Origin of the sequence: Burkholderia sp. LMG 13014, from assembly GCF_905232215.1 — a bacterium.
GTDB lineage: Bacteria > Pseudomonadota > Gammaproteobacteria > Burkholderiales > Burkholderiaceae > Burkholderia.
The window spans coordinates 1-45,796 of sequence record NZ_CAJNKE010000012.1; the positions used below are offsets into that span (position 1 = coordinate 1).

At 66.0% G+C, this 45,796-nt stretch carries 43 protein-coding genes; 12 read left to right on the top strand and 31 right to left on the bottom strand.

Annotated elements, in window-relative coordinates; genetic code table 11:
• From JYJ84_RS03220 to JYJ84_RS03230, 3 genes are all read right to left on the bottom strand, one after another.
• On the bottom strand, positions 1-1,078 hold a 1,078-nt coding region (locus JYJ84_RS03220; RefSeq protein WP_205189117.1), incomplete at its 3' end, for an MFS transporter.
• The gene (locus JYJ84_RS03225) at positions 1,075-2,493 is read right to left on the bottom strand and encodes a D-arabinono-1,4-lactone oxidase (protein WP_175222155.1); all 1,419 of its coding nucleotides are present in this window, start codon (positions 2,491-2,493) and stop codon (positions 1,075-1,077) included. The genes JYJ84_RS03220 and JYJ84_RS03225, both read right to left, overlap by 4 nt.
• 83 nt (positions 2,494-2,576) lie before the next feature.
• Positions 2,577-3,803 carry an amino acid deaminase/aldolase gene (locus JYJ84_RS03230; protein ID WP_175222156.1) on the bottom strand — a complete coding sequence of 409 codons (1,227 nt, stop codon included), beginning with the start codon at positions 3,801-3,803 and terminating at the stop codon, positions 2,577-2,579.
• Positions 3,804-4,233: 430 nt separating this feature from the next.
• Here JYJ84_RS03230 and plcR point away from each other — a divergent pair, with 430 nt between their 5' ends.
• Positions 4,234-4,947 carry a phospholipase C accessory protein PlcR gene (gene plcR / locus JYJ84_RS03235; RefSeq protein WP_175222157.1) on the top strand — a complete coding sequence of 238 codons (714 nt, stop codon included), beginning with the start codon at positions 4,234-4,236 and terminating at the stop codon, positions 4,945-4,947.
• A 66-nt stretch (positions 4,948-5,013) separates the two neighbouring features.
• Positions 5,014-6,390 (top strand): pectin acetylesterase-family hydrolase, encoded by a 1,377-nt coding sequence (locus JYJ84_RS03240; RefSeq protein ID WP_175222158.1) that lies wholly within the window; start codon positions 5,014-5,016, stop codon positions 6,388-6,390.
• Positions 6,391-6,479: 89 nt separating this feature from the next.
• Here the strand turns inward: JYJ84_RS03240 and JYJ84_RS03245 are convergent, their stop codons facing one another.
• From JYJ84_RS03245 to JYJ84_RS03345, 21 genes are all read right to left on the bottom strand, one after another.
• Positions 6,480-7,187 carry a GntR family transcriptional regulator gene (locus JYJ84_RS03245; RefSeq protein ID WP_175222159.1) on the bottom strand — a complete coding sequence of 236 codons (708 nt, stop codon included), beginning with the start codon at positions 7,185-7,187 and terminating at the stop codon, positions 6,480-6,482.
• 64 nt (positions 7,188-7,251) lie between these two features.
• The gene (locus JYJ84_RS03250; protein ID WP_175222160.1) at positions 7,252-8,298 is read right to left on the bottom strand and encodes a proline racemase family protein; all 1,047 of its coding nucleotides are present in this window, start codon (positions 8,296-8,298) and stop codon (positions 7,252-7,254) included.
• Between the two features lie 13 nt (positions 8,299-8,311).
• The gene (locus JYJ84_RS03255; protein WP_175222161.1) at positions 8,312-9,793 is read right to left on the bottom strand and encodes an aldehyde dehydrogenase family protein; all 1,482 of its coding nucleotides are present in this window, start codon (positions 9,791-9,793) and stop codon (positions 8,312-8,314) included.
• Between the two features lie 15 nt (positions 9,794-9,808).
• Positions 9,809-11,101, bottom strand: coding sequence for an FAD-binding oxidoreductase (locus JYJ84_RS03260; protein ID WP_175222162.1), 1,293 nt, complete (start codon positions 11,099-11,101; stop codon positions 9,809-9,811).
• Complete coding sequence (locus tag JYJ84_RS03265; RefSeq protein WP_175222163.1) at positions 11,098-12,114, bottom strand: 4-hydroxyproline epimerase; 1,017 nt, start codon at positions 12,112-12,114, stop codon at positions 11,098-11,100. The genes JYJ84_RS03260 and JYJ84_RS03265 overlap by 4 nt, the downstream gene beginning before the upstream one ends.
• A gap of 56 nt (positions 12,115-12,170) precedes the next feature.
• Positions 12,171-13,049, bottom strand: coding sequence for a dihydrodipicolinate synthase family protein (locus tag JYJ84_RS03270; protein WP_175222164.1), 879 nt, complete (start codon positions 13,047-13,049; stop codon positions 12,171-12,173).
• 33 nt (positions 13,050-13,082) lie between these two features.
• Entirely contained in the window at positions 13,083-13,748 is a 666-nt protein-coding gene (locus JYJ84_RS03275; protein ID WP_124833989.1) for an amino acid ABC transporter permease, read from the bottom strand.
• A 10-nt stretch (positions 13,749-13,758) separates the two neighbouring features.
• Positions 13,759-14,430: an amino acid ABC transporter permease gene (locus tag JYJ84_RS03280; RefSeq protein WP_175222165.1), complete on the bottom strand. Its 672-nt coding sequence runs from the start codon at positions 14,428-14,430 to the stop codon at positions 13,759-13,761.
• 10 nt (positions 14,431-14,440) lie between these two features.
• On the bottom strand, positions 14,441-15,280 hold the full coding sequence (locus JYJ84_RS03285) for an amino acid ABC transporter ATP-binding protein (protein WP_275890701.1): 840 nt from the start codon (positions 15,278-15,280) through the stop codon (positions 14,441-14,443).
• Positions 15,281-15,379: 99 nt separating this feature from the next.
• A complete protein-coding gene (locus JYJ84_RS03290; protein WP_175222166.1) occupies positions 15,380-16,213 on the bottom strand; it encodes an ABC transporter substrate-binding protein in 834 nt (277 codons plus the stop codon).
• 421 nt (positions 16,214-16,634) lie between these two features.
• Positions 16,635-16,952, bottom strand: a complete 318-nt coding sequence (locus tag JYJ84_RS03295; protein WP_122948518.1) for a DUF4148 domain-containing protein — start codon at positions 16,950-16,952, stop codon at positions 16,635-16,637.
• Positions 16,953-17,224: 272 nt separating this feature from the next.
• Positions 17,225-18,361, bottom strand: coding sequence for a J domain-containing protein (locus JYJ84_RS03300; RefSeq protein WP_175222167.1), 1,137 nt, complete (start codon positions 18,359-18,361; stop codon positions 17,225-17,227).
• Between the two features lie 108 nt (positions 18,362-18,469).
• Positions 18,470-18,793, bottom strand: coding sequence for a DUF4148 domain-containing protein (locus JYJ84_RS03305; RefSeq protein ID WP_174956668.1), 324 nt, complete (start codon positions 18,791-18,793; stop codon positions 18,470-18,472).
• 155 nt (positions 18,794-18,948) lie between these two features.
• Positions 18,949-19,914, bottom strand: a complete 966-nt coding sequence (locus JYJ84_RS03310; protein ID WP_236027186.1) for a LysR family transcriptional regulator — start codon at positions 19,912-19,914, stop codon at positions 18,949-18,951.
• Positions 19,915-19,994: 80 nt separating this feature from the next.
• Complete coding sequence (locus tag JYJ84_RS03315) at positions 19,995-20,294, bottom strand: hypothetical protein (RefSeq protein WP_175222168.1); 300 nt, start codon at positions 20,292-20,294, stop codon at positions 19,995-19,997.
• Positions 20,295-20,740: 446 nt separating this feature from the next.
• The gene (gene cynR, locus JYJ84_RS03320; protein WP_226216116.1) at positions 20,741-21,688 is read right to left on the bottom strand and encodes a transcriptional regulator CynR; all 948 of its coding nucleotides are present in this window, start codon (positions 21,686-21,688) and stop codon (positions 20,741-20,743) included.
• A 113-nt stretch (positions 21,689-21,801) separates the two neighbouring features.
• Complete coding sequence (locus JYJ84_RS03325; protein ID WP_175222169.1) at positions 21,802-23,214, bottom strand: efflux transporter outer membrane subunit; 1,413 nt, start codon at positions 23,212-23,214, stop codon at positions 21,802-21,804.
• Entirely contained in the window at positions 23,208-24,107 is a 900-nt protein-coding gene (locus tag JYJ84_RS03330; RefSeq protein ID WP_175222170.1) for an efflux RND transporter periplasmic adaptor subunit, read from the bottom strand. Before JYJ84_RS03330 ends, JYJ84_RS03325 begins: the two co-directional genes overlap by 7 nt.
• Before the next feature lie 2 nt (positions 24,108-24,109).
• Complete coding sequence (locus JYJ84_RS03335) at positions 24,110-24,334, bottom strand: DUF1656 domain-containing protein (protein WP_122948523.1); 225 nt, start codon at positions 24,332-24,334, stop codon at positions 24,110-24,112.
• Positions 24,331-26,397: an FUSC family protein gene (locus tag JYJ84_RS03340; RefSeq protein ID WP_175222171.1), complete on the bottom strand. Its 2,067-nt coding sequence runs from the start codon at positions 26,395-26,397 to the stop codon at positions 24,331-24,333. Before JYJ84_RS03340 ends, JYJ84_RS03335 begins: the two co-directional genes overlap by 4 nt.
• A 500-nt stretch (positions 26,398-26,897) precedes the next feature.
• Complete coding sequence (locus tag JYJ84_RS03345; protein WP_175222172.1) at positions 26,898-29,282, bottom strand: DNA polymerase II; 2,385 nt, start codon at positions 29,280-29,282, stop codon at positions 26,898-26,900.
• 145 nt (positions 29,283-29,427) lie between these two features.
• Between JYJ84_RS03345 and JYJ84_RS03350 the strand changes: the two genes are divergently transcribed.
• A complete protein-coding gene (locus JYJ84_RS03350; protein WP_175222173.1) occupies positions 29,428-29,925 on the top strand; it encodes a hypothetical protein in 498 nt (165 codons plus the stop codon).
• A gap of 129 nt (positions 29,926-30,054) precedes the next feature.
• Here the strand turns inward: JYJ84_RS03350 and JYJ84_RS03355 are convergent, their stop codons facing one another.
• Positions 30,055-30,351 carry a hypothetical protein gene (locus tag JYJ84_RS03355; RefSeq protein WP_175222174.1) on the bottom strand — a complete coding sequence of 99 codons (297 nt, stop codon included), beginning with the start codon at positions 30,349-30,351 and terminating at the stop codon, positions 30,055-30,057.
• A 301-nt stretch (positions 30,352-30,652) separates the two neighbouring features.
• Between JYJ84_RS03355 and JYJ84_RS03360 the strand changes: the two genes are divergently transcribed.
• From JYJ84_RS03360 to JYJ84_RS03375, 4 genes are all read left to right on the top strand, one after another.
• Entirely contained in the window at positions 30,653-31,606 is a 954-nt protein-coding gene (locus tag JYJ84_RS03360) for a sel1 repeat family protein (RefSeq protein ID WP_307872089.1), read from the top strand.
• Positions 31,607-31,739: 133 nt separating this feature from the next.
• On the top strand, positions 31,740-32,660 hold the full coding sequence (locus JYJ84_RS03365; protein ID WP_175222103.1) for a hypothetical protein: 921 nt from the start codon (positions 31,740-31,742) through the stop codon (positions 32,658-32,660).
• 68 nt (positions 32,661-32,728) lie between these two features.
• Positions 32,729-33,760, top strand: a complete 1,032-nt coding sequence (locus JYJ84_RS03370; protein WP_240201826.1) for a tetratricopeptide repeat protein — start codon at positions 32,729-32,731, stop codon at positions 33,758-33,760.
• A gap of 25 nt (positions 33,761-33,785) precedes the next feature.
• Positions 33,786-34,163, top strand: a complete 378-nt coding sequence (locus tag JYJ84_RS03375; protein ID WP_175222176.1) for a hypothetical protein — start codon at positions 33,786-33,788, stop codon at positions 34,161-34,163.
• Positions 34,164-34,195: 32 nt separating this feature from the next.
• Here JYJ84_RS03375 and JYJ84_RS03380 read toward each other — a convergent pair whose 3' ends face one another.
• Complete coding sequence (locus JYJ84_RS03380; RefSeq protein WP_122948531.1) at positions 34,196-35,770, bottom strand: EAL domain-containing protein; 1,575 nt, start codon at positions 35,768-35,770, stop codon at positions 34,196-34,198.
• A gap of 488 nt (positions 35,771-36,258) precedes the next feature.
• Between JYJ84_RS03380 and JYJ84_RS03385 the strand changes: the two genes are divergently transcribed.
• On the top strand, positions 36,259-36,555 hold the full coding sequence (locus JYJ84_RS03385) for a hypothetical protein (protein ID WP_175222177.1): 297 nt from the start codon (positions 36,259-36,261) through the stop codon (positions 36,553-36,555).
• 35 nt (positions 36,556-36,590) lie between these two features.
• Here JYJ84_RS03385 and JYJ84_RS03390 read toward each other — a convergent pair whose 3' ends face one another.
• Complete coding sequence (locus JYJ84_RS03390; RefSeq protein ID WP_175222178.1) at positions 36,591-36,896, bottom strand: hypothetical protein; 306 nt, start codon at positions 36,894-36,896, stop codon at positions 36,591-36,593.
• Between the two features lie 83 nt (positions 36,897-36,979).
• Positions 36,980-38,026, bottom strand: a complete 1,047-nt coding sequence (locus tag JYJ84_RS03395) for an AraC family transcriptional regulator (protein WP_175222179.1) — start codon at positions 38,024-38,026, stop codon at positions 36,980-36,982.
• A gap of 94 nt (positions 38,027-38,120) precedes the next feature.
• Here JYJ84_RS03395 and JYJ84_RS03400 point away from each other — a divergent pair, with 94 nt between their 5' ends.
• The 3 genes from JYJ84_RS03400 to JYJ84_RS03410 all read left to right on the top strand — a co-directional run bounded on the left by JYJ84_RS03400 (position 38,121) and on the right by JYJ84_RS03410 (position 40,618).
• The gene (locus JYJ84_RS03400) at positions 38,121-39,140 is read left to right on the top strand and encodes a sterol desaturase family protein (protein ID WP_175222222.1); all 1,020 of its coding nucleotides are present in this window, start codon (positions 38,121-38,123) and stop codon (positions 39,138-39,140) included.
• Between the two features lie 36 nt (positions 39,141-39,176).
• The gene (locus JYJ84_RS03405) at positions 39,177-39,857 is read left to right on the top strand and encodes an alanyl-tRNA editing protein (RefSeq protein WP_175222180.1); all 681 of its coding nucleotides are present in this window, start codon (positions 39,177-39,179) and stop codon (positions 39,855-39,857) included.
• A 230-nt stretch (positions 39,858-40,087) separates the two neighbouring features.
• Positions 40,088-40,618 (top strand): YcxB family protein, encoded by a 531-nt coding sequence (locus JYJ84_RS03410; protein ID WP_122948535.1) that lies wholly within the window; start codon positions 40,088-40,090, stop codon positions 40,616-40,618.
• 89 nt (positions 40,619-40,707) lie between these two features.
• Here the strand turns inward: JYJ84_RS03410 and JYJ84_RS03415 are convergent, their stop codons facing one another.
• From JYJ84_RS03415 to JYJ84_RS03425, 3 genes are all read right to left on the bottom strand, one after another.
• Positions 40,708-42,327, bottom strand: coding sequence for a histidine-type phosphatase (locus JYJ84_RS03415; protein ID WP_175222181.1), 1,620 nt, complete (start codon positions 42,325-42,327; stop codon positions 40,708-40,710).
• 179 nt (positions 42,328-42,506) lie between these two features.
• Positions 42,507-42,941 (bottom strand): phosphatase, encoded by a 435-nt coding sequence (locus JYJ84_RS03420; RefSeq protein WP_174956790.1) that lies wholly within the window; start codon positions 42,939-42,941, stop codon positions 42,507-42,509.
• Positions 42,942-43,273: 332 nt separating this feature from the next.
• Positions 43,274-44,632 carry an NAD(P)/FAD-dependent oxidoreductase gene (locus JYJ84_RS03425; protein WP_174956681.1) on the bottom strand — a complete coding sequence of 453 codons (1,359 nt, stop codon included), beginning with the start codon at positions 44,630-44,632 and terminating at the stop codon, positions 43,274-43,276.
• Between the two features lie 100 nt (positions 44,633-44,732).
• On the opposite strand from JYJ84_RS03425, the gene JYJ84_RS03430 reads away from it, so the two are divergent.
• On the top strand, positions 44,733-45,686 hold the full coding sequence (locus tag JYJ84_RS03430; RefSeq protein WP_122948538.1) for a LysR family transcriptional regulator: 954 nt from the start codon (positions 44,733-44,735) through the stop codon (positions 45,684-45,686).
• Positions 45,687-45,796: the final 110 nt, after the last annotated feature.

Below are 45,796 nucleotides of genomic sequence, written 5' to 3' on the forward strand. Positions count from 1 at the left end.
TACCGCCGAAGCGGCCGAGCAGCGCGCCCGACAGTGCGGTGCCGATGCCGGCCGCGAAGAACGTGACGACGAGCGTGCGCGCGACGAGCGAGCCGTCCGGGTCGACGTCGGACAGCATCCCGGTGAGGAACGGCACGATCACGAAGAACGCGCTGTTCAGCACGAACTGGCTCAGGAAGTACGCGCTGCCGCTGCGCGCGCTGAAGAACCATTCGATCGACGCGATCATCGCGAGCTGCGCGGCCCAGATCAGCGCGAGGCGGTGCTTGTGGCTGGCCGGATGCGACGGAATCGCCGCGCCGACGAAGCCGAGCAGCGACGACACCGACAGCAGCACGCCGATCGTCGTCGGCGACAGCCCGGCACGCTCGCCGACGAAGCCGGCAATCGCCCATTGCGACGCTTGCACGCCGTAGACGAGCGCCGTTACGACCCAGATCGCGATCACTGGCCGCCACGGCAGCGCGCCGGCGCGCACGTGGGTCTGCGCGGGTGCGCTCGCGAACGCGTCGATGCCGCGGATCGCGGGCGCCAGCACGGCGACGACGGCCGCCAGCAGCGCGAACACCCAGTGCCCGAGCCAGCCGGCCGGCAATGCGGAAATCAGCACGAGGATGCCGCCGTTGATGATGCCCGCGAGCAGGTTGATTTGCCCCCACAGGCGGTCGGTCGACGCACGCTGCGACACGCCGGACGCGACGACGACGAACAGCATCCCTTCGAACAGCCCCGTCATCCCGCGCGCGACTGCCGCGGACACGATGCCGGGCGCGACCGCGCTGAGCGCCTGGCCGGCGATCGTGCCGACCAGGCCGGCCAGCGTGAACGGCCGCGCGGCGCGCGCGATCCGGTGCGACAGCAGTGCGCAACTGATCGCGATGCCGAGGATTTCGGCGCTGACGAGCGCGGTCGCGGTGCCTTCGTCGAGCCGGAAGCGCGTCATCACGGCCGCGACGAGGAACGGCGACAGGATCAGGCCGTTGGTGGCCGCCGCGAACGCGAGCGCGAGACGGATGACGGCGCCGGTCGACGGATCGGGACGCGACTGCGCGGCGGCATGCAGGGTGGCTGTGCTCATGAGGCCTCCTGGTTGGATCGCGGCCGATCTTGTGCGAGGCCGGCCGTTTCGTGCATCGGGTGTGTCCCTCGGCGGGCCGGCGTGGCGCGCGCGGTTGCGGCGGCGCTGGTACTTGCGCTTGCGTGTTGCGGCAGGCCGAACAGCGTGCGCAGGTACGGCGTCAGGAAGCGGCCGTGCGGGTCCATCCGTTCGCGCAGCGCGAGGAAATCGTCCCAGTGCGGATAGCACGTCGCCAGCTCGGCGGCCTTCATCGCATGCACCTTGCCCCAGTGCGGCCGCCCGCCGTGATTGCGGCAGATCGCCTGCACGCCCGAGAAGTACGCGTCGAACGGCATCCCGCGATACTGGTGCACCGAGATGCGCACGCTGTCGCGGCCGTAGTCGGGGCTCAGCCAGATGTCGTCGCCGCGCACCCAGCGGTATTCGAGCGGGAACATCAACGGGAAGCTGCGGCGCGCGATGAACGCGCGGATCTCGCGTAGCGCGTCGGCGCCGCGTTCGGCCGGCACCGACCATTCCATTTCGTTGAAGCGCACGCGGCGCACCGTCGACAGCATTGCGTAGCTCGCATCCACGTGCCGGCCCGCCGACACGGTCGATGCGCACAACCGGCTCAGCGCCGGGCACAGCGACGGCACGTGCTTGCCGAGCCCGCACAGCGCGCCGAACACCGAGTTCTCGAGGAACGACTCGGATGCACGGCTCGCCCAGTGCACCGAGTTGGCCGGTTCGTCGGTCATGTCCCACGCCTTGGTCAGCACGGCGTCCGTATGCGGGAACCAGTAGAACTCGAACGAGCGATGCTTCGCGATCAATGCGTCCGCTTGCGCGAGGCAGTCGTCGAGCTGCATGCCGCCGCGCTCGAGGCGCAGCTTGAACGCGGGCACGAGACGCAGGCCGATCTCGATCAGCACGCCGAGCGCGCCGAGCCCGATCCGGCCGCCCGCGAACAGCTCGGGATGCGTGTCGGCGCTCGCGCGGATCTCGCTGCCGTCCGCGCACATGAAGGTCAGGCTGTCGATCTGCGTCGCCAGGTTGCCGAGCGTGATGCCGGTGCCGTGCGTGCCGGTGCTGGTCGCGCCGGCGATCGACTGCACGTTGATGTCGCCGAGGTTCTCCATCGCGAGGCCGTGCGCGGCGAGCGCCGGGCCCAGCGCCCACAGCCGCGTGCCGGCATGCACGCGCGCGACGCGCCGGTCGCGGTCGACGTCGATCACGCCCTGCATCGCATCGAGCGACAGGATCACGTCGTCGGTCTGCACGAGCGGCGAGAACGAATGACCGGCGCCGGCCGCGCGCACGGTGGCGCCGGTTGCCGCCGCGTCGCGCAGCACCGCCGCGAGCCCGGCGTGCGACGCAGGCGTCGACACGGTTGCATCAGGACTGCAGACATATCCCGACCAGTTGCGCCACATGGCTTTGTCTCCGTGGTTGTCGTTTGAATGGGTTGAACGGTTTGAACGGGTTGACCGGTTTGAACGGCGGGCCGTGCGGCCTGCTAGAAAAAGCTCTTGCCTTCGCCGCGATAGGTGGGCGCTTCGCCGACCACGCGGCCGCCGCGGATCAGCAGCAGCGTGTTGAAGCGTTCGCACAGTTCGCCGGCCTTCGCGTGGCGGAACAGGATCGGCTCGCCGATCGCCGGCGCGACGCCGCGCGGCACGCGCACGGGCGTCTGCACCTCACCCGCGCCTTCGTTGTCGATCAGCGTGCAGCCGGCCGGCAGCCACGGCCGCGGCAGGCGGCTTTTGCCGGCCGGGCCCGATGCGATATAGCCGCCGCCCGAGCAGGTCACGATGCCCGGCTGCGGAATCCGCACGACCGGCAGTGCGAAGCCGGCGGCCGGCTGCGCATGAAACGCTGCGTAGTGGTCGAACAGCGCCGGCGCGTAGAGCCCGGAGCCGGCCGCGAGCTCGGTGACCGATGCGTCGCCGAGCGTGCTCTCGAAACTGCCGGTTCCGCCGCCGTTCACGAAGCGCAACGTATGGCCCGCCGTCGCGAGCGCCTGCACGGCCGCCTGGCGGCGCGCATTGATCTCGCGCGCCGAGCGGCGCTTCAGGTGACGCACCAGCGCGTTGCGCGCGCCGCTGCCCGGCTCGGTGTCGGCCACGCCGGCGATCTGCCCTTCGTAGCCCATCAGCCCGTCGAGACGCACGTGATGCCGTTCGCCGATGCGGTTCGCGAGCGCGAGTGTGCCGGCCGCGTCACGCACCGGCGAGCGGTACATGCCGAAATACAGGCCCGGATACGCGGACGACATGTCGAGATCGATCGCGAGCGGGATCGTCACGCGTTCGTCGTGTGCGATGCGGTCGATCGCGTCGACCTGCGCGATGGCGTCGACCATCAGCGTGATCGAGCGGCCGCGCCTGAGCTGCGCGGCCACCGCGCGCAGGTCGTCGGGCTCGACGGTCGGATACGCGACGACGATGTCGTCGAACCCGCCGTCCGCGAGCCACGCGGCTTCCGCGGCCGAGTAGCACAGCAGCCCCTGCATGAACGGGCCGGCGGCGAGCACCGCGCCGATCAGGTCGCGCGAGCGCACCGACTTCGTCGCGAGCCGGATCGGCAGGCCGCGTGCGCGGCGCTTCAGGTCGGCGAGGTTCGCGTCTAGGCAATCGAGATCGACGAAGGCGGCAGGCAGCCGGTGGCCCGCGAGCGCGTCGCGATAGGTCGGATAGTCGTGAACGGCGGCGGGTGCGCGATGCGGCAGGTCTGCACGGCTCATGGAACGGGCTCGGCTGGGTGGGGTGTGCGTCGCGCCGACCGTTCGGCGCGTGTCGGAAATCAGCATAGGGCGGGTCAAAATGACGACCAAGCGCTCAGCGGGTCGTTCGACGGGTCTGATCCGGCCATCCGTATCGGCCACGCGCATGCACGGCGATCGTGTGCCGCGCCGCTGGATCGCTGCTTGCTTGGCGTCGCGGTGCCCACGCGACGTACAGGCCCGAACCGCCGCCGGACGGGCGTGGCGCGCGACATGGCGCGCCTGGCCGTGCGACAACGAAATGCGTTTCAAACGTTTTGCCGGACGTGGCCGATGCGAACAGGTTTAGTGCCTGCGTTCTAGCGCCGCTTTTGACTGCATGCCGGATTCGACCTAGAACCTACTCGCGGATGCACCGGTGAAGAACGGCATGACGTGACGAGGAGGCGACGTGAAGAAGAACTGGGCACGTTGGCGGCGCACGGGCGCGATCGCGGCGATCGGCGTGGCCGTCGTTGCAATCTGGCGATATGAAGCGGCGACACCGGCGCAAGCGGCGTCGTCCGGCACAACGACCACGATGGCGAGCGCGCAGTCTGGCGCGGCCGATACGTTCGGCACCGGCGCCGCGACACCCGGCCCGGAGGAGCGGCGGCTCGACGTCGACGCGCTGCGCCGCAGCCTCGCGGGGCGCCCCGACGCGGATGCCGAAGTGAAACGCATCGTCGCGTTCGCGCGCTTTCGCGATGAGGTTGCCGCGTATGGGGATCGCCGCAACAGCATGCCGCAAGCCGAGCGTGCCGCACTCGCGCGCCGGATTCTCGACGAACTGCCCGACCATGTCGCGCGCAACGAGATCGTGCCCGTGCAGGCCGAAGCGCTCAGCGCGGCGCTGCTGACCGATACCGAGGCCGACCCGGCGACACGCAGTGCGGCGATCCGGTCGATGCGCGCGCAATGGGACACCTATTCGCAGCAGACGGTCGGCCCGTCGCCGGCGCAGGACCCGCGCTATCTCTCGTACGAACAACAGAGCCGCGACGTCGTCCGGCAGGTTCAGGCGAGCATTCCCGATCCCGACCAGCAACAGGCCGTCATCGCGCAGCGCCTGCAGGCGCTGCGCGTCCAGCTGTTCGACGGCGCGTCACCGTCCGGCGTGCACTGAGCGCCGAATCCGCGACGCCGGGATGGAGCCCGGCGGCCGCGTCATGTCCATCGACAAGGAGGGGAGATGTCCACAGCACGAAGCCTGCTGCGCGCGGCCGTTGCCACGCTGCTCGGTTGCGCGGCACTGAACGGTCACGCGGCCGATACGACGATGCCGGATCCGTCGATTCCGTATTATTCGTGGTACGAAGTGACGCTGCCGGAGAGCACCGGTGCGTCGTGCGGCAACGGCACGCCGATGCGCTTCTACATCAATCGCGCGCAGTCGGACAACCTGCTGTACATGATGGAGCCGGGCGGCGCGTGCTGGGACTACGGCACCTGCACGCAGACGTCGACCGGTGCCGAGGCCGGCCTCGGCGGCTTCAACCCGGACGGCATCCCGCACAACTACATGAACGGCACCGCGAACGAGAGCCTGCTGTCGTCGTTCCTGTCGCCGCTGCTCACGCGGATGGATCTCGCGCACATTCTGGTTGGCGAACCGAAGGTCGAGACGCAGCAGTGGACACAGGTTTTCGTGCCCTACTGCACCGGAGATATCCACATGGGCAGCGCGGTGCGCAACTACACGTCGCCGAGCGGCGACTGGCGGCTGCAGCACTACAGCGGGCTGAAGAACATCCAGGCCGTCGCGCAGTGGCTGACGTCGCACGGCTTCGGCAAGCCGAACCGGCTGCTCGTATACGGGATGAGCGCGGGCGGCTACGGCACGCTCGCGAACTATGCGACGCTGCGCAACACGCTGCAGCCGCAAGCGCATAGTTCGCTGCTCGACGACGCCGGCACGGTCTTCAACACGCCGTTCGATGCGGACGCGGCCACCCATCCGTCGGTCGGCCTGTACGACCGGGTGCGCACCGAGTGGGGGATGACGGGCCCCGACGGGATGATCACCGTGAACAGCCGGCTGACCCGCCATTTCGATCCGGGCAACATGGGGAGCGCGTATGCGGCGCTGTCGGCGACGTATCCGCACGACCGCTTCGGCTTCTCGAGCTACCAGCGCGACAAGATCATCGCCGCGTATCACTATCGTGCGTTCCTACCGGCCGTGATGGCGGCGCCCGACGACACGACGAAGGATGCGCTGTCGCTCGCGATGTTCGACCAGGAGCTGGACGGGCTGAAGCAGACGCTGAACCCGCTGCCGAACTTCGGCTACTTCATGCCGTGGGCGCGCAACGACTTCATCGACAACCACCAGGTGACGGCGGTCAGCTTTACCGGGTCGGGGATCCACGAGAACGGCATCGATGCGGATATCGGTACGTTCGTCGACAACCTGCTGAACCAGCAGGACCCGGCCGATACGCCGGTGATGAAGGCGTTCCGCACGCAGCAGTGGTCGGATTTCACGTTTTCGACGTTTCTTGCATGGATCGACAGCGTGTTCAACCTGACCGGCGAAGCGGGGCCGATCTCGGGGCACCGGGCGTGACGGGGTGTGCTTGCCCGACGAGCGGGCAGTGACGACGGGCGGCAGCTTGCCTGCGTCGTTGAATCGACGCAGGCACTGATGCCGATGCGTTACAGCACCGCCATCGATTCCGTCATGTTCTGCTTCATGTAGTCGAGGAACCGCTTCTGGAACAGCATCGTGTGCTCGTGCGCGGCACGCTCGGCGGCATCGGCGTCGCGCCGCGCGATCGCATCGATCAGTTCGTCGTGGTCGCGGCCGAGCTTGGCGGCGGTGGGCGAACTGACCGTGAAGTCGAAATGCAGGTGAAGCAGGCGCTGCCCTTCGCCCAGCAGCCGTTCGTAGTAACCGACGAAGTACGGGTTGTTGGCGGCGTGCGCGATCGCCATGTGGAGCGCCTTGTTGGTCTCCGACATCGCCTGGAAGTCGCCGCTCGCGACGGCCTCCATGTAGATGTCGTCGGCCTTGCGGATTTTCGCGAGATCGGCTTCGGAGCGCTGCGTGGCCGCGAGCCGCGTGACCGCGCGCTGGATCAGGTCGAGCGCCGAGATGTACTTCGGGAATTCTTCGATCTCGAATGGCGTGACGAGCGTCGTGCGATTCGGCAGGATCGTGACGAGCCCCTCGCTGCTCAGTCGCGCAATGGCGTCGCGCACCGGCGAGCGCGACAGGCCGAACTGCGCGGCCAGCGAGATTTCGTCGAGTTGCACGCCGGGCTTCAGCTTGAGTGTCAGGATCTGCTTGCGCAATTCCTCATACACATACCGCCCGCCGTGCCGGCGGCCGCCACCTTCCGTTTCAACGGCCTCTTTGCTCATCTCGCCACCCTTCCTGTAATCGGCCCGGGTCGCCGGGCGCGCTCTGGAGTTTAGCATCGCGCCCTCACGTACCTGACGGTGCCGATGGCCCGAATCCGTCCCCCCACGTGTCGCTCAGCATGAACCCCGCGGCCAGCGGATCGTCGGGATCGACGCCGAGTTGCTGGAACCCGAACACCCAGGCGCGTCCGGTGACGCGCGGCAATACCGCCGGCTTGCCGCCCACTTCGGTCGTGCCCAACAGTTCGACGCGGAATTCCCCGCCGATCGTGGAGCGCGACGTGAGGCGAGCGCCGACCTGCACACGCCCGCGGGCGGCGAGCGTTGCCAGATTGGCCGAGCTGCCGGTGCCGCACGGCGACCGGTCGACCCGGCCGGGCGGCAGCGTCGTGCAGGTCTGGTACACCGTGTCGTCGATCCGATTGCGGAACATCACGTAGGCGACTTCGTTGATGTCCGGGTAAAGCGGATGCTGCACGGCGACCTGCCGGTTGATGATCTCCTTGAGCCGTACGCCGTGCGTGGCGAGTTGCCGCGCGTTGCCCGGTGCGATGTCGAGCCCGATCTGATCGACGTCGACGAGCGCGTAGTACACGCCGCCGAACGCGATGTCGGCCTTGATCGTGCCGAATTCCTGCGTGTGGACGTCGACGTCGAGGTGCTCGACGAACGACGGCACCATGTCGAGCGATACGCCGATGCAGCGACCGTCGCGACACGCCGCGCGCGCCGTGACGAGCCCGGCCGGCGTGTCGAGCACGACCGTCGTCTCGGGCTCCTGCATCGGCACCATGCCGAGTTCGAGCAGTGCCGTCACGACGCAGATGCAGTTACTGCCCGACATCGGGTGCGCCTTGTCGGCCTGCAGCACGATGAAGCCGGCCTGGGCTTCCGGCCGGGTGGGCGGCAGCAGCAGGTTGACCGACATCTGCAGGCAGCCGCGCGGCTCGAGCACGACGAGCCGCCGCAGGCTGTCGTCGGTCTCGTTGATGTAGTTCATCTTGTCGAGCATGGTCTTGCCCGGCACGTCGATGACGCCGCCGGTAATCACCTTGCCGATCTCACCCTCGCAGTGCACGTCGACGAGCTGCAGCGTCTTGTTCCAGCGCATGATCTTGACCCTCTTACTTGATGTACCAGCCCCACGGCTTGTCGCTGTCGTAGCGTGTGATCTGCTTGATCTCGAGGTAGTTGTTCAGCCCCCACTCGCCGAGTTCGCGCCCGATCCCGCTCTGCTTGTAGCCGCCCCACGGCGCTTCCGTAAACGTCGGCTGCGAGCAGTTGATCCAGACGATGCCCGCGCGCATCGCGCGGGCGACGCGCTCGCAGCGCGGCAGGTCCGCCGACATGACCGCCGCCGCGAGGCCGAAGCGTGAATCATTGGCCGAACGCACCGCTTCGTCTTCCGTATCGAACGGCCGCACGCACACGACCGGCCCGAAAATTTCCTCGCGCCAGATCCAGCTGTCTTCCGGCACGTCGGCGAACACGGCCGGTTCGACGAAGTAGCCGCGTTCGAGATGCGCGGGCCGTTCGCCACCGGTCACGAGCCGTGCACCCTCGTCGCGGCCGCGTGCGATTGCCGTCAACACCTTGTCGTACTGCCCGCGACTCACCAGCGGCCCGAGCAGCACGCCGTCGTCGCGGCCGTTGCCGATCGTGATTTTGCGCGCTTCCTGCGCGAGCCGCTCGACGAGCGGCGCGTACAGCGAGCGCTCGACCAGCACGCGCGACGTGGCCGAGCACACTTCGCCCTGGTTCCAGAAGATGCCGAACAGGATCCATTCGACGGCCGCTTCGAGATCGCTGTCACCGAACACGATGAACGGAGACTTGCCGCCGAGTTCGAGGCTCACGCTCTTGATGTCGCGTGCGGCGGCCTGCATGATCCGGCTGCCGGTCGGCACGCTGCCGGTGAACGCGAGCTTGTCGATGCACGGATGCTCGGCGAGCGGTGCGCCGGCATCCGCGCCGAGGCCCGTTACGACGTTCAGCACGCCGGCCGGCAGCCCGGCCGCGTCGGCGATGCCGGCCAACTCCAGCGCGGTGAGCGGCGTCAGTTCGGACGGCTTGAGCACCATCGTGCAGCCGGCCGCGAGCGCGGGCGCGACCTTCCACGCAGCCATCAGCAGCGGAAAATTCCACGGGATGATCGCGCCGGCCACGCCGATCGGCTCCTTGCGGACGACCGTGCTGAAGCGCTCGTCGGCCAGCGGCACCGGGGTTTCGGCGTTGCCGTCGAGCTGTTCGGCCAGTCCCGCATAGAAGTCGAAGCAGCCGGCGGCATCGCCGAGATCCCACAGCGCTTCCGGCAGTGGCTTGCCGTTGTCGCGCACTTCGAGTTCGGCCAGTTCCGGCAGACGGTCGCGAATGCCTTGCGCGATCGCCCGCAGCACGGTGGCGCGCGCGGCGCCGGTCATGCGCGGCCACGGGCCGTCGTCGAAGGCGCGCCGCGCCGCGGTGACGGCGAGATCGATGTCTTCGGCGGTGGCGGCCGCCACCTTCGCGATCACGGTTTCGTCGCTCGGGTCGATCGAGTCGAAGGTATGGCCGCGAACGGGCGCCACCCAGCAGCCGTCGATGAAAAGTCGTTCGTAGGTTTGCATGAAGGGTCTCGAATGTCAGGTGAAACGATAGGCGCTGAACGGCGACAGGTCCTGTCGCGTCGGGCGGCCGGCGACGAGGTCGCCGATCAGGCGGCCGGTCGTCGCGCCGAGCGTGAGGCCGAGCTGGCCGTGGCCAAAGGCCATGTATGCGTTGGGTAGCCGCTTCGATCGGTCGATCACCGGTTTCGTGTCGGGCAGGAACGGACGGTAGCCGACGCCGTACTCGACGCGCACGGTCCGCAGCTCGGGCAGGATGCGCCGGGCCTTTTCCAGGATGATGTCCGCGCGCCGGAAGTTCGGTTGCGCGTGGCGGCCCGCGAACTCGATCGTGCCGCCGATCTGCAGGCCGCGCGTCATTGGGCTGAAGCAGAAGCCGCCGTCTGCGTAAATCACGGAGTGACGGAATTCGACCCCCGGGTCGGCGAGCAACGCCTGGTAGCCGGCGATGCCTTCGAGCGGTACGCGTACGCCGAGCGGGCCGAAGAATTGTCGCGAACCGGTACCGGCTGCAACGACGACATGGTCGGCCGCGACGCGCTCGCCGTTCGCAAGCGTCACGCCCGTCGCGCGGCCGGACGCCTCGTCGATGCGCGCAGCGTTCGCGCGGATGCGGCGTCCGCCTTGCGCTTCGAAGCTGGCCGTCAGCGCCGCGATGAAGCCTTCGGTATCGCTGACCGCGCGCCAGTCGGGAAACAGCAGCCCGTGCTTGAATCGGCCGGCGAGCGCAGGTTCAAGGTCGCCTATGTCCGCGGCCGTCAGCCGCTGCGATTCGAATCCGAGCGATTGCCGCAGGTCCAGATGCGGTTGCTCGTGCGTGATGCCGGCTGGATCGTCGAACACTTCGAGCACCGGGCGCTGGCCCAGCAGCGCGCGGTCGCCGCACGCATCGAGCAGCGGTGCATAGTCGGGATAGACGTCGTGTGTCAGCGTGGCCATCGCCTGCGCGATTGATACGATCTTCGCGTGGCGGGCCGATGCGACGAAGCGAAAGAACCACGGCAGGATGCCGGGCAGCGCGCCGGGTCGCAGCGCAAGCGGCCCCTTCTGGTCCATCAGCCAGCGCGGTATCTTCATCAGGATGCCCGGCTTCGACAGCGGGATGACCTCGCTGACTGCCATCTGGCCGCAGCTCCATTTTGCGGTGCTGTCACCGGGGGCGGCCGGATCGAGCAGCGTGACGACATACCCGTCGCGCTGCAGATAGAGCGCGCAGCACACGCCGACGATCCCGCCACCGATCACGACGGCCGATTCGTTGCGTGCCGCGCCGGGTGATGCGGGCGCATGGTCTCGCGGAATCGCGTTCAATTGACGAACTCCTGCAGGCTGAAGCCGTGCGCATACGGTTGTGACGAATCGACGCGGTACTGCGCGCGCCCGGTGACCCATGCGCGTCCTTCGATGCTCGGTCGCACGGCGTCGAACCCGCTGTCGAGGCGCGTGACTGATTCCACGCGGCCGATGAAGCGGCTGCCGATCAGGCTCTCGTGGCGATACGCTTCGCCCGCTTTCAGCCAGCCGCGCGCGAAGCGCTGCGCGACGCGTGCCGAGCTGCCGGTGCCACACGGCGACCGATCGACGAGACTGTCGCCGGCGATCACCACCGCGCGCCCGTGGGCGTCGCTCGCGATCGGCTTGCCTGTCCACATGCAATGCCGGACGCTGCGAATGGCCGGATGGTCGGGATGCACGACGTCGATCGCGTCGTTCACCGCGCGTTGTACATCACGGCCCCATGCGAGCAGTTCGTCCGGCGTGAAGTGTTCGCAACCGGGGAAGTTGGGCTGAACGTCGACGATCGGATAGAAGTTTCCGCCGTATGCGATATCGACGGCAAGTGTGCCGAGCGCCGGAATCGCGATCGCGACATCACGGGCGAACAGGAAGCTCGGCACATTGGTGAAGCGGACCGAGCTCACGCGCTCGCCGTTCATCTCGTAGCGCGCGACGATCTGTCCCGCCGGTACGTCGACGGTGACCATGCCAGGCTGCTTCGGCACGACCAGGCGCTCCTCGATCGCGAACGCGATCGAGCCGATCGTTGCGTGGCCGCACATCGGCAGGCAGCCGGACGTCTCGATGAACAGCAGGCTGAAATCGGCGTTGTCGCTGACGGGCGGATAGAGGATCGTGCCCGACATGTGGGCATGGCCGCGTGGCTCCAGCATCAGTGTGCGGCGAACCCAGTCGTGGTGCGCGACGAAATCCTCGCGGCGTGCATTCATCGTCGCGCCCTGCAGCGTCGGGGCGCCGTCGATCACCATGCGCACCGGCATGCCTTCGGTATGGCCTTCGATACAAGTAAAGTTGTGAATCGTCATGTTGGGATGCCCTCGGTCGACGTACCGGCGCCGCGCGGCGCCGGTACGGGTGCGCGTTACGCGTGCGACGCTTCGAAGACCGCACGGAATTCCGCTTTCTCCTGGTCGGTCAGCGGTTGCAGCGGCATGCGTGCGTTGCCGACCTTGAAGCCGGCCAGTTCACAACCGTACTTGACCTTCTGGATGAACTTGCCGGACTCCATGCTCGCCATTACCGGGAACAGCGAACGCATCACATTCTGCGCGCCCGCGAGGTCGCCGGCCGAGAACTTGTCGTAGAAGCTCACGACCTGCTTCGCGAAGCAGTTCGCGGGCCCGCAGATCCAACTGGTCGCACCCCACAGGAAGAAATCGAGCGCCTGGTCGTCCGAGCCGCACGACAGCTGATAGTGGTCGCGGTACTTGCCGCCGATCTCGATCGCGCGCAACAGGTTGCCGCTGCTTTCCTTGATGCCGATCACACGCGGGTGATCCTTGAACGCATCGAGCACACCGAAGCCGACCTCGACGTTCGTGCGCACCGGATAGTTGTACAGGATCACGTTCACGTCGGTCACCGCGGCGAGAATCGCGTCGTAGTGGCCAATCAGTTCGTCCTGCGACGGCAGCGCGTAGTACGGTGGCGCGATCAGGATGTTCGTGTAGCCGGCATCGCGCGCCTGGCGGACTTGCTCGATGACTTCGCGCGTCGACGAGCCGTTCGCGCCGGCAATCAGCTCGCCGCGGTTGCCGACCACTTCCCGCACGGTCTTCATCACCGCACGGCGCTCGTCGTTCGTGAGCGCGTAGTACTCGCCCGTCGAACCGAGCGGCACGAAGCCGCTGACGCCTGCGGCGAGCTGATATTCGAGGATCGACGCGAGCGTATCGTGGTCGACCGCGCCCGATGCGTCGAACGGCGTAACGAGTGCGGGCAGAATGCCTTTCAGTTGCATGAGATTTCTCCGGCTTGATGAGAGCGTTGCGAGTTAATAGGCATAGCGCCTGAGCATCCTGGACTCCACTACGCCGACCAGGCGGGTCAGCGGAAAGGCGACGAGGAAATAGATGACGGCAACCGTCGTCAGGAACTCGACGGGCCGTGCGGTGCTGTTCGACACGTTCTGGCCGACGAACATCAGGTCGGCGATCCCCACCGACGAGATGAGCGCGCTCTCCTTGAACAGGCTCACGACGTTCGACAGCAGCGGCGGAATCGCGCGCAGCAACGCTTGCGGAAAGATCACGTAGACGATCTTCACGTGCGGCGACAGGCTGAGCGCGATGCATGCGTCGTGCTGTTCGCCGGCGATCGATTTCAGCGAACCGCGAAACGTCTCGCTCGTGATCGCGGCCATGTACAGCGTCAGCGAGATCAGCACCGACAGGTATGGCGGGATTGGCAGCCGCAGCACGACCGGGAAGCAGAAGAACACCCAGAACAACTGGATCAGCAGCGGCGTGCCGCGGAAGAATTCGACGAACGCGGTGACCGGGCCGCGCAGCCAGCGCGACGGCGACATCCGCAGCAGGCTCAGCACGAAGCCGAGCAGGCTGCCGACGAGTGCACAGGTCACGGTGAATGCAAGCGTCAGCCCGAGGCCTTTCGCGAGTACGAGCCAGTACGGCCAGACGACGGAAAAATCGAGGTTCACGACGGGCTCCTCAGCGCTGGACGGCGACGTCCTGGCGGCGCTCGATGACGTGGACGAGTTGCGCGATCGGCAGCGACAGCGCGAAATACACGAGCGCGACCACCGAGTAGGTTTCGAGCGGCCGGTACGCTTCGGTCGCGATGCTCTTCGCGACGTACATCAGGTCAGCCACCGCGACGATCGCCACCAGCGCGCTTTGCTGCAGGCTGCCGATGCCGTTGGTCAGCAGCACGGGCATCGCGCTGCGCAGCGCCTGCGGCAGCACGACGAAGATCGTGCGCTGCCACGGCCGCAGGCCGAGCGCCACTGCGGCGTCGAGATGCTCCTTCGGCACCGCCTGCACGCCGGCGCGATACGCTTCCGCGTTGAACGCGGTCAGGTTCAGGCCAAGAGCGAGCACGCCCATCGTGACCGGGTCGATGAATACGTCGACCATCATCGGGATGCAGTAGAAGAACCAGATGATTTGCAGCAGCGCAGGCGTGCAGCGGAAGAATTCGATGAAGAGCTGGGCCGGCCAGCGCACGATCGCCCAGCGGCTCATCGCGAGCAGGCACAGCACGAAGCCGAGCACGAGGCCCATCGCGTTCGCCGCGACGGCCAGTACGACGGTGACCTTCAGTCCGTCGATCAGTGCACCGACGCTACCGGCGAGGAAGCTGAAATCGAAGTGGTAGTTCATGGCTTCGGCCTCAGTCGAGATGCAGGACTTTCTCGAGGAATTCCCGCGTGCGGGCTTCCTTCGGACACTTGAAGATCTGGTCAGGCGCACCTTCCTCGACGATCTTGCCGTTCGCGCAGAACACGACGCGCGTCGCGATGTCCCGCGCGAAGTGCATGTCGTGCGTGACGATGATCATCGCCATCTTCTGCTCGGCGAGCTGCAGCATCACGTTCTGGACTTCGACGACCATCTCCGGATCGAGCGCCGACGTCACTTCGTCGAACAGCATCAGCTTCGGTTCGAGCATCAGCGCGCGGGCGATCGCCACGCGCTGCTTCTGGCCGCCGGAAAGCTGGCTCGGATATGCATGCAGCTTGCTTTCGAGGCCGAGGCGCGCGAGATACATGCGTGCGCGCTCGGTCGCCTCCGCCTTCGACAGCCCGCCGACGCGTACTGGCGCGAGGATCAGGTTGCCGAGCACCGACAAGTGCGGAAACAGCGTGTAGTGCTGGAACACCATGCCGACCTGCTTCTGCAGCTTCGCGTCGATGCGCCACCCGCCACGTGCGTTGCCGCCGCGAATGTATGGCGCACCCTGAAACGCGATCTCGCCGTGCTGGATGCCCTCCAGGCCCATCATCACGCGCAGCAGCGAGCTCTTGCCGCTGCCGCTCGGGCCGATGATGACGAGCCGGTCGTCGGCGCGCATGTCGAGGCTCATGCCGTCCATGACGACGAGGTTCGGGCCGTATGACTTGTGGACGTCGCACAGCCGCACGAAATCGCCGGCCGGTGCGGACGCGGCGAAACGCGTCGTCGAAAGGGGATGCATGGCCGACCTGACGGCCGTCGTTTGAGGCGACAACATGACTGTCTCTCCTGTGGCGCCCGACGTCGGCGCGCTAGGTGCGAATCGGAAGATCGAAGCCCGTCGACGGTCCGCCAGGCTCGCTTGTGCGACGCCCGCTTACTTGCCGGGAACCAGCATGGCTTGCACGGAGGTCTTGATGAGACGGTTCACCGCACCGGATTTGATCTGTTGCGCGAGGTAGCCGTTGAGCACGTCGAGGTCGGCTTTCGGCGTGTCCTTGCGCAGGCCGAAAGCGACTTCCTGCTGGGCAAGGGGCGGCGCCGGGTTGAAGCTGGCTGACCAGTCCGGATGCGCTTCCGTCAGCAGCATGTTGGTGATGTTGGCGTCCGCAAGCAGGTCGGCGCGCTTCGAGATCAGCGACAGGCGCGTCTCGTCGTTGCCGGGCAGCCGCATGATCCGCGCCTGCTTCAGTTCGGCGGAAATCGCCTTGTCCTGTGATGTGCCGGACATCACCGCGATCGTGAGGTTCGGCTTGTCGATGTCGGTGATCGAGCGAAGGTTCTTCGGGACCTTCGGGTTGTTCTTGTTGTAGACGAACGAGACGTTGTAGTCGGTCGCGGGAGCAGAGAAGGTGACGGCCTTTTCGCGCTCGGGCGTGTCGTTCAGCGCGAGCGACAGGTCCCACTTGTCCGACTGCAGGCCGGCCACGATGTTGTCCCAGCTCGTGTCGACGAACTCGACCTTGACCTTCAGTACGTTCTGCCCGAAATCGCGGCACAGATCCGAGAAGAAGCCGCTGTACGCGCCGGTTTTCGGATCGCGCATCACGTAAGGGGGCGCGACCGCGGCGCCACAGCGCAGGACGCCCGCCTTTTTTACGCCGGCCCACGCATCGGGCCCGGCGGCATGCGACGCGGTGGTGGTGAACAGCGATGCGGCCACCGCCGTGCACACGGCGATTTGACGAGACAAACGAGACAGTCGATTCATGGTGTCCTCACTGGAGATGGGTAAACCCGCATGCCTGCACTATCTGCCACACAATAATGTGTGTTTTGTTGTGTACAACGTTGTGTGCATATTAGAGGGGCAAAAATCGCTGTGTCAACGAGAACTTTTCCGGTGGGGAGGCGGGGTTTTCCCCCGGTTGCCGGACGCGAAGTGCGCGCGGCGGGCGGCGAGCGGTGTGCCGGAGCGCGAGGGAAAGGAGGGCGAGACGAGGGCTGGGCGGGGCGCCCGGTGAGTGGAAGCGCCAACCGGTTGCGGTGGCGGGGCGGGCGAGTGTGGGGAGAGGTGAAATCGCCGTCGTGGCGGAGAAGCTGCCGGACGCCGTCGCGTTGTCCGCCGACGGCATCGCGGTTTCAGGTTGGAGGCGGGGAAGGGGATGCTCCCCGCGGCGACTCGCCGTGCGTTACGGCTTCAGTACCGCCGGCGCACCAGCCCCCACGCCCGGCGCACCGTTCGACCCGTAGGCCGCTTCGGCATTCTTGTGCTCGGCAAGCCGCTTGGCAGCCAGACGTTCCTGCGCGGCGACGATGTCGCCCGGATAGTTGTCGCCGTCGCCGGCGGTCGGCTCATAGCCGACCGACTCGAGATCGAACAGCTCCTGGCGCACCTGTGCGCGCGTGAGCGTCGAGTGCGACGACTGCGCGTACGAGGCAGTCGGTGCGGCGAGAAGAGCGGTGGCGGTAGCGGCAACGGTGGCGATGGTGACGATGATGGATTTCACGGTTTCCTCAGACGGTTTCGTTGCGGTTCGGCGTGATGGCTGGCTGAACCGACGAGACAAGTTTAGGAACCCGGAACGGCCGAATATATGGCGATTCCTGACCAGCAGTGTTCCTGAATCCGTGAGAGTGGGTGACGCGCGGCGCGCCGGGTGAGCGGTGTTTGAGGGTATCTGTCGCGTGGAATACCGGTCGACGAGAGGCGCGCAGCGGTTCCATCAGGCCGGATGCGCACTCGACATCCGGCGGGCAGACACCTGCCCGCCCGACACGACTAATCGTCGAAGCGCGGGAATGCCCGCTGGCGCTTCATGTCCTTCAGCCATTCCTTGACGTTCGCCGGATCGTCGAACTCGCGCAACGTCAGGTTCAGGTCGTGGATGCTGCGCTGAGTGCCCGCGATGTCGCGCGTGAGCATGCGCATGATGGTATCGGGCGCGACCTTGACCGACGGCGCAATCCCGTAAGTCCGCCGGAATCCGGTCTCGACGTCCTGGATCTCCTGATCCAGCTCGCGCAGCTGATCTTCCAGAATGCCGTTGTAGCGCGCGAGCCGATCTTCGCCGAGGCCGTTGATCGCGTGCCGGTCGATCTGTTCGATCTCCAGTTGCAGCTCCAGCAGTTGCAGGAGCTTGCCGTTCGCATAAGCGTGGTTGACCCGCTGCATCAGCACGGTCTTGCGTTCCTGTTCCTGGGGATCGGTTTCGCGATCGGGGTGCAGCGCACTCGCCAGCTTGCGATAGACCTCGCGGATCGACCGGCTCGCTTCGGCCTGCTCGGCTTCGCGCTTCGCCAGCGCGGCCGATTGCCGAGGCGCTTTCTTGCGCTTGGCGCGCTGGGCCTCGCGGGCCGCGTGCTCGGCCATGTCCCGCTCGAACTGTTCGTCCAGTTCGGCCTGCATGCGCGCCATGAGCTCTTCGGGCGACAGCGAATCGAGATCGTCTTCCGCGGCCACGCCGGGCGTCGCACCCGATTCCGGTTCCGCCTCGTGCTCCGGGCTGGTCTGCCGGGGCTCGGTTGCGGTGCTGCTGCCGTGATCGGCCCCGCTGTGCCGGTCGTGGATCGCCTTCAACTGCGCGTCGTCGCTGAAGTCGAGCAGGTCGCGCGCCATGTTGGCGATCATCCCGGAAAGGGTGTGCTGCTCGGCCTTGCTCAATCCTTTCTGCAGATACGCGTCGTCGAGCTGATTGAGCAACCGGATCCGCAGCGCGGTTGACGTCTGTTCGAGCGGCAACAGCTCGTCGACGAATTTCTTCTGGAAGACCGGCATCACGGCTTCCCACGCGCCGAGACGCTCGCGCCGCTTCTCGATTTGCTGGACGAGCGTATTGAACGCTTTCTGGGCTGTCGACAGGCTGGCTGTCTCGTGGCCGGGCGCGATGGCGACCGCTGTTCCGCGACGTGCGGTCATGTGAATGTCCTCCGGCCGCGGCAGGACGCGCAGCAGGCCGGTATTTTAGCCGGATGTCCTGCGGGGTTGCCGGGATGGGCGTTCTGCCCCGCAGCGACCGGCCACGCGCTAGCGCTTCACCGCTGCGACCGCCGGCGCGCCCGAATACGTGCCCGGCGCGCCACTCGACCCGTAGGCCGCTTCGGTGTTCTTGCGTTCGGCGACGCGCTTGGCGGCCAGGCGTTCCTGCGCGGCGACGATGTCGTCCGGATAGTTGCCGCCGTCGCCGGCAGCGGGGTCGTAGCCGACCGATTCGAGATCGAACAGTTCCTGGCGTACCTGGGCGCGCGTGAGCGTCGAGTGCGACGACTGCGCGTACGACGCGGACGGTGCGGCGAGAAGAACGGTGGCGGTAGCGGCAACGGTGGCGATGGTGACGATGATGGATTTCATGATTTCCTCAGACGGTTTCGTTGCGGTTCGGCGCGACTGCGGCAGGCCGGACCGATGGGGCAGGTTCAGGCGCCCGGAACGGCCGGATACCCGGCGATTCCTGGCGCGCTGAGTTGCGGAATGCGCGAGCGTGAGCGACGCGCGCGGCGATGCGATCAAGCATCGGCGATCGCCACGATGGCCGTTCCCGCGTGGACGGCGCCTGACGACCGCGGTGCGGCGAGCGATGGCAGCCTGAAGCGCGCGGCCGTCAGATCGACGAACGCGCGGACCTTGCCGGGCAGGAATTCGCGGCCCGGATACACGAGCGAGACGGTGACGCTGTCGTTCACGATCCGGTAGTCGTCCAGCACGCGGGTCAGCGTGCCGATGCGCAGGTCGTTCGCGACCATGTACTCGGGCAGCAACGCGACACCGCTGCCGGCCAGCGCGAGCTGGCGCTGCATCAGTGCGCTGTTGACCGTGATCGGCGCGTCGAGCGCGATCGCGTCGATCGTGCCGTTCGGGCCGGCCCACCGGTAGGTGCGTGCACCGGTCGCCAGGCCGACGATTCGGTGCGCGGCCAGATCGACCGGCCGGCGCGGCGCGGCCGCGTCCAGCAGATAGGCGGGTGACGCGACGGCGACGAGCGGCGCATGGACCAGCGTGCGCGATACGACGGAAACCGACGTGATCATCGTGTCGGCGACGATGCCGGCGTCGAATCCGCCGCCGAGCAGGTCGACTTCCGATTCGGTCAGCGTGATGTGCAGCCGCACGTCGGGATGGCGCGACTGATAGTCGGCGAACAGGCCGGCGAGTTCCGGCGACATCACGCTGTGCAGCACGACGACGTGCAGGTCGCCCGCGATCCGGCTCGATTCCTGCGTGGCGCGCGATTCGATTTCGGCGAGGTCGGTCAGCAGCGCACGGCACGCTTCCGCGTAGCGGATCCCGATCCCGGTGAGCACCGTCTTGCGTGTCGAGCGTTGCAGCAGCTTGACGCCGAGGTGCGACTCGAGGTCGCCGACATAGCGCGTCACCAGCGACGGCGACAGGTTCATCTGATGGGCGGCATGAGAGAAATGGTGCGTGTCTGCAACCTTGAGAAAGACCCGCATCGCACTGAACAGATGATTCACGTCGGTTTCCGGGGAGGCGTTGAAGGGGGAGGCGTGGTCTACCGGCGGCTTCCGCAGCGGGCCGGATGACGCTTGCGGGTTCAGCTGCCGAAGTAGACGTTGCAGAAGCTCACCGGGCCGACGCAGTCGGCATCCGGAGCGGCCGGAAGGCTGGCCGGCGCAACGCGAAGCGGGACGACGGCCCTGGTCGCGGCGGTGGCTTGCGTGCCCTTGTCGTCGCTCGAGCGTGCGGCGAGTTGCGCGGTGTAAGCCGGGGCGGCAGGTTGCGATGCCTGGCGAACCACCGGCGGAGCCGGTTGCTGCTGCGCGCAGGCGCTGGCGGCCACGCCCGAGAAAGCGATCAATGCAACGGCGAGACTGGTCAGGATGGGCTTAGACATTTAGGATTCCGATAATAGTTGGATATGTTTCTCCAGATCGACCTGGTATGCCGGAGCAGTCGAATCGTCCTGTCGATGGCCAGGGGGCAAGTCGGACCTTCTGTCGAGTCGGGTCGACGTCATCGACGTAGTCGACGTAATGCGGAAGGTGTCTGCGACATGAGCGCCGGAGCCTCGACGCCGGGATTCGGCGCGACCGATTCACCTGGAATCGATAGTGAAAGAATGAAGGAAATCCCTGATCGCGTCCAAGGCGAATTTCCGATGCTGTCGATAAGTCAAAGCGATGACTCACTCACATCTGAATCAACATGATATGGATTGCGAAACAAAAATTCGGAGCGCGAGATGGCAGCCATCGTACGCGTCATGCGGGCGCTTATGCCAGGTGCTTGTGCGGGGGAGTATGCCGGTGCGTCGTCAGGCTGACGACGCACCCTGCGAGCTCATGCGCGGTCGAGCGTCGTTAGCGTGCGCAGCGACGCCAGGCTGCCGTGCTCGAGCATCTCGTGAACCAGGTCGGCGAACGCGGTCGACGCGACGGTGCGATAGGCGCCCTTGCGGCGCAGCAGCGCGACGGTGCGCACCGGGAAGGGCGGATCGAGCGGCACGTACTGCAAGTCGCGATGCTCGAATTCGATGGTGCCGGGCAGGATCGTCGCGATCTTGCCGCGGCTCACGATCTTCAGTACCGCGCTGATCGAATTCGCCTGCAACGCGACATCGGGTTGCATGTCGTACGTCTGGAAATAGCTGTCGACATAGAAACGCGACACGAAGCTCGTCGTCAGCAGCGCGAGCGGCGTTTCGGCGAGCTGCACCGGCGTGACAGGCTCGCGCTGGGTGGTCAGCGGATGCGAACGGCCGACCACGAGCATCAGGCGCTCGGGAAACAGCGCTTCGGCCTCGATTTCGTCGTTGCGAACATCGACGAAACCGAACGCAAGATCGACCTGGTCGTCGCCGAGCGCCGCCTCCACCGCATCGAGCGACATCTCGGTCATCTCGATCACGATGCCAGGGTGACGCTCGTGGAACAGCTCGATGACAGGCGCGACCAGATACTCGGTGAAGGTCGGCGTGAAGGCGATCCGCAGCTTGCCGCGCGACAGGTCGTGTACGTCGTGCAGCGCGCGTTGCGCGGTGAGCAGGTCGTTGTGCGCGCGGCGCACGTATTCGAGGTAGACACTGCCGAAATCGGTGAGCTGGACCATGCGTCCGCTGCGGTCGAACAGTTGCGCACCGAGCTCGTCCTCAAGCTGGCGCACCTTCTGCGACAACGCCGATTGCGACACGCTAAGCGCTTCGGCCGCGCGCGTGAAATTGCGGTGCTCGTCGATCGCGAGCAGATAGCTGATGTTGCGAAGCAGCGGGCTGCGTTGGGTGAACTTCATTTTTCGCGGAATGGGTCGCGGGTCGCGTAGGTCCGGCATCTCGCCATTATGCGCCGGAAGGCGGGCGGCGGATCGCGCTGGCGCCGGGTAGTCGGCGACGACGTCACGGTTCGTCATTGCCAGCCGCCTCCGAGCGCGAGGAACGTGGTGATCTGGTCGTCGTTCACTGCTTGCCGGGCCGCCGCCACGGCCGTTTCGGCCGCGAGCCAGGTACGCTCGGCGTCGAGGGCCGCGAGTCCGCCGATCCGCCCGCCGCGCCGCAGTTCTTCGGTTCGCGCCATCACGTCGCGTGCCGCGTCGCGCGACGCCTCCAGGCGCTGCAGCCGGTCGAGCGCGCCCGCGTAGGTGTCGAGCGACGTCTCGGTTTCGCGCAGCGCGGTGAGGACGGTCGCATCGAAATGCGCGAGGCTCGCACGGCTGTCGGCCTGCGCGGCGTCGATGCGGTCGCGAATCGTGCTGCGATGGAGATTCCACGTGACCATCGGGCCGATCGCGAAGCGGTTCGTCAGCGGCGTGAAGAACGCGGCCGCGCCGCCGGTCGAACCGATGCTTGCACCGAGCCGGATATCCGGATACAGCGCGGCCGTTTCGACGCCGATGCGCGCGGTCGACGCGGCGAGCCGGCGCTCGGCCGCACGGACGTCGGGCCGGCGCTTCAGCAGCGCGCGCCCGTCGCCGGACGGAATCGGCTGCGACAGTTCGAGCGGCTTGTTGCACGACAGCAGCGCGCGATCGTAGTTTTCCGGCGGCTGGCCGGTCAGCGTCGCGAGCCGGAATGCCGCGTTCAGCCGGCGCGCCCGCAGCGGCGCGAGCTGCGCGCGGCTGTTCTCGATGCCGCCCTGGTCGCGCTGCTGCTCGAAGGTCGGCGCACGTCCGTTCGAGATCAGCTGGCGGGTAAGGGCGAGGCGGCGCTGCTGGACGTCGATCGAGCGATGCAGCACGTCGATCTGGTTGCCGGCGTTGCACAGGTCCGAATACGCGCGCGTGACTTCCGCGCTGACGTTCACGCGCACGAGATCGCGCGCGGCGGCGACCGCCTCGTGGTCGGCGGACGCCGCTTCGATCCCGCGCCGGATCCCGCCGAACAGGTCGAGGTCATAGCTCATCTCGAGTCCGATGTTGTAGATCTCGTGCCGCGGCGGCTCGACATGCGACAGGACCGACGCCGCCGATTGCTGCGTGTAGTTGGTCGACGCGTCGACGCCGACGCTCGGCTCGCGCGCGGTGCGCGTCGCCGCGAGCAGCGCACTGCTGCGTTCGAGGTTCGCCTGCGCGGCGCGCAGGTCGACGTTGCTGGCCAGCGCCTTTTCGACCAGACCGTCGAGCGTCGGGTCGTTGTAGAGGCGCCACCAGCGGTCGGGCAGCGGGTCGCTCGACGCGACCGATGCCCCCGCAACGAACGCATGGTTGGCGGCCGGTGCGTTTACGAGGGCGTTCGACGGCACGCGATAGTCGGGGCCGACCGCCGCGCATGCGGCGAGCGCGACGCACAGCGCCGCGATGGTGGTCGTACGCAGGCTTACCATGGCAGGCTCCGGTGCACCGTGACGTCGCCGGCCCGCGCATGAATCTCGACCGACGCGGTTTGTCCCGGCACGAGCCGCACGCCGGGCGGCACCGCATCGATCGCGATCCGCACCGGGATGCGCTGCGCGAGCCGCACCCAGGTAAACGCCGGGTTCACGTTCGCGAGCTGGGCGTCGCCTCCCGCGCGCTCGCGGTCTTCGACGCCGCCGGCGATGCTCTGCACGTGGCCACGGATCTCGCTCGCGACGCCCATCAGATAGATGCTGGCCGGATCACCGATATGAATCGCCGGCAGCTTGGTTTCCTCGAAGTAGCCTTCGACGCGCAGCGACGTGTCGTTTACCAGCGCCATCGCGCCCTTGCCGGCGTTCAGATACGCGCCGGGCAGCAGCCCGACGTTGGTCACCGTGCCGTCGATCGGCGCACGGACGAGTGTGCGCTCGAGGTTCAGCGCGGCGAGGTTGCGTGCGGAGCGGGCCTGCGCGAGCGCGGCACGCAATTTTTCGACGCGTGTCGTGCCCTGCTGGGTCGATTCCTCGGCGACCACGTCCGGCATTGCGCGATTGCGGCGATCCTCGCGAATCGCTTCGTCGAGTTCGGCCTGTTCGCTCGCGACGTTCGCGTCGGCCTGTTCGAGTGCGATCCGGTAGCGCGACGGGTCGATCACGAGCAGAACCTGGCCCTTCGTCACTTTCTGGTTGTCGTGTACGCGCACGTCGGTGACGAGCCCGCTGACGTCCGGGGCGATCGGTACCACGTCCGAGCGCACCTTGCCGTCGCGCGTGAGCGGTTCGATCTGATAGCGGACCCACAGCCCGTAGATCGCGCCGAGGATGCCGAGGATGATCGCGACCGTCAGCACGGTGCGTAACAGGGGGATGATTCGCTTCATGTTCAGGAAAGGAGGCGATACGGGAAATACGCGTCGGCGAGACGGGCGATGCCCCACCACAGCACGAAGAAGGCTGCCAGTTCGAGCAGCGCCGGTTGCCAGAGCAGCACGCGCAGCGGCAGGCGAAGCAGCACGCCACGCAACAGGAACGTGACGATCAGCGCGACGATGGCCCACGCCAGCGCGGACGGCAGGTAGATGCCGAAAATGTGGATCTCTTCGATCATCGCGTCGTTCCTTCGACGAGTTGCACATGCGGGAACAGGTTGCAGCGCATGCCGACGAGCGCGAGCAGCGTGGCGTCGTCGCGGCCGGTCGGGTTGCGCGCGGCCGCGCCGATCGCGCGGTTCAGCGTGCGCATCAGCGATGCGGTGGCCGGAACCGGATGGTGCGCGTCGGCGCGCTCGCGATACAGCGCCGACACGGCTTCGAGCGCGGCCTCGATCGCGACACGCGTCTGCGCATCGCTTCTGTCGAGTCCTTCCCGCACCTGGATGATGTTGCGGCCGATGCGCAGGTCGCTCAATCCGTCGACCGCATGCAGCGCATCGCCCGGATTCGCGAACGCCATGCGCGCGGCGACCTGGCCGAGCCGGTCGACCGCGCGCGCGGTCCAGGTGGGCGCGTCGAGCGGCCGGTGCGGGTCGGCCATCTGCGCGAGATCGGCCCAGTTCTGGCGCACGATCCGGTAGGCGGTCCAGCGCGTGCTGGCCGAGCGGAACAGTTTGGTCACGACGAGCGTCGTGACGATGCCGCCGACCTGCGCGAGCCCCGTATTGAGGAACAGCGCGAAATCGGCCTGGAAGCGATCGAGAAAGCCCATGGCGACGATGAAGCAGGAAAACATCGGGAGGGCGCGCGCGGTGCGCGCCGGATCGGCCTGGATGTAGCCCATCCAGATCAGGGCCGGTGCCAGCGTCAGGATCAGCATCCCGGCGCCGTCGACACGCGGCAGGATCACGAACAGGTACAGCGCGGCGAGCGGAAAGGTGACGAGCGTCGAGACGAGGTAGCGGCCGATCACCGGTGCGGGATCGTCCTGCGCCGCGAACGAGCAGGTGACGAGCGCGGCGAACGCGGCGGTCGCCGAGCCGTTTGGCCAGGCGAGCAGGATCCACACCGCGCAATAGATCACGATCGCGCTGGTCGTCGCGGCACCGGCGAGCAGCGCGAGGCCGTGATCGCGCGCGAGCTTGAAGCGGCGCGTGCCGTCGGCGGGCGGCAGGTGACGTTCGAGTTCGGCATCGCTTTCCGCGAAGGTCCGCACGAGCCCGCGCGCCGCGTGCAGCGTGTCGATGAATTCGGCGGTGCGGTCCAGCAGGTTCGCGGCGAGCAGCGATGTCCAGGCCGGATCGGCCAGGCGCTCGGCCGCCAGTGCGCGGCAACGCGCGGCGAGGCCGACGTCGAGCGTGTCTCCCACTTCCTGCGACGCGTGCAGGTCGTCGATCACCGCATCGACCAGCGCGGCGGTTTGCGCGTCGACCGCGTTATGCGAGCGCAACTGGTCGAGTCGGTTCGCGGCGGCCGACGCGATCGACAGCAACGCCGCGAGGCGATGCTGCAATGCCGTGGCCGTGTCGCGCGTGGCGAGCGCGAAGCGCTGGTCGAACGGCAGCGTCGTCGCGATCATCCCGAGTTCGGTGACGTCGGCCGCGAGCTTGCGGCGATGCTCGTGCTCGAGCCGCGTGTGATGCGTGCCGAACGCTTCGGCGGTCCAGCGGCACGCATCGCCGAGAAACGACAGCGCGCGTTCGTGGATCACCGGCCGGCTGTTCGCGGGCTTCAGCAGCATGTGCGTGATCGTCACGCACAGGATCGCCACCGTCATTTCCTCGACGCGCGACACCGCGGTGATGAAGATGTTGGTCGGATCGTCGAGATACGGAAAGCAGATGACGGCCGAGCTGAACGCGGCCATCTGGAACAGGAACGCGCGCGGCGTGCGGTCGAGCACCGCGAGATAGATGCAGAAGCCAATCCACAGCGCGAGGCACAGCACGAGCAACACCGGCGAATTCTGCAGGTTCGGGGCGACCACGACCGTCACGGCCGCGCCCGTGGCGATCCCCGCAAGCCGGTAGATCGTCTTCGGGCGGAACGCGCCGGCCATCGGCTGCGCGGTCACGTAGACGGTCAGCAGCGCCCACCACGGGCGCGGGAAGCTGACCGTGAACGAGATCAGCAGCACCATTGCGGCCGCGATAAACGTGCTGATCGAGAAAAGGAGCTTTCTCGGATCGATGGAGAATGGGTCGCGCGGCCGAAGCGGCGCGACAGTGGCTTGCGACACGTCGGGTTCCTTTGGCGAGACTGGCGAAGGGGATGCAGCGAATGCGCTAGGGCGCGGGAGGCGGCGCGCCGCAGGTCATGTCGTGCGGCGCCGTTTTACGGCATGTGCCACGCGGGAGGGCGGCAGGGTGCATGGAAAAAAGCGTCCACGCGAAACGGGGTGTTCTGGCAGGCATGTCTAGCACGGCGTGCGCGCCTTTTCCTTTTTATTCAAGCACATGGCCACACGTTGGGGGACGGCGGGTGCCACGGAATCTCGGGTAGGAAGGATCAGGGTTTCATTCGATTGCGATGCCCGAAATTGTGCGCTGCGGCGCGCGCGGCGTCCAAGTCGGATTTCCGACCGGGGCAATCGGTTTTACTTATCGTTCGGCATGCCGGCGCGCAAGAATGCCGATCGATGGCGACGCGGACGAATCGGCGGACCCGTCGCGGGCGCGCGTTGGGCGGCGTGCCGGGAATCGGTTGCAGGCGCAACCGGGCAGGCCGGATGCCGTTCCGTCAGTCGCCGAACAACTGCCCCTGACCGGAGATCACGCGTTCGAAATCGTCGCGCAGGAACGGCAGGATCGCGTCGGCGACGGGTTGGAGCTGACGGCTCAGGTAGAACGCATAGTCGATCGGCGAGCGCATGGTTTCGAGCGGCTCGGGGCCGGCCGTCGTCATCACGTAGCTGATCCAGCCGCCGCGCTGATACTGCAGCGGCCTGCCCTGTGCCTGGTTGAACTCGTCGGCGATCCGTGCCGCGCGCACGTGCGGCGGCACGTTGCGCTCGTACTCGCGCAGCGGCCGGCGCACGCGCTTGCGATAGACGAGCTGGTCGTCGAATTCGCCGGCCAGCGTGCGCCGCACGGTGTCGCGGATGAAATCCTGGTACGGCTCGCGGCTGAACACGCGCCGGTACAACTCGCGCTGGAACTGCTGCGCGAGCGGCGTCCAGTCGGTGCGCACCGTTTCGAGCCCCTTGAAGACGAGATCCTCGCCGCCGTCGGCCGCTGCCGCGAGGCCTGCGTAGCGCTTCTTGCTGCCTTCTTCCGCACCGCGCACGGTCGGCATCAGGAAGCGGCGGTAGTGCCGCTCGTACTGCAGCTCCAGCGCGCTCTCGAGCCCGAAGTGATCGCGCAGGTGCGCCCGCCACCAGCGGTTGATGTGCTCGACGAGTGCGCGGCCCTTGGCGCCGGCTTCGTCGTCGTCGTGCGCGCGACCGAGCCACACGAACGTCGAATCGGTGTCTCCATAGATCACTTCGTAACCCTGAGCTTCGATCAGCTCGCGCGTGCGGTGCATGATCTCGTGGCCGCGCATCGTGATCGACGACGCGAGGCGCGGGTCGAAGAAACGGCAGCCCGTCGAGCCGAGCACGCCGTAGAACGAATTCATGATGATCTTCAGCGCCTGCGACAGCGGCGCGTTGCGCTGCCGCTTCGCCTCGTCACGACCTTCCCACACGCGGCGCACGATATCGGGCAGGCAGTGCGCGGTACGCGAGAAGCGCGCGCCGAGAAAGCCGGGCACCGACACGTCGTCGCCGGGATTCGCGAGCCCTTCGATCAGCCCGGCCGGATCGATCAGGAACGTGCGGATGATCGACGGATAGAGGCTCTTGTAGTCGAACACGAGCACCGAGTCGTACAGCCCGGGGCGTGAATCCATCACGAAGCCGCCGGGGCTGTTTTGCCCCGTCACGTCGCCGAGGTTCGGCGCGACATAGCCGAGCCGGTGCATGCGCGGCAGGTACAGGTGCGTGAAGGCCGCCACCGACCCGCCGGTGCGATCGGCCGCGAGGCCCGTCACGCTCGCGCGTTCGAGCGCGAAGGACAGCAGGTCGGCCTTGTCGAAGATCCGCGTGACGAGCTCGCAGTCCTTCAGGTTGTAGCGCGCGAGTGCCGGCTTGTCGTGATCGAAGCGGCGCTGGATCTCGTCCATCCGCTGGTACGGGTTGTCGATCGACTTGCCTTCGCCGAGCAGCGCCTGCGACACGTATTCGAGGCTGAACGACGGGAACGTCCACGTCGCGGATTTCAGCATGTCGATGCCGTCGAGGATCAGCCGGCCGGCCGCGCCCGCGAAGAAGTGGTCGGGCTGCTGGCCGTGCGCGCGCCAGTCGAGCACGCTGCCGCCGCGCCCGAGCTTCAGCGGGATGCCGTATTGCTCCGCGTGCGCGTGCAGGATGCGCAGGTCGAACTGCACGAGATTCCAGCCGATCACCGCATCGGGATCGTGTTCGTCGAACCATTCGTTGAGCCGCGCCAGCATCGCGGGCCGGCTGTCGCAGTAGTCGAGGCGGAAGTCGACGGCGCGGGCTTCGTCGCTGGCGTCTCCGTTCGGCGGGCCGAGCATGTAGACCTGCCGTTGCCCGCAGCCTTCGAGCGCGATCGAATACAGCTCGCCGTGGACGCTGGTTTCGATGTCGAGCGACACGCAGCGCAGCGTCGGGCGATAGCCGGTCGCGGCCTTCAGTTCGGCGCCGGTCAGCGTGCCGTCGCGGCCGGGCTGCCCGCGAAACTCCACGCAGGCCGTGATGAAGCGCTCCATCGCGTAGCGGTCGGGCGGCTGCACGTCGGCTTCGTAGACGTCGACGCCGGCCGCCGCGAGGCGCTTCTGCAGCCCGGACAGATGGCGGTAGCGCTTGCAATAGAGGCCGACGACCGGGCGCTGCCGGAAGTCGCGCAGCGCGAGCGGGCGCAACTCGGCCTCGCGCTCGCCGGCCAGTGCGCGTTCGGCGAGCGCCTGCTGGTCGGCCGGAATGAACGCGACGGCTTCCTGCGGGCGCAACTGCACGCGGCGCGGACCGTGTTCGGTTGCCAGCCAGAACTCGATCTCGATGCCGGTCGCGGTGTCCCGCCAGTGGCGGGTGAGGATGAAACCCTGCTCGAACTCCGTCAAAACGCTTGCCCGTCGTGGATGCCCAGGCGGCGGATTTTAGCGCTTGGGCGGGTGGTGTGCCGGGATGGGGTGGGCGAGACCGTCCCGGCATCCTGGCCAATGATCGTATGATTCGGAATCGATTGAACCCATCATGGATCGTTTAATGAAACTCGCGACTGATCGCATCGCACGTATTGCCGGTTACGTTGTTGCTGTGGCCTGCCTGGGTGGAAACGGGAGCGCGATATTCGCGTCCCCGACACCGAAGGTACTGCCGGCCGCCACGGAAGCCAACTGGATACAGGCGGTCAAGCGGCATCGCACCAAGGATGGCGCGACGGTGGCCGACGTGCTGGCCTATGCGGAAAAAATGCGGCCGCGCATCTTCAAGGCCGGACGATTCGAAGTGGGTTACAACGGCGCGACCGGCGTTGCCAGCTCGGTTTCGATTGGGTACTGGATCGGATCGCAGCGCGCGCCGGACGATGCGTTCGTCGATCTCGGATATTCGATGTCACCCGATGGCCGCGTGATGCCCGTCTCGCCCGACCAACACACGGCAACGGCATTGGAGAACGGGCGGAAGGCATTTCTGCGCGCTGTCGACGATGCTTATCGCGACACATGCCTGTCCGATCCCGATCATCCGCCGGCGTGCTGACAGGCATCGTTCATCACCGTCGTCGCACGATCCGGGCGACCTGATACGTGTCGGGTCGCGCGCATTCATCGTGCGCGTCGCGTTCACTTCCAGTACGGGTTCCGCGAGCGCCTGCTGTTCGGCGCGGAATCAGGCAACGGCGAGCCGTTGCGCGACACGCCATTCGGTGCGCGTGGTATCGAACGGCTCGAGCCGCCAGCGTCGCGCGGTGACCGTGTGCCGCTTTTGCGTCACGTATGCGTCGACGGAGAGTTCGAGCGCATCGTCGTCGACGCGGATGAGCGTGGCGGCCGCGCCCGATCCGTCGGCGAATTCGATTACGGCCGCATGCGGCTTCGCGGAACGCGGCGCGTCGCTGTCGAAGGTCACGATGCTGCCGGGATACAGGTGCGAATGGGTTGCGCGTAGCAGCAGGGCGGTGGGCATGGCGGGCGCTCCGGTCGGTGTAGCGCGGCAGAGGCGTGTGATGGCTGACCGCCTTCGTGAGAGTGAGGTCGAGTGGCGATTTCAGGTTTTCAATGATTTGAATGCCGCCCGATTGACGTCACGGAATCATCGTTCGTAGAATCGCCGGTCAAGAACAACATCATTCCGAGAGAGGCGCTACGGTTGCGCACCGTATGGCCGTAGCGATTGAGCCATGAACCGACACCTTTGGGTTGTTGCGTTGCCCGTCCTGTTGTGTGCGTGCACGAAACGAGCGCCCCAGGCGACCTCATCGCCTGACATGGGTGCCGTGCGCGCCGATCTTGTGTTCACCTGCACACAGCAGGCGAACCGATTGCCGCCACTCGATCCGCAGGCTGACAGCCTGTTCCGTTACGCGCGATACCTGGAAAAGAAGAACGGCCCCAGGGACTTCAATGATGTTGCCCGCTACTACAGGATCGCAGCGGCGCACGATCATTACAAGGCCAACCAGAACCTGCAATCGCTCGTGTCGCAGGGGGTGGCCAACTCCCCCGATGCGCCGGCCGAGGTTGTCGGCCTGGGCATGAAACTGGTCAAGCAAGGTATCCCGGGCGGCTACTACGATATCGGGCACGATCTCGAGACGGGCTATGGTTTGAAGCAGGATGCCGAAGGCGCGCTGCGCTACTTTCGCAAAGCCGCCGATCTTGGCAATCCTGAAGCCCAGTTTTATGTTGGAAATCTGCTGTTGCCCAACGACAAAGCGCCCGCGATCGCAAGACAAATGTTGGCATGTGCAGCCGATCAAGGATCCGGTCAGGCTGCCAATTTGCTGGGCGTCGATCAAAAGACAGGGGGGTTGTATCCCGATGCCGCCAGGACATTCCAGAAAGGGGTAAGCGCAGGCGATACGCTGTCTGCCTCGTTCCTGAGAGATGGATTCAAAGGACCGCCGCCGTCGAATCAGCTCGATTACCTTGCGCTGCAGAGCGATCCTGAACGATCCCGTCGATACGATCTGATCGGCAAATTTCTCGATGCCAACGACGGCCGCAACCCGACGGTACCCGACATCGACAAGATCGTTCCATTGCCGCCCGCCAAGCTTCCGCCGTGGGACGGCACGTTCCAGTGGAAAAAGGAGCAGGATGCGGCCACGCCGCCGAAGCAACCGACGGACGAGCTCATCAACGAGATGGCGAAGGCCAGGCATCTCGATCCGGCGACAGGGCTGCCGCTCCCGGGATCGGCAGATCACATCGCAAACTGAGCACCCTGAAAACGTCGCGTCCCGTTTGCCGTTGGGTACGGCGGCACGAACCGGTCAACCCGGCCCGGAACAATTCACCTGAAGGTCTGGCGCCACACCATTGACTGATCACTCCATTTACCCAGGAATCCCCATGACCTCACCCTCCCGGCAAATCTCGTTACCCGGCGCCGCTGCACTCATCGCAGCGGCCATTACCACGGCGCAGTTCCTGATCGTCCTCTACGTGTGGTCGACGAGGTCATCACCGTCCGTGGGTGGGCTGGCTGTGCAACTGTCCAGTTTCATCGAGACCCTGGTGTTTCGAACCGGCCTGGTCTTCCTGATCGTCCGATGGCACGGAGAGAATCGCGATCGGCTTGCATTCCGCCGTCCCGTGTGGCCGTTGACAGCCTACGCGTTGTGCCTGCTGCTCTGGCAGGCCGCGCAGATACTGGTATACCAGGCGCTGATGGGACTGTTGGATAGCGGTGCCCTTAGCCTCGCGCAGATCGGAACGATCATCGCCCCGGTGAATGCCGTCCTCTATGCGCTGGTGGCCGGGCTTGCGTGGTGGTTCGTCGCCCACCTGTTCCGCAACGATGCGATGCCCGGCGCGCCGCGCGGTAATCCACGACGGTCCATTGCGGGTCTCGCGGCCTGGCTGTATGCCAGCGGATTGCTGCTCTTCATGCCGCAAGCCGTGCTGATGTCGCTCAACTACTATGACGACAATCTCAAGCTTGTGATGTTGACCTATGTCGGAGGCTTGGTCCTTTGCGCCGCGGTAGTCTTCGCCGGCGCGATGTTCGGCCTGCCGCGCGAACTCGGGCGGCTGCACGTCTGGCGTCTGCTGGGGGCGTCGCTTGCGTCGATGGTATCTGTTTTGCTGGTGGCTTACGGGGGGCTGAGCGTGCTGGGCGATACGCTCGGGATAATCAGTTTGCTGTCCGGAATCATGCCGATCGTTGCTGTCGCCGGAACCGGCGTGGCCTACTGGGTGTGGTTCCGCGTGTTCTATGCCGCTGCGCGTCGCGAGGCTGCTGCAACGTCTCAAGGCATGCCGTCGGTATGAAAGCCGCAAGCGGATCGATCTGCTCTCATCTTCTGACATCCGTGGAACGGTCCGATCGAGGTCGCTCGATGCCGATAGCGGTGATCTACAGCGTTATTTTTGCAGCCCTGGCGCTGTTCGCGTTGAGCGTACATGCGGAGGGCTTGCCTTCTTCGACTGCAAGGTCATCGGCTGCAATGTCGGATCTTCCGCGCAACGAAAAGCTGCCGCTGTTCGACCCGCATCGAAAAAGCTTCACGTGCGTTCATCAGGACCAGCATGTGCCGCCGATCGATCCTCAGGCCGAGCGATGGTTCCAGCAGGCGCTCGCACTCGACAATCCTGACATCTACTACGAGCAACGCGACTATCCGACGATCTACCGGCTCTACGTTCAGGCTGCCGATCGCGGGCACTGGAAAGCGATGCTCAATCTGGCGTCCCTGATCCGAAGCAATTATCCCGGCGTGCCTCGGCATGATCCGGAAGCCGCGATCAGGTGGGTTGAGAAAGCCATGCAGTTGGGTGTACCCGATGCCAACGACATGATGGGCACCTATCACCAGAGCGGGTTGGTCAAGGGCGGCGATGCGACCAGTGCCTATGCGTTTTTTCAACGGGCCGCGGATATGGGCAGTCCTTCGGCCCAAACGTTTCTCGGCTTCAAGATGAGCGGCAACTACGACAGTCCGGACGGGGAATTCTGGGGGAACGCGACTATTGGCCTGGAAATGCTGCAATGTGCGCTCGCTCAAGGTGATGGCGATGCAGCTTACGATTTGGGGGGCTTGTATAAAGGAGCGACGCCTGAGTCGAAACTACGGGCACTCAAGGTCTTGCACGAGGGTGTCAAGCTGGGATGCGCGAAGTGTGCGAAAGATCTGGCATCGGAGTTTCGTGGATTTGATCTGACCAGCGGCAATAACCTTGTGGGTCACATCGACACAGCACGCGCCGAACGCTATTTCAGGTTGGGCGAAGCACTTGAGCACGCGCAAGGCCGCCTGAAACTGCCCAACCTCGACAAGGTTCTCCCCCTGCCACCCGCCCCCCTGCCCAAGTGGGACGGGAATGCGAAAACATTGATCGACGCGGTGCTGATCGCGAGCCCGCAAACCTGACACGACACGATCTCGAGAACGAATCATGCGGAAGACAATTCTGATACGCACATGCATCGCGATGCTTGCGATCGGTACGAGCCTGGGCGCGAACGGCGCGTACGCAAAAAACACGGTGGACTGCGCACAGCTCAACGCGGCAACGAACGGCCCGGACGATAACTTCCGGCCGCCTGCTTCCGGCACGGTCATCGGCGCGGGGCGCGCGTATTTCTACTCGGCGCCCGACGCGCAATGCATGACGAAGCGAACCTTCATCATTCCCGGCGATTCGGTCACGGTCTACAAGTCGCACGGGCGCTGGTACAACATCATGTACATGAACGGCAAGAGCGGCGAAGATTTCGAAGGCTGGGTCGAGCAGGGCCGCGTGCGCCTCGACGGTCAGTACGGCGCGCAGTAGCCGTCGGCAGGTATGCGTCGGCGGCAACGCCGCTACACCGGCACCGACGCGAACTCCTGCTTCAAATGCTCCACGCGCTGCGGCCGCTGATACAGGTAGCCCTGCGCGTACTGAATCCCGACCGCATGCAGCGCACGATGTTGCGCTTCCGTTTCCACGCCTTCCGCGATGATCTTCAGGTCGTAGTGATGCGCAACGGCTGCGATCCCCTCGATCAACCCCGCATTGCCGCCGTTCAGTGGCGAGACGAACTGGCGATCGATCTTCACGTAGTCGAACGGAAAGCGCGACAGCATGTCGAGATTGCTGTGATGCGTGCCGAAATCGTCGATCGCGAACTTCGCGCCTTTCGCTCTCAGCGCATGGAAGATCGCGGTGGTCCGCGCGTTCTTTTCGAGCAGGATGCGTTCGGTGACTTCGAGCACCAGCGTAAAGCCGGGCGGCAGCGCGCGGATCGCCGCCTCGACGACAGACACGAACTGCGCGCGCTCGAGATCCTTCGGCGCGATGTTGATGGCGATGCGCAGCGGCATGGACGGCGTCAGCGCGGACAGTTCCGCCACGGCCGTCCGCAGCACGAATTCCGTCACTTTCGGCAGCACCGCGCTCGATTCGACCTGCGGGATGAACACGGCCGGGCTGATGGCCCCCCACTTGGGATGCTGCCAGCGCAGCAGCGCCTCGACGCCGACGGTCCTGCGCGTCTCGACATCGACGATCGACTGGTACACGACGTGAAGTTCGTCGCGCCTGAGTGCATTGCGGACGGCCTTCAGCAGCAGGCGGCGCGGCGCCATCGCCAGCAGGTAGGCCGCCATCACGAGGCCATCCGCCAGCAGCACGATCGTGATGCCGATCAGCCGATAGTGGTGCCGGACCTGCGACGTGTAGTGCGCGGATGCGGCAACCGATACCGTGAACGGCCAGCGGGGCGACGCGATCGTGCTTCCGCCTGCAGGTTCCGCGGCCGATTCCGGCGAAAACTTCCCGTGCTGATCGAGATGGCCCGACCCCGCGATCGACAGCGTCGCGGTTTCCGTCCCGTAGCGGGCGCCGTGCGCGAGCGCGTCGGCCACATAGTCGCCTTCGATCAGATAGAGCACACCCGCGCCGGGCGCGGTGGCGTAAAACACGGGCAGCACCGGGATGCCTTGCTGGAACGGCGTCTGGCGCAGCAGCGTGACGAGCGTCGATCCCGGTTCCGGTTCGTGTGTGTAGGCGCCGAGCGGCAAGTCGATCGCCCCCAGCGCGGACGAGCACATGACGCGGCCGCCGTTCACCAGCGCGACGGCGCGCAGGTAGCGCAGGCGCGTGCCGATCTCGGCGAGGGTCCGGAATACCGTCGGGCAGGGCCGCCCGACGAGCGCGGTGAGTTCGTCCACATGTCGCAGGCGGGCACCGTCGAGGATGCGATCCACCGATGCGACGATGTCGTTCGCGATCACGCGTTCATGCTGGGTGACGGTGTCGCGTGCGTAGCGGTCGGCAAGCACGATCGCGCACGCCGGCACGAGCACGCAAACGATTACGGCGACGAAAAAGACGACCCGCGGCCACGCGCCGCTGCGCTGGAAAACGGGCTTCGAGCCTGGCGTGAACGCCAACATTCCCGCGGTCGCCTTTGGTGTTGTGTGTATGAAGCAGCAAGTCGAACCGGTCGATCCAACCGTGTCGCGCATGCGTCATGCCGGGTGCGGGCAAGGCGGTGTGCGTGCCGGTATCGCGATGCGATCGATTCTACGGTCGCGACGGGCATCTGCGGCAACTCCGTCGCAATCGGCCGTTCATTTCGGAGGCCGACCTCTATAAACATGCGCATGCAGTGCACGGTTATGGGCGTAGCACACCGAAAAAACCCCCGGCCGCAGGGTCGTGCGGCCGGGACGAAAAACACCGTCTCTTGGCACGAGGATGGTGCGCGGCAAGTATAAGATGTGACGAGAGATTGTGAAATATTGTTATTCAACAATTGGTGTAGTTTTGTCATTGTGTCTCGACGGGAAACATTCGTTCAGAATGTTGTTTTCGTCGACCTGCCGCTGGCTTGCAAGCGGTCGCCGCGCGCCACGGTCGCGCGTCTCGCCGGAGTGTTGAGATGGAAGAAAACACCGTGCCCACGGTCGTCGTGACCGACGGTGCGGCCGCAGCCGACGGCGGCTCGCTGTGGCTCCAGATTGCCGTGAACGGGCAAGTCCGCAACTACCGGCTCGATCGCGCGCTTACGTCGCGCGGGACGCCGCGCTACAACACCATCAGCAGTGGGCATGGGCCGCTTTCGAAAGCTGAGCGAAAGGCATTGCTCGCGCTGCTGCGCCGCATTGCCGACCCCGCGATGTGGGCCGGCATGGTCGGCACGTTCGTGCAGGTGCTGCAGGAATCCGGCGGTGAATGAACGTTGCGGTACCGGTGCGTCGCGCGAGCCGCGATTCAGAAATCGTTGCGCATCTTGCGGAGCAGATCGCCGGCCGACTGGTGCGTATCCACCGCGGTGAGGACATCGGTCAGGAACCACGGCAGGTTCAGTTGCGTATTGGAATCACCGACGCAGACGCGGATCGGCGGCGCCTTCGATGGCGAGCGGGCGTCGGGCCTGGCGTCGCGGGATGGCACGCAGTTTTTCGCGTGCGCTTGAACGGGCGCCGGCTCGGCGCCGCCGGATGGTGCGCCGGCGGCTGCCGGCAAGCTGACGGCGGCAAGCAGGGTCAGGACAGCGACAGCGGCAACGCGTTTCATGGGATTCTCCGGCGATGCTCGTTCGACCGCGCGGGCGGACGCGAGTTCGTCGGCGGCACGGTGGCCACGGAGGCGTGCCGCGCTCAGCCGCGCGCGACGTTCGCTGCCCGCGCAGGTTGCCGGCTGCGCCACTGTTGCGGCGATTCGCCGGTCCAGCGCCGAAAGGCGCGCGTAAAGGCGCTGTGTTCCGAATAGCCGAGCAGCCACGCGACTTCCGCGAGCGTCAACCGCGGATCGTTCAGGTGGTCGATCGCGAGCCGTCGCCGCGTGTCCTCGCGCAGTATCCGGAAGTTGAGCCCGAGTTCGGCAAGCCGACGATGCAGCGTGCGTGACGACACATGCAGATCCGCAGCGATCTGTTCGATGCTCGCTTCGCCTTGTGTCAGCAGGCGCGCGACGGCTTCGCGCACCGACTGTTCGAGGTCGTCCGTCTGCCGCAGCTCGGCAAGCAGCGCGCTCGCCTGGCGTTCCATCATCTGCAGCAGCGCGTCGTCCGGTTGGCGCAGCGGCTGCATGAGCAGGTGCAACGGGAACGCGAGCCGGTTCACCGGCTGGCCGAACCGCACCGGGCAGCCGAAATACTCGACGTACGGCCGTTCGTCGGCGGGCGACGGGTGCACGAAGCAGACCTCGTCGGGCCCGTGATGCGTGCCGGTGATATTGCGCGCGAACTGGACGATGGCCGTCAGCGCGACTTCGTCGACAAGCGGGCCGAGCGGCTCGGGCGCGTCGTGCCATTCGATCGCGACCGAGGTCACCTCGACCCGCACTTCCATGCGCGCGACGTTCGCGATCAGGTGTTCGTATTGTTGCCAGCGTGCAAGTGCGGCGCCGGCATCGCGGCACGCATGCAGCGCGTAACCGAGCGCACCGAGGTGGGCGGGCGTGATCCGCTGGCCGACGTGCAGGCCGAGCAGCGGATCGTCGAGCGCGCGGACCGCGCATTCGAGCAGGCGCCGCCAATGCGCGCTCGCGTACAGCGTGAGCCCGCGATCGTCCTCGGGCGGACGCGCCTCGCCGAGCACGCGCGCGGCATCCTTGCCCTGCTCGGACAGGTAGTCGAACAGCAGCCGCACGTAGGTGCTCGAGTAGTAGACGCGCTGCGTCGATAGCGGGGAGGCGGCGGGCATGGCGGAAAGTGTCAAGTAATCGTCGGCAAGTGTCAACGCGGAGCGACCCGTGCGCGACCATACTGCCGGTCAGTTCCTGATCGAGGCCGCGAACATGCCGACCGAGTTGATGACGTGGCTCCATGCGTTCCTGGGTAACGACGTGGACTGGAAGCAGGTGCTGCTGATCGGCATGACACCGGTCTTCCTGATCGCGTTCGCGATCGAATACGCGGTGATGACCGGGCGCGGCCGCCGCGAGCCGTTTCGCTGGAAGGAGATCGTCGCGAACCTGTCGCTCGGCGCCGGCTATCAGGTGGCCGAGACCGTGATGGGGATCTTGTTCACGGGCGCGATCTTCGCGTGGGTTTACCGGCACCGCTGGTTCGACGTGCCGGTGAACGGTTTCACGATCGTGCCGATCTTCGTCGTCGTGGAGTTCTGCTACTACTGGTTTCATCGCACGTCGCACCGTGTGCGCTGGTTCTGGGCCGCGCACGTGCCGCATCACAGCGGCGAAGTGATGAACTTCACGACGGCGATGCGGCAGTCGCTGCTGAACGCGTTCGTCGGCGTGTTCGTGTTCTATCTGCCGCCGGTCTGGTTCGGCATCCCGCCCGCCGTCGTGCTGTTCCTGCTCGCAGTCGATCTCGCATACCAGTATTTCGTGCATACCGAAGCGATCGGGCGGCTGCCGCGCTGGTACGAGTACGTGTTCGACACGCCGTCGAACCACCGCGCGCATCATGGCCGCAACCCGCGTTACATCGACAAGAATTACGGCGGCGTGCTGATCATCTTCGACCGCCTGTTCGGCACGTATGTCGAGGAAACGGAGCCGGTCGACTACGGGATCACGCAGCAGATTCGTTCGTACAACTTCCTGGTGCTGAACCTGCACGAATTCGTCGACATGTGGCGCGACGTGTTCGCGCCCGGGCCCGTCCTGCAGCGGCTGAAACACCTGTGGATGCCACCCGAGTGGGAGCGGCCGGGGCATCGGCCGATTCATACGTGGAGCGTCGAGCGCAAGGGCGAGGATGCGGCTGCGACTGCGGCGCGTGTCATGCCTGACGAGGAGGCGCTGGCGCCAGGGCGCAAGATCGTACAAGCCACCCGCACGCGTTCCGGCTAACCTGCGTGCTTTCCTCGGCGAAAGGCACGGCGGGCGATGACGAAGAAAGTATTCTGGGACGATCCGTACCGGACCACGCTGGATACCGTCGTGAGCGACGTCGACGGCGCTCACGTGCGGGTGGACGCGACCATCTTCTTTGCGTTTTCGGGCGGCCAGGAAAGCGACGCGGGGTCGCTCGGCGGCTATCCGGTCATCCAGGCCGACAAGCAGGGGCTCGACATCGTCTATACGCTGCCGCACGATCATTCGCTGAGCGCCGGCGATCGCGTGACCTGGCGCATCGACTGGACGCGGCGGTACCGGCTGATGCGTCTGCACTTTGCGGCCGAAATGGTGCTGCAGCTGGTCTATCGGCTCCGGCCCGGCATCGAGCGCATCGGTGCGCATATCGGGCAGGACAAGGCGCGCATCGACTTCGCGAGCGACACGAGCGTGGCGCCGCTGTTTCCCGAGATCGAATCGGCCGTGGCCGACCTGTCGAAGCGCGACCTGCGCATCGTGACCGACTTCAGCGATGTCGACGCGCAGCGCCGGTTCTGGACGGTCGACGGCTTCGCGACGATGGCGTGCGGCGGCACGCATCCGGCATCCACCGGCGAGATCGGCATGCTGACGCTCAAGCGCAGGAATACCGGGAAGGGCAAGGAGCGGATCGAGGTGATGCTGGTCGAGCCGGAGATGGCCGGCGGGCAGCGGGGCGAGCGAGTGGTGTAGCCCTCGACAGCGCACGCCCGAAAGGCCGAACGCCGTCGCCGATACGTGATTCGGCGAAGCCTTTGTTCCACACATGTATATTGACGGTCCATGCATCGAATGGCCGGCGATTTCACCTGGCTTCGTTTGCAGGTCACCCTGCGCACGCATCGCCGACTGTCCGGATCGCGGCGCGCGCGGTGAAACATCCAGCGCAAGCATAAAAAACAGCGAACATTCCGAGCCCGCGCATGAGCGATACCGAGATCCTGTTTCAATTGACCGAGGAAGACCTGGTCCACGCTTACCGCCTGAATCTTCGGCGCAAATACAACTGGAAGTATCTGCTCACGACATTCGCGATCATGGTGATCGCGTACATCGTCATTTTTTTCGGTGGTTTCCGGGTGGTAACCGGCGCCTGGCTGGAATGGCGCAATGTCTGGTGGATAGCGGGAATCGCGGCGGTGGTTTCGATCGGCGTGCCGCTGCTCTACCATCTGATGTTGGGTCGAGTCGCCCGCAAGATCTACAGCCAGCAAAAGACGCTCCATCAGCCGCACACGGTCATCTGGCGAAGCGAATGTTTCATCGTCGAATCCCCGACGTCGCACGAGGAATTCCGCTTTGCGGATCTCATTCACTGGAGCGAAGATCGTGACGCGATCCTGCTTTATCAGTCGGCGCTGATGTTTCGCCTCATACCGAAGCGGGTGCTTGCGGAACCGCAGGTGGCCATTTTGCACCAGACGCTGCTGCAGAACGGCGTCCGCAAGATCTAGCAGGCCGGTGAGCGCATGCTGAAATCCGGACGCGTTGCGTCGCCCCGGTTTCGAACGGGTTTGTCGCAGGATGCGTATCCCGCGTCACCTCACTGATACCCGTAACACTGCTTCAATCCCGCGTAGTCGTAGAAGTGACTGCCCGGCGCGATCTTCGCGCCGTCGCACGCGGCCTGGAAATCCGTTTCGCGCTCGTTGTACAGCATCTTCACGATGAGCCGCGATCCGTTGCGATAGACATCCCACTGCATGTTCGCGGCCATCGGCGACACCTGGTCGCCGCGCCATGGATTGTTCGCATACGTGTAGGTCTGCGCCTGCGGTGTCGGCACGAACACGTTCTTCAGGTTCATGATCGACGCGAACGGAATCACGATCTCCGCATGCGTGAAGCGCAGCTTCGCGGCGCGGGTCAGGTCGCCGCGCGCGATCGCATCGACTTCGCCGAAGAAATCGTCCTGCAGCACCTTCGCCATCCGGTACGTGACGGGGTTCGCTTCCTGGATGCCGGGCCCCTTCTGGTAGTAGTCCTCGGCATCCTGCAGATACGCGAGATACTGCGCCTGCTGCGCGCCGATGTACTTCTCCATCGTGACGCCGCCGGTTTCCGCCGTCATCGCGGGCGCGACCTGCAGCAGGTTGTACAGCACGTTCACCGCATCGACGGCCGTTGCGATCTTCGTCTTGCCGTCGCCTTTCAGCGTGTTGGTGAACTTGCCGTCCGCCGATGTGAATGCGTAGTTGCCCGTGTTCGCGAACGTGTAGCCGTCGGTGCCGAGCTTCGCGATGAATGCCTGCGACACGAGTGCGGACAGCACCGTTTGCGCGACGTCGGCCGCTTGCGGTGCGACCTTGATTGCGTTGAGCTTCGCAGCCACCGTCGGGTCGTTCGCATAGGCCTGGTATGCCTGGCTCGCCTGGTAGGTCGCGTAGTACGGATTGCTCGTATCGGTCACGAGATCGGTGGCCGGTTTCAGCGAGTGGAAATACAGCAGGAAGCGGTTGGTGCCGGCCGGCTGCGCGACCGGTGCGTTCGCGGGATAGCCTGACGGCGCGGCGGGCAGCGTGATCGCCGTGGCCAGTGCCGGTTGCGCGGCCACGAGCGACGCGGAGAAATACGTCGAGCTGTCGACCGCGCGATCCTGGCCCGAGTTGACGACGACGACCTGCCGGTTGCCGGCCGCGAACAAGGCGGGCAGCCGCTGCGCGAGACGCGCGGCGAGCTGCTGGTGTTCGCGGATGCCGGTTTGCGTGAGGTTGCCGTACCCGGGCGTCGAGATGCCCGCCACGCCATACCCGAGCAGCGCATTGGCTTTCATCATCGCGAACGTGTCGGCCTTGAGCTGCGCGCCGAGCGTGGTCAGCGCGCCGTCGGCCTCGGCCTTGACCAGCATCGCGTAGATCGCGCCGTCGTATTTGAAGCCCGACAGCCCGCGCGAGCCGTGGCGGGCGACGAGTTCGGTATAGACGGGCGCGTAGCCGGCGGGCGGCGCTTCGTACGTCGCGGCGTCCTGCTGCGGACGGTACGGCGTCTTCGTCTGGTAGTAAGTCGCGGGTGCCGGCGTGGGCTGGGGTTGCGGCTGCGGTGCGGGCGTCGAGCCGCTGTTGTCGGCAGAAGCCGCGGGCGGTGTCGAGTCGTCTCCACCGCAAGCGGCGAGCAGCAGGCAGGCAATCGCGAGGGCGGTGGCAGTGCGGGGCGGGCGTGTCATCGTGGTGTGCAACGGGCGGGGCGATGCGGGTTCGCGCCGTTCCGTCTCCGGGAGTGATCGATCAAGCCCGGAAGTGTTGCAAGCAACTTTGACAGCATAATGTCAGGATTCGGTCGGGCAATCGTCGGATTGCCGCCGGATCGTGGACGGCCGGACGTAGCCGGCCGGTTTGCCGGCGTTCAGTGCAGGCCGGCCGATGCGATCGAGCGCACGGTGTCGGTGATGTTCACGCAGCGCGACAGGCCGAAATGCTCGGCTTCCCGGCGCTCCGGTTCGCTGCTCGCGATCGCCACCGCGCGTTCGGGCGGCACGCCGAGTGCCTGCAGCGCGACGTCGAAAGGATTCTGGTTTGATCCGGAGTCCTGCTGATTGGCGTCCGTGACGACGACCGAGAAGCGGTCGAGGTTCGCGCGGCCGAACTGGCCTTCGAACATGTCGCTGAGCCGTGCGGCCGGCAGCGTCGTGACGAGACCGAGTCGATATCCTTCTTCCGATGCTCGGTCGAGCCACTGGATGATCGCGTCGCGTTGATGACGCGATTCGTGCGAGTCCGGTGTTGCTTCGATTTGCGCGAATGCTGCGTCGAGACGGGTGACGATGGCTTCGATAACCACGGTGATTCCTCTACAGAGACGTGATGATCCGTTCGCCGACGGGAATGCCACACACCTTAGCGTCGATCCGGAAAACGCGACCAATTAATATTTTTATCCGACCCATACGATTTGGCTAATGAATCGGGTGGCGAGCCAGCATGGGCGCGGGATGCGTGTGATGCAGCATGGTTCGCGCGAATGACATCGTATCGACGGCCGTCGATGTGATGCACCAGATTCGCGCACGCAGTGAATGTGCTGCACCGTGCATGTGCATCAAAAAAAGACGGCATATCGAGCGATGCACGCCCGATATGCCGTGTTGCGATGCTGCGTGCGAACGGGTGCGATCAGTGCAGCTTGATCGACGGCTGGTTGCGGCTTTGCAGCCAGTGGCTCAGCGACTGGAACAGCGCGCGCTTCACACCGACCACGCTGAACAGGTGCTTGCGATACAGGAACTTGTACAGGCCGATCGCGGCGAGCCCGTCGACGATCAGCGAGCGCGAACGCACGCCGAGGTCGGCCTGGTACACGGCGCCCGCATGCCCGAGCGACACGACGGTGCCCGCATCGCGGAACGTGAAGCCGGCCACCGGCTTGCCGGCGACGCGGCGCGCGAACGCGTTGACCAGATACACGGCCTGCTGGTACGCGACCTGCGCGCGCGGCGGCAGGAAGCCGCTCGCACCGGCGGTCGGGCATGCGGCGCAGTCGCCGAACGCATACACGTGCGGATCGTCCGGTGTCTGCAGCGTATCGGTCACGATCACCTGGTTCGAGCGATTGAGCGCGATGTCGCCGATCTCCCGCAGGATCGCGGGGCCCGCCACGCCGGCCGCCCAGATCGTGATGTCGCTGGCGAGCCGTTCACCGGTCGCGGTCGTCACGGCATCCGCACCGACTTCCGCCACACGTGTATCGGTCAGCACGTCGACGTTCAGCGCGCGAAGCTGCGCGTGCATCTTGCCGGACAACCGCTCGTCGAGCGCGGGCAGGATGCGCGGGCCGCCTTCGATCAGCCGGATGTGCACGTCGCGCGCGGACACCAGCGCCTTGAAGCGGTATGTCGTCAGCTGCTGGATCGCGTGCCGCAGCGCGGCGGCCAGCTCGACACCCGTTGCGCCCGCACCGATCACGTTGATGCAGATCGGCGCCGCGCGCTGCGCAGGCTGCTGCTCGGCCAGGTGATTGGCCCTCGTGCACGCCGCGAGGAACTTCCTGCGGAAATCCTCGGCCTGGTCGAGGTTTTCGAGCGGCAGTGCGTGGCGCGCCGCACCCGGCACATTGAAGAAATTAGTCACGCTGCCGACGGCGAGCACGAGGTCGTCATAGCCGAGCTCGCGCTGCGGCAGGATCTCCGTGCCGTCCGCGTCCTGCACGGCCGCGATCGTCGCCGTGCGTGCGGTGCGGTCGACCCGCTGCAGCGCGCCCTGCACGAAGCGGAACCCGTGGCGCTTCGCTTGTGCCGCGTATTCGATCGTGTGGGAGGCCGGATCGCGATGGCCCGATGCGGCTTCGTGCAGCAGCGGCTTCCAGAAGTGCGTCGGATAGCGGTCGACGAGCACGACTGCGGCTTGCCCGCGGCGTCCGACCGTATCGCCGAGACGCGTGGCGAGGTGCAGGCCGCCGGCGCCGCCGCCGACGATCACGATGCGCGGCAGGCGCGGTGCGCGGTCCGTTGCAAGGTTGGGCGTGGTGTTGTCCATGTTGGGCTCCCGCTGAATGACGATTCGGATGACATTGCTCAAGAACCGACGATATAGTTTCGAACCCACTCGAACAATTTAATGTTTATAAGCGACTCATATGTATTCACTTATAGGAAAGACCGCGACATTCCGGCAGCTGAAGGCGCTGGACATGATTGCGCGGCTCGGCAGCGTGTCGCGGGCGGCCGAGGAGTTGAACCTGACGCAGCCGGCCGTGTCGCTGCAGGTTCGCCTGCTCGAGGAGGCGGTGGGTGCCGCGTTGCTGCAGCGGGTGGGGCGCGGCGTGCAACTGACCGCGGCCGGCGAGATCGTGTCGCGCTATGCGCGCGAGATCCTGCATTTGTGGAGCGAGGCGGGCGACGAAGTGGCCGCGTTGACGGGCGATCTTGGCGGCACGCTGCGGATCGGCGCGATCACGACGGCCGAGTACCTGATTCCGCCGCTGCTCGTGAAATTCACCGCGACGCGTCCGCATGTGAAAACCTATTTCAAGGTTGGAAATCGCGACGACATCATCCGCATGCTCGCGACCCATGAAATCGATCTCGCGGTGATGGGCAGCGCGCCGAAGGAGCTGCGCACGCACGCGGTCGAGTTCGCGAAGCATCCGATGGTGTTCGTCGCGGCGCCCGGCCATCCGCTGATGCAGCGCAAGCGCGTCGCGCTGAAGGATCTCGAATCTGCGCACCTGCTCGTGCGCGAACGCGGCGCGGGCACGCGCTCGACTGTCGAGAGCCTGTTCAAGAACGCCGGTTACCGGTTCCATGTGGGCTCCGAACTGTCGAGCAACGAGGCCATCAAGCAGATGGCCGAAGCGGGGCTCGGCATCGCGTTCCTGTCGTTGCACGCGTGTGCACTCGAACTGCGCGCGGGGCTGCTCGGGCAACTGCCGTTCCCCGGCAACCCGATCGAGCGCGAATGGTATGTGGTCACGCTCGCCGACCGGCGCATTTCACAGGTCACGGGGCTGTTCCGCGATTTCCTGATCAAGCAGGGCGCGCCGGTGATCGACGGCGCGACGGTGGCGCCGCACGAGCGCCGGCGCAAGTAGGCGAACTACGCTGGCCGCGAGGCCGGTCAGACGAGCCCGAAGTCGTCGTTGCTGTCGGGGATCGACGCGAGCAGCCGCTCGAGCCGGTACCAGCCGACGATGCGCAGGCA

Coding starts and splice junctions, on each gene's coding strand:
- JYJ84_RS03255 (WP_175222161.1), bottom strand. CDS start 9,793: ATGCAAACCTACGAACGACTTTTCATCGACGGCTGCTGGGTGGCGCCC.
- JYJ84_RS03280 (WP_175222165.1), bottom strand. CDS start 14,430: ATGAACTACCACTTCGATTTCAGCTTCCTCGCCGGTAGCGTCGGTGCA.
- JYJ84_RS03425 (WP_174956681.1), bottom strand. CDS start 44,632: ATGGACAACACCACGCCCAACCTTGCAACGGACCGCGCACCGCGCCTG.
- JYJ84_RS03300 (WP_175222167.1), bottom strand. CDS start 18,361: ATGACCGCACGTCGCGGAACAGCGGTCGCCATCGCGCCCGGCCACGAG.
- JYJ84_RS03240 (WP_175222158.1), top strand. CDS start 5,014: ATGTCCACAGCACGAAGCCTGCTGCGCGCGGCCGTTGCCACGCTGCTC.
- JYJ84_RS03415 (WP_175222181.1), bottom strand. CDS start 42,327: ATGACACGCCCGCCCCGCACTGCCACCGCCCTCGCGATTGCCTGCCTG.
- JYJ84_RS03270 (WP_175222164.1), bottom strand. CDS start 13,049: ATGCAACTGAAAGGCATTCTGCCCGCACTCGTTACGCCGTTCGACGCA.
- JYJ84_RS03330 (WP_175222170.1), bottom strand. CDS start 24,107: ATGAAGCGAATCATCCCCCTGTTACGCACCGTGCTGACGGTCGCGATC.
- JYJ84_RS03325 (WP_175222169.1), bottom strand. CDS start 23,214: ATGGTAAGCCTGCGTACGACCACCATCGCGGCGCTGTGCGTCGCGCTC.
- JYJ84_RS03225 (WP_175222155.1), bottom strand. CDS start 2,493: ATGTGGCGCAACTGGTCGGGATATGTCTGCAGTCCTGATGCAACCGTG.
- JYJ84_RS03370 (WP_240201826.1), top strand. CDS start 32,729: ATGCCGATAGCGGTGATCTACAGCGTTATTTTTGCAGCCCTGGCGCTG.
- JYJ84_RS03385 (WP_175222177.1), top strand. CDS start 36,259: ATGGAAGAAAACACCGTGCCCACGGTCGTCGTGACCGACGGTGCGGCC.
- JYJ84_RS03355 (WP_175222174.1), bottom strand. CDS start 30,351: ATGCCCACCGCCCTGCTGCTACGCGCAACCCATTCGCACCTGTATCCC.
- JYJ84_RS03395 (WP_175222179.1), bottom strand. CDS start 38,026: ATGCCCGCCGCCTCCCCGCTATCGACGCAGCGCGTCTACTACTCGAGC.
- JYJ84_RS03285 (WP_275890701.1), bottom strand. CDS start 15,280: ATGTTGTCGCCTCAAACGACGGCCGTCAGGTCGGCCATGCATCCCCTT.
- JYJ84_RS03305 (WP_174956668.1), bottom strand. CDS start 18,793: ATGAAATCCATCATCGTCACCATCGCCACCGTTGCCGCTACCGCCACC.
- JYJ84_RS03375 (WP_175222176.1), top strand. CDS start 33,786: ATGCGGAAGACAATTCTGATACGCACATGCATCGCGATGCTTGCGATC.
- JYJ84_RS03360 (WP_307872089.1), top strand. CDS start 30,653: ATGGGTGCCGTGCGCGCCGATCTTGTGTTCACCTGCACACAGCAGGCG.
- JYJ84_RS03430 (WP_122948538.1), top strand. CDS start 44,733: ATGTATTCACTTATAGGAAAGACCGCGACATTCCGGCAGCTGAAGGCG.
- JYJ84_RS03250 (WP_175222160.1), bottom strand. CDS start 8,298: ATGCGCTGGAACAAGACGCTGCAGCTCGTCGACGTGCACTGCGAGGGT.
- JYJ84_RS03335 (WP_122948523.1), bottom strand. CDS start 24,334: ATGATCGAAGAGATCCACATTTTCGGCATCTACCTGCCGTCCGCGCTG.
- JYJ84_RS03400 (WP_175222222.1), top strand. CDS start 38,121: ATGCCGACCGAGTTGATGACGTGGCTCCATGCGTTCCTGGGTAACGAC.
- JYJ84_RS03410 (WP_122948535.1), top strand. CDS start 40,088: ATGAGCGATACCGAGATCCTGTTTCAATTGACCGAGGAAGACCTGGTC.
- JYJ84_RS03315 (WP_175222168.1), bottom strand. CDS start 20,294: ATGTCTAAGCCCATCCTGACCAGTCTCGCCGTTGCATTGATCGCTTTC.
- JYJ84_RS03365 (WP_175222103.1), top strand. CDS start 31,740: ATGACCTCACCCTCCCGGCAAATCTCGTTACCCGGCGCCGCTGCACTC.
- JYJ84_RS03245 (WP_175222159.1), bottom strand. CDS start 7,187: ATGAGCAAAGAGGCCGTTGAAACGGAAGGTGGCGGCCGCCGGCACGGC.
- cynR (WP_226216116.1), bottom strand. CDS start 21,688: ATGAAGTTCACCCAACGCAGCCCGCTGCTTCGCAACATCAGCTATCTG.
- JYJ84_RS03405 (WP_175222180.1), top strand. CDS start 39,177: ATGACGAAGAAAGTATTCTGGGACGATCCGTACCGGACCACGCTGGAT.
- JYJ84_RS03380 (WP_122948531.1), bottom strand. CDS start 35,770: ATGTTGGCGTTCACGCCAGGCTCGAAGCCCGTTTTCCAGCGCAGCGGC.
- JYJ84_RS03350 (WP_175222173.1), top strand. CDS start 29,428: ATGAAACTCGCGACTGATCGCATCGCACGTATTGCCGGTTACGTTGTT.
- JYJ84_RS03230 (WP_175222156.1), bottom strand. CDS start 3,803: ATGAGCCGTGCAGACCTGCCGCATCGCGCACCCGCCGCCGTTCACGAC.
- JYJ84_RS03390 (WP_175222178.1), bottom strand. CDS start 36,896: ATGAAACGCGTTGCCGCTGTCGCTGTCCTGACCCTGCTTGCCGCCGTC.
- JYJ84_RS03290 (WP_175222166.1), bottom strand. CDS start 16,213: ATGAATCGACTGTCTCGTTTGTCTCGTCAAATCGCCGTGTGCACGGCG.
- JYJ84_RS03265 (WP_175222163.1), bottom strand. CDS start 12,114: ATGACGATTCACAACTTTACTTGTATCGAAGGCCATACCGAAGGCATG.